This window comes from Brevibacillus sp. BC25, from assembly GCF_000282075.1.
Classification (GTDB): Bacteria; Bacillota; Bacilli; order Brevibacillales; family Brevibacillaceae; genus Brevibacillus.
Window position 1 is genome coordinate 1 of sequence record NZ_AKIX01000069.1, and the last position, 42016, is coordinate 42016.

Below are 42016 nucleotides of genomic sequence, written 5' to 3' on the forward strand. Positions count from 1 at the left end.
GGTCGAGGACTTATCCACACACTCTTAGCAATCATGCGTATTCAGTTTTGAAGGAACAAGACGAAAAGCTGTATTCCCGATTACTTGTAAAAAGTAATGGAGAATGCAGCTTTTTTTGTGTAATAGGTGTAACCGTGCATTTGTTCTGCACGGTTTTTTTGTTTTCTTTTTTTGTCCCGCTATTCTCCCCTACGCTAGAAACAATGGAGAGGAGGGAGAGAATGTCTATACATCCGCTACGATTATTGGCTATATTGCTTTTCGCTACATGTATAGGTGTAGCGACCTACATCATTTTGAAGCCGCATCAAGTGACCTATATACAATTGCGATCAACAGTGGAAAAAGAAAGTGGCCAATTACTTGAAGCGAGGGATATGGAGCCATTGACACTGAGACTGGGAGGGATCTTTCAACAACCCATTGCCCCCATTCCAGGCTTGATTCCATGGGAAGAAGGACAGGGCCTTGTCGGTTTAGCATTCACCCGTCAAGTGAAGGGAGGCCGACCATTATTGCAAAGTGATTTGGAACAAAAAAGCAAGGCGCAAGGCAGCGGAGGGATATCAGAAAAAATGACAGGTATGAGCATTCCCGTAGACAATGTAGCAGGAGTTTCACCACATGTATCAAGCGGAGAAAGTGTACACGTCTATGCTTCCTTTGAAGATGAGACAGGAGCACATTCTGGACTCCTATTGCAAAACATGCCGATCATTGGCGTTCAACGCGAAATGGAAGGTGATCATCCCAATTTGGTAGCTGTTACTCTCTCCCTGACACGTGATGAGGCTGTCTTGCTAACACACGCACTTCATTATGGAAAAATCAGATTGGGCTTGGCGGCAGTGAAGGATGGGGGAAATCCGGGAATAGGAGACGCAAAATTCGCTGCAGAGTTAATGAAGACGAAAACACGCTGGGGTATTCAAAAGGAGGAGCATGAGTGAAGAGGCGTTTGCTCATAGTAGATGATGATCGAGATTCAGTTCGCTTGTTAACGGCTCAACTTATAAATAGTAGATGGATAGAAGTGTGCGGGGAAGCAATCGGGGTGGAAGAGGCATGGGCAAAATTACAGGCAAACCAACCCCATTTGGTGTTGCTAGGTGGTATAAAGGGAACGGAAAGAGGGGTGTTGTGTCAGCAGTTTCGGCTAGCCTTTCCTCATCTTTCATTTATTGCTGCTTGCTCAAGCAATGAACTGGTGTGGGAACCGTTTTTCCGGAACTTAGGCTTATGGGTTATTGCCAAGCCCATTGAACCAGGGCAAATCGAAGCGTTGGCCATGATGATACAGCCTCCAGGCATGGTAGCAGAAGCTGCACCACAACAAAACCAGTATGTAGTCCAGGAACAATCAAAGGGTTATCCGAGCCAACCGCCTTCATTCTCCGAGCCGATCACAGATAGACTAGTTCCCGAAATGACTCGTCCCAAACAGCTTATTACTGTTTACGGCCCAAAGGGTGGCGTAGGAAAAACATTTATTTCTCGTGAGCTAGCGATTTTCTTTTCCATGCAAAAAAGCGAAGGTCTCCCATTGCGGGTAATCGCTGTAGACTTCAATCTTGATCTCGGTACATTTGCGACTACTTTGAATCTCCCTCGTACCCCTAATCTTTTTACGTGGGTAAAGGATCTTGATGCTCAGTTGCATTCGTTTATTCAGAGTCAAGGAAAAGACCCGTATTCCATTAGCAGTGAGGAATGGCAGGAATACGCACAAGCCTTGCCTTTATCTCCACAACAAATCGAGAAATATGTGGTTGCTCATCCTGATACGGGATTGCATGTACTTACCTCTCCCCGTGATATTCGGCAGAGCTTTGAAATCCGTGAATATCATTTATATCTGATTCTCGAAACGTTAAAACAAAGCAACTACGACGTTATTCTTATCGATACGGCTCCTGATACGACAGATGCAACGATTCAAGCTCTGTTTTTTGCAGAGCATGTCGTGATGGTGGGAAATCCGGTGGTAGACTCCATTGAAAATATTCAACGATTGCTGAAACTGTTGCGAGAAGCAGAGTACCCTGAAGAGCGCATTCAAATTTGCATGAATCGTTTGCAGCGGAAAGAAATGTTTACCTTAGATGAAATTCGTGCTTACTTTCAACTTCACCCTAGCAAAAAAATCTTCTCAATACCTGACGATGTGGAAGTAAAAAAATCGATTAACACCGGAACGCCAGTCATGCTCCAGACAGGGAGAATTCCGGCCAAGGAAGCCATTGAGACATTAGGAAAAGCACTGTTCCCCGTAGATGGGGAGCAAATGAAGGCTGCTGGAAAAGAGAAACAAAAAGAGAAAACATCTCTCTTTAAGTGGTTATGGGGATAAGGGAGGGTGTCATGTTCGATAAAAAACAGTTACTAGGTATTTCTAATCAGGTCCGCACAGCGCAAGAATTACGATCTGCGGGGAGGGGAATGACGGGAGTTCCTTCGACGCTTCACGAAAAAATGCAAGCCCCTGATCACGAGCGGCCGAATGAAAAATGGGTCGGGACAGATAGAGAAACATCGATACGTACCCAGATTGTCGAGAAATACGGAAAACGATTATGGGAGGAAAAGCAGTCCCCACTCTTTTTAGATGAGCTGACGGCAGACATTCGAATGCTGTTGGAGTCGCAAACCACCCTGGCATCCATACAAATGGAAGCAGAAGTAAAACGATTGCTGCATTCTTTGACCGGTTGGGGGCCATTAGATGCCTTATTAGAGGATAACGACATCACAGAGATTCTTTTTCACCGCTATAACTATCTCGTCATTGAAAGAAAAAGTACTGGTCGTCTTGAATCGCCGGACATTGCTGTTTTTCGCGATGAGGAGGAGCTGCTGCGCTTATTGGAACAAATTGCAGCGACAATGGGGCGTGAGTTTAATGAAACAAAAGCAGAGTTGCATACACAGCTTCCAGACGGTTCCCGGGTTGCTGCTACGCATCGCTCTATTTCTCCCGATGGTCATATGCTCACGATCAGAAAACACCGTGAGCTACTCAGCGAGTTCGACTACTTGCGGTATGGTTCCATTTGCGAGCCGATGCTTCTCTTTTTAAACAGAGCCGTCCGTTTATCTCGTGCGTCTGGCATTGTCAGTGGAGGAACAGGCTCAGGCAAGACACACATGCTTAATCTCATCTCTCAGTATGTTCCTGATCATTTAAGTATTATTACGATCGAGGACGTTTTGGAGATGAAGCTTCAGCATCCTTTTGTGCGCAGATTTTTAGCGAAACCTGCGAATTATGAGGGCAAGGGTGGGTTTTCGATCAAGGATTGTGTTCGTTTGTCCTTGAGAAAAAGGCCGGATGTCATTATGGTCGGTGAGACACGAGGTGGTGAAATCGTAGATATGCTTTGGGCGATGAATACGGATCACCCTGGTAGCTGGAGCACAGCGCATGCAAACTCACCGCGAGCTTTGGTCGATTCAACATTGCCCATTTTATTTGGAAAAGCAGATGAAGGGTATAGTGCTGAGGAGCGCAATTTAATGATCGGTTCAGCACTGGATCTGATTGTTCAAGTAAAACGTTTTGAAGAAGATGGCAGTCGCAAGGTGGTTGCGATAACGGAGGTAGTGGGGACGGGTCAATCGCATGAAGAATGGATAAAACGAGCTTGCAACATTAAACAGGTTCTCCCTGATCGGGTGTATTTGCAGGATATCTACGTGTACGAACCAACTGGGGTGGAGAATGGGAGAGTAAAGGGTCACTTCAAATGGACAGGCTATCGCCCAGAACGACTTATTAAACGATGGCTAGAGAAAGGGCTGTCGCGAGAGGAGATTGAGCAAGTCTTTTTCACCACTCCAATACCTCTATAGGAGGAGAAGGTATGGATATTAGCTTACCTGTTGCGGTAGGGATGGGGATGGCCATCCTGTTATTGGTCATGCCCAACAAATTTTATATGCGAGAACCGATGGGGAAGCACGAAATCGTAGAAGTGCTCCAACAGGAAAGAAAAACGATTTGGAAGCAGTTTGAGGAGAGGTTGGCGAAATCGCGCTCAGGGTGGGGGGTAAACCAGTATGTGACCCTCTCTTTTTTATTGGGGATCGCGTCCTTTGGTGTGAGTAGTCAGATCTTGCAGTCTTGGTGGATGGCATTGCCTGCTTTGCTGGCAGGGATTATGTTTACCGAACGGTTGGTGAGTGTATGGGGAGCTCGTCGAAAGGACGATTTCGAAGCAGGCAATGTAAAAGCGATTCGTCTGATGGCCAGTTCTTTACGCACTTCTCCATCGTATTTACATGCGTTTGAACAGGTAGCGGCAAGTCCGTTTTTATCAGAAATCGTATTAGAGGAATACAGGCGTATTGTAGAGCTATTGCGGGCACAAGTCCCGTTAGAGCACGTAATGAATCGATTCTTTGAACGTACAGGATCAGCAGATGTCAAATATTTAGCGACCATTGTCCACATTCAACGTGAGATGGGCGGAGACATGGCCAAAACGCTCGATTTGGCTGCCTCTTCGATATTGCGGCGCCGACAGTCGCTCCGTAGACAAAAAGCAGCTATGGCTCAGATCGTTGCACAAGTGAATTTACTAAGTGTCATGCCGTTTGTTTTTGTCATTGCTTTGTATGTGAACAATCCCAATCATTTCGATCCACTAACGGCCACAATGGGGGGACGGTTTCTGATTTTAGGAAGCTTGGCTTCTATTTTGGTTGGGGGAGAAGCAATTCGTTATGTTGCGCATAAAAGCATAAGCAGGGGAGCATAGGAGAGGGTTCAATGTTCGTTCTCGTTATAAGTATAGTGATGAGTTTTGCTATATTTCTGTACGGCTTGCCGTCTTGTGTGAGTAAGGGAGAACCATTCTCCACCACACTTTTGGGCAGGATTGATTCTGAGAAACAGGCAAAGCTTGAGCAATCGTTTCAACAAGGACGAAAAAGATGGACACTGATTCGAGGCTTGGAGAAAAACCAGATACTGCTACAGCATTTCTACAAATGGACGGGTGTCGATAAGAAAAAAATAGAGGAAACATTGGCGCGTCTGGGGATCGATATAAGTCTGACAGAGATTGTCTTGTTCCGGCTCATCAGTATGTGTTTCATTGCTTCATCTCTAGCTTCTTTGGCAATGAGCATGGTTAACGGTGAAAAAATCGGTACGTTGAATGGGTTTCCCTTAACGTTTAGCTTATTTTTGTACTTGTTGCCAAATATGCTGCTAGATTGGGCGGACAAGCGGGCAAAAGCTGAAATTCGTGAGCAGGTTCCTATTTTTTTCAGCATTGTGCAATCACTGGTGGAAGCAGGCATGCCATTGCAGCAGGCTGTTAAGCAGACAGCGAGACGATTTGATGCAAGACTTGGTAGAGAGCTTGCGAGCCTAGAAATGGGAGAAAAAAGGCATGGGAACTGGAGAAAGGCGCTTGAAGAGCTGGCTTTTCGGTGGGAGGTAGATTCGTTGACTACCATCGCGTTGGAGATGAACGAGGCGATGAAAAAAGGGGTTAGTATATCACAAATGTTGTCTGTGCAAGTAGAGGAGCAAGTGAGACAACAAGAAGACGAGGCTGCTACCCATATGAATCGGTTAAATATCAGGTTATTGCCTTTTATCATTTTATTAATGGGCCTACCGTTGTTGTTCTTGGTGATGGGTCCTGCATTCATCGGCATAGGAGAAAGCTTGTAGAAAAATAAGCGCGTGTAAATATTTTTGCGAGAGGCACTGTCTTTTGGCAGAGTGAAAATAGAACAAAAATCTCAATGAGGAGTGAATGGAATGGGAGCCCTCGCAAATTACGTCAAGCGTTTTTGGTATGAGGAGGACGGTGTTACGATCGTGGAAATGGTCATTATCATTGCCGTCATCTTGATTGTGCTTATTCCGACACTGACACAACTAGGCACTGCCGAAGACGAGAAGCTGAAGGAACTGCAAGAAAAAATAAGCAAATGACAAACGTAGTCTTGCTAGGCGTGTTAGGAATGGCAGCATGGATGGATTGGAGACAAAGAAAAATACCGAATACTCTTGTTTTCCCATCTATTGCTGTCGGCTTATGGTATCAGTGGGAAGGTGAATTATTAGCTGGAGCATTGTTAGGTATGACAGGAGCCTTTTTGTTGACAGTTGGTCCCGTAATCTTAAAAGGGATGGGGATGGGGGATCAAAAGTTGCTGATGGCTGTTGGTGCTTGGACGAGCTGGAGTGTGGTGTATTCTTTGTTTTTGCATTCCATCATTTTGTGCCTGATTGTTATGGTGTTCTATCCGCAAAATTGGGCTCGTTTACGCAACAATCTTCAAATCATGGCAGCCGGATGGTCGTCTCATCGACAAGTATGGCTTCCAGGCAGGGAAAGAACAGCCTTTTCATTCCCCTATGCGGTATATTTGCTGGGTGCTTTTGTGTTCCAATCCGTACAAGATGTCATCGGAGCAAGCGGATGATCACACGCATGGGACGAGTGATACGTACGAGGGTGAAAGATGAGCGAGGCAGCCAAATGATTGAGTTTATTTTGGTGTTTCCTTTAGTTTGGATCTTGATCGTATTCTCCTTTGACCAATTCAGCATGATGTACAACAAGCAAAAGGCATTGGCGGCTGCGTATGAGGCAGGAAGAATTGCTGCAGTGCAGCCCAATTTCGGTTTGGCCAAATTCCATTCGAAACAGCGAGGCACAGCGGAATTAGCACAAGGTATCGGAGTCCTTCACAAAGATGTGCAGTTGGAGCTTGATGGTAACGGCTGGAGAAAAGGCAGTCATGTAAAAGCAGAAGCAACAGTTTCATTTCGGCTTCTCGCTACGGGGGAATTATACGAGATAACCGAAAGCTATCACATGATGGTTGAAAATGCGGAGGAGAAGCAATGAATGATCTGTTGCACCATTTTTTGTTTCGAGTGAAGGAAGAGCGCGGGGCAACAATGATTACTGTGCTCTTCTTTCTCTTCTGCTTGGGCAGCCTGCTCTCTATCCTGTTATTTTTGGAGCAGACAGATTATCTAAAAATGAGGATGCAACATACAGCCGATCTGATTACCAAGGGAGCGCGTGCGGCTGGAAAATGGGAGTACGTGGATTCAAACGGTGATAAGCAAATCAGATTGTTTGCGACAACAGAAGAAGCTGAACGGCGTGATGCGGATATCATTCGCGGGGCACGTGAAGAAGCGGGGATTCTTTGGAGATTAAACAGGCCGAATCTGGAGGGGACAAGTGAAGAGGTCTCTATCATTCACCAAAAAGGTGAACGGCCTTATTTGTACTTGCAAGGAATCTATCATTTAGAAGTAAAGGTTGAAAAGAATATACCTGTATTTTGGGATGAGCTTTTTGTAAAAATGAACAGAGTCTCCCAGTCTGGAGTCTATGAATAAAGTCACAATCTTGAACAAAGGTACTGTTATTTTTGTCCTAATCCCGCATGGTAATTTAGTAGTATATTCCAGAAATGGGGATAGGAGTGAGATGACAGTGCCCTCAAAAATAGTCGATCGGTACAAACGAATTCTTAACGGAGAGCAAAAGCGTTTTTCCCCGTACGAGTTCGAAGAGGTGCAGTACCGTAAGCAAAAAGTCCAATTGGTTGTCAGATATGCGATTGAAAATGTAAAAAGATGGACGCCAGAGCAAGCTCGACGTGAATTGAGCTTGCAAGATGTAAAAGAATTGAAGCTGCATTTAGTAAGAGAATTTATTGAGCCGCCTATCGAGGCAAAGGCTGAGGATGTGTATTATTTCGTAGAATTTGCTTATCCGTATTTACCTCGGCTTTCAGAAGAGCAACGAGTGCTATGGGTTTACCAAGAAGTGCTTTCAGGAATAAGACGTCATTTTCCACCGGCTTATTTTCAGAGCATAAAGGGTGAGGAACGGGCAAAAATATGCGTCGACTATATGTGCAAGCATCTACTAAAGCTGGCAGATTTGCGTCAACTGCCAAGTATCTTCAGCAAAACAGAGAGAGCGTATACTCTCCTGAAAACATATAAACTAAAAATTCTCGTCGATACACTCTACTTTTCACCATTTGATATGGTCACTGAAATGTATCCCGAACTTAGTGATCCCTCTTATTGGGAAGAGTTATAAAAATATTTGCACAACCCTGCTGTCTTTTTTTACGGTAGAGATAGTTTCATAGGCTTATAAGCAGATGAAACGGCCGTACTCTACAGGTGAGAGAAGGAGGCGTTGCGTATGGCAACAGTAGAGGCTCACCAGAAATGCTCTGCATCCGTGGAGCAGCTTCTAGGGCGACAAGTACGCTACCAGAAGCACAAACCCGGCAGATATCTTTCAGTGGAAAGAGTTCCGCAGGGAGCGTTCCAGATCGAATCCGTACATCGATTTGGAGAAAGAGTAGTACTCAATGACGGACTGATTGTAATGGAGAATGCTCCAACCGTCATGGAGCGCGGGGGAAGGATCGCTCTTCTTTTCGCGACCGGAGAAGAACTTTACTTTGTAACGGAGTAGGTTCTCTTAATCGCCTTGCACGGGTGCGTGTGAGGCGATCCATAAAGCGAAATGCCTGGTTTATCAGGCTAAATAAGATTCAACGAGTCAAGAATGCTGTTGGAGAATATCTATCGCTCTATAAAAAGGAAAATGGGGGTATTTTGACGTGTTGGCAAAGAGTGCAATCGAATTAGTCAACCGCTGCTATGAGGAGACAAACAAGCTGACATTGTTGTCATTGGAAGAGTTTAAGGAATCCTTTATTGCTTTTGTTTTTGGAGATTACCAGGAAGAGTTTATGGTTCAGTATGATCTGGAAGAGTTTTATGAGCATCTGAATCAGCTTCAATTATCGAATTGCCGGAGAGATTTTGATCGAGCAGTTGAGGAATGGTACATCACAGAGTATGGAAGCGGGTATAAAGGCGTCAATTATCATGACATTTTGTTTACGCTAGTAAAGGAAGCAGTCGTTCAATACCAATCGCCAAATCGGATAGCACTCATCCGAGACGTAACCAAGCATCTAACTATGCCAAATGGATTCCTTGCCCGTTGGCAAAATGGGCAGATACGTGAGCGTCCCATCCCCACATATTTTAAATACTTGATGAAGCTCGGTGTACGTACACATGAAGATATTGAAACGTTGGTGGACATGTGGCTGGTAGAGTATCCAAACGCATTTAATAAAAAGCAGCAGGAGCTATTTGCTAATCCACCGAGAAGAGGAAGACCTAACAACGTCGAACTCGCTCTGTTAATCGAGCTAGCTATGAAAGTGAGACCAGAAATGACAGCTCAGGAACGGGAGCGATTGCGCAAAATATACTATTATCATCGCAAGTCCCTCACTGTTCGAGAGATGGTTGAGAAATTTGAGAAATACATTGCCAGTAAAAATAAATCAAATGATTCCCAGGTGGGATAATCATGTTTCACCAAATGAGCCGCTTTGTCTCCAGGTTCCGTGATTTGGAGCAGCAGGAGTTTTCACAGTCTATTGAGGAAGAGCGGCAATGGAGAGTGCTTAAAGAAAAGCTTGCTTCCCCACCAATAGTTGAGCAACAGGAGTCGTATCAGCGTAAATGTATAGCTGTTATGAGTTTGTACGCACAGGCTGGAGCTAGTTTTCTTGCAAGTAACCTAGCGTATGCATGGTCAGGAAAAGGCATTCCTGTCACCCTTTGCGAGTTACCAAAAGTGACTTCCTATTATTATTTTGCACTTGATTTTGAACGTAGAGTTCGACAACAAGTAAGAGATTCTCCTACACCATCGCTCCTCATGCAGAATAATCATCTTCGCATCCAGATAGAATCCCCAGCACAACTTCAGCACGAATCTTCTCAAACAGATACAGCCAATTGGTTACTACGGATTTGTAAGGATAGTCCCATTGTTGTCATTGATGTTTCTTCCTACTGGAATGATATCCACTCCAAACAAATTTTTGAGCATGCCGACGAAATATGGGTAGTATTTGATGCAGATTTGGCTAGACTTACCCGTTTGTTCCTGGTAGATCCAGCCCCTGCTTGGTGGAAGACAGAAAGAAGAAAAATAAAAATGATAGCAAACAAGTGGAATAGCCAATTGTCTCGAACAAGCATCATGAAAAAAGTAGAAGGAACGCTCTCCCTATGGGATCAGCAGCCTGGAGCTACACAGGTAACTGACATGATTCCGTTGATGGATGGAGAGAAAACAGCAATGGCCAGCGCCAAAGCCAATCTACTATTGGAGCTTTTCCCGGAGGAAGAAATTGAGTTTCAGTCATTGATTTATGCTTATAAAGGAAGGATGTTATGAAGAAGCAAACATTGCTTGTCATTTGCTTAATTTCGTTTCTGCTAGCAGGGTCGTCCTTTTATGCGGCGACTCAATATATTGATGCGATGGCTGCAGAAAAGCTTTTTGCTCCAGTTGTAAAGGTAGCTGCAGGGAAAGAAATATCAGCCTTCGAGCCGATTACACAAGATGATGTGATACTTGTACAGGAAGAAGTGGATGAAATTCTTCCAGGTTCAGCGCGTGATTTGGATACCGTTTTGGGGAAAAGGAGCACGCAGACTATATACGAAGGCGAGCAATTATTAGTGGAAAAGCTGACAGATTCGCAGCTTTTACCGGAAAAAGGGGAGGCGCGCTACGAGTTCCCCCTACTATCCATTCATCCTTTAACGGAATTACGCAAGGGTGATCATGTGAAAATTTGGGTCAAATACAAGAATCTCTCGGAGCTGCAAGACTATCCTGCACCACTGCATTTTCGAAAAACCAATGATACGGCAGATTTGTTATTTGAAAGTCAGCTTGCAAGCGTGAGGGACAGTAATGGTATTGAAATCTATACATTAAAGCCGAGCTTGTTGCCATCTCCTGATCAGATGGATTCCATCTTTCATGGATCACGAGAAAAGCCGTTGCAGAATGGCGAAAAACGATATCGTGACTACCGGGTCCAGCCAACAGCACTACCTGCTTTTATCGGCTTTAATTTGACAGACGAGGAGTATGTGATAGTAAGCGAGGCAATGTCATATGGGATGCTTCAGGTAGGTCATATCATGGGTTCAAAGGAGCAAGCGTCATGAAAATTTTGGTTTGTTATCCGATGAAGTCACTCGCCAAGACGTATATGCCTGTTTACAGTGATGTGCTGGTAGCTGAGTCGGCGGAGGAATTTTCACGGCTTGTGCAGCTTTATATGCCAGAAGCTACCGTGATCTTTTCCGAAATGTTCAACTCTCCCGTTTGGGAATGGCTTCCGGCCCTGAAAGCACAACTCCCACCAAACTCACCGTTAATTATTGTTCCTCTCTATCGGGATGAGAAGATGATTGAGAAGGTAGCGGAGGAGTCCGGGCTAGAGCATGTATACCTGTTATCGGCCCATTTATCACAAGAAGAAATACGCCATCAAATCAGTCTGATTCTAGGCTTCGTGCAAGAGTGTGCAGATATCGGATCGTCAAAAGAAAAAGGGCTCGTTTACGCTTTATTGAGCTACGGAGCTTCTGGCATTACTACCTTTTGTATTAATTATCCCGTCATCCTAGCGAGACAGCATCCTGAAAAGCGCATTGTCGTACTTGATATGAATGACGCCAAGCCGGATCTAACACGTTTCTTCAAGCTCCAACAACATCAATTATCTTTATTTCGTCCTGACTTTATCGATATACAAACAACTGCCAAGCGTAACTGGAGCAATGTCTGCAAACAGAGCGAGCACTTGCCAAATTTGTATTACGCACATGCTGCTAGCAAATGGAAAAGCTCAGAATTAAGCAATCTAATTCGTGTGTTTCGCATGCAATTTGACTATGTATACGTCGATTGGGGTTACTGCTTTCCTGAGTCTGAGACTCTACAGCGGTTGCTTCATACCGTTGACCGCAATCTTTTGTTCGTGAGAGCTGATCCCTTTAGTATCGATAGTGCCAGAGAGTGGTTGCACAACTGGAGAGAAAGAGGAGTGAAATGCGAGGTTCTGCTCAGTCATTTAGATCCTGGGCAACCCTTTCGAATCGGGGAAGATGTTTCAGTCTACGGTGTAGTACCACGCATTTCGGAGAGCAGGCTCAATCAATCTCATCAGAGCTGCAGTGTATTAATAGAAGAGTTTTTCGCTCCCAAATCGTACATCAGCAGTTTGAAGGAAATTGCTAAGGCACAATATATGGATAAAAGTGCGGTGATTTGCTGATGAGAGGGATAGAACGAGAACAACCAGTTGGATCCGACATCCAAACCATCGAGGATATTAAACAAGCAGCGAGAGATTATTTAAATCATTTTGGCAAAACTCGCGAAGAGAAGTTAGAGATGCAACGAATTCTCGCTTTGGCAGAACAGGGAGATCGTGATAGTCACAACCATATTATTCTTCGCTTACAGCATTATTTTGAGGAAGTCCTCCAACGACCAGTAACCGAACAAATTTTGCCGCATGTCAATGGTTACGAAGGTCTCACCTTTTCTACATACGGGTGGGGCATACTCGATGCCGTCCTCCATTTATCTCCGTGGGTAGAGGAAGTGCGAATTTCTGCAAACCGCAACATTGCCTACTTGGAGCAAGGGGTCAAAAAATTTCTCTCTTACAAACCAAGCTGGAAAGAGGTTGAAACCCTTCAACAAAAGTTGACCAATACAGCGGGTCTATCTTTTAACGAGAAAAAACCTAGATTGAGCGGATACTTACATTCACTAAAAGCGAGACTGACTATGTTCACTTTCCCTTATTCCAGAGTACCGACCATTCTGGTTAGACGATTTACAACGCCTACTTTTTCACTCGACCAACTTCGTACACAGCAACAGCCAGCTTTCGACGAAAGAATTCAATGGCTAATGGAACAGCAAGTGTACGGACGCAGCAATGTACTGGTTATTGGACCGATGGCTGCAGGGAAAACAACGCTGATGATGTGTATGATGAAGCTGAAGGACCCTCGGACAGAATATATCACAATCTTTGAAAGTGAACACGAGATGCGATTTGGTGATATTTGGCGAGGTGAAGTGATTGAACTCCAAAACGTGGAGGAAATCGGCATTGAATTAGGGCATTGCTTCAAAGACATGTACCGATCAACCGCAAATACAATTTTGATTGGAGAAATTCGCGAGCCGATAGAAGCGTACCATTTTATAAATGCCGGAATCAGAGGGACGGACGCAACAATCGGAGCGATGCACGAACGATTTGCTCATAGAGCGTTACATGACTTGACCGATCTTGTGTATCAATACGGAGGGCGGAGTGTCGAGCTGACCCAGGAGCGGATTAGCAGAGCAGTCAATTTTGTCAATTCGCTTACATACCGCAACAGTGGTCACCGTTTTATTGATGCCATTCATACAACGGAGTGGAATTCATCTTTTAACCGAGTCGAATCTATTCCCCTCGTAGGCCGCAACATGCAGACGGGAGCTTATGAATGGACGGGAAATCAACTGAGCCCACATTTAGTTGAATACATGTGTTACGTCGGCAAAGCAGACATTGAAGTATTGAAAGAGCTACGTCTTACCGATGTAGGCAGGCAGCTATGATTTACACATTTCTTTTCCCGGTGTTTCTATGTCTCTTCTCTGGCTTTCTGTTTCTCGGCTTACACCTGTATAAGGGATGGAGAAGTCCACGCGTGTTCTTCCCGCGCACAGTTGAGGTATGGAGAGAGAAATTTTTAAGGCATTCTACCCGGCGCATGATGTATGAACGCTTTGAGCGTTGGTGTCAAATCGTGGGAGGTACAGCAGAAGGGTACTTAATACTATCCATGATTGGCGGGATAGCGGGATTCATCTCAGGTATTTTGCTAGGAAATATGATTGTATCTTTGTCGCTTTTTCTCTTATTCCTCTTGCTGCCAACACTGATTCTATACGCACGCTATACCGTCCAAATGAATAAAAAAATCAGCTCATTCTGTCGTTTCGTAGAATTGTTTGCCCGTTATTATAACAGTCGCAAAAACATCGTCCTTACCTTTCGCGAAATGATAGAGGAATGCCCGAAAGAGTTATTGCCTGACCTCCTTCTGCTGAACAATAGCCTTTCGGATGGGGGAAACTCGGTTGCGGCAGTAGAACAATTTGCGCAAAGACTGGACCATCCGTGGGCTTTTGATTTTGCAACGTATATTTCCAGCGGTTTGGAAGGAGAAACAGAAGATATTCAATCACCTCTAAATCGGTTAACGAATGAGATGTTTGTACAACAAGATGAAAAGCATGAGCGTGATAGTGAAATATACTCCATTTGGATCAGCCTGCTTATCGTTATAGCGATTTGTATATGTTTGATCCCCTACAATCAAGGGTTGCTTCAAGACTCCTATCGTCTCTATTTCTACACGCCAGACGGACAAGCCATATTAGCGATTGCGACGACTGTGTGGACCTTTTCGATCCTGTTGGCGTTTATTTGGGGAAGGAGATATCGCTAATGCCAATACTAATAATGTATACCTACCTTGGATTAGGCGCTCTATTTGTTTTTAGTGCAACGTTTATGATCGGGAAGTATTTGTTTCACAAGCAAAAGCCGAAGCTGTTTGTTTCCGGGGTGTGGTGGGGAAAGTGGGAGCAGGTACTCAAGCCTGACGAAGACGACAAATGGGAACAGTTACTATCACGAGCAGGAAGGCCTTTTGGATGGGGAAAACCGGAGTGGGTGTTTCTGCAATTGTTGACTGGAAGTGCCGTTTGCATCCTGATTCTTATGTGGGTCGTCTTAAGCCGAATGGAATCATTTCCACTTTTGTCGATGTGCCTGGCATCTGCCGGGAGTTACATGCTTCCGTACATGGGCTTGAAGATGTGGGCAAATCACAGGGAAGATATGCTGAGCACAGATATCGCCAGATTTATCAATCGCTATGTGACCCTTCTAGAAAATCAGGTGCCCATTTACAATGCCATGGTCAAGGCAGCAAGACCTACTAGAAAGCTAAAAGAGTATATCCCTACTTTATCTGATTGGAACAGAGACCCAAATGAGGCACTTGAGAGCTTTAAACGCAAAATTGGCGTCGACGACGGAATTATCCTCGTATCGAGCATGCGTACAATTGAGACGCTGAGCGAAGGACAAGTAAGTGCAACTATGCAACGAATGGAGTGGGCTGTCGACCACCGAAGAATGTTCCGTCATCGAAAAAAGATAAAATCTTTGGGGATTGGCTACACAGTGATTGTCTACCCGGCATTTTACATGGGGTTATTGGTAGCTATGTTTCCTTGGTATAAGCTGCTTACAGAAATTCTGGATAAATATTTGACCTGAGGAGGAGCAACTCATGACCAAGCTATTATCTATCATCATGTGCATCGTTTTCTCTTTAGGAATAATCGTTTCTAGTTTGTCCGAAATAAACACATCGGTAGTGAGAGAGGACGGCCTGAGAGATCGAGCAGTTGGGTGGATCGATAAAGCCATACCTTAAATCACGTATGAGAAAAGGGGAAATTCGAGATGTCGAAAATGTTTTTTATATTTTTAGCATGCGTCATGGTGTTAGGGATCGGTGTCAGCAGCTATGGCAATGAGTTAAGCCCTGCCGCAAACGATTCGGCCGAGAGCATTAACCAATCCATCACATCGCTGAACTACGATACCCGAAATGAAAACATTAACTTCAGGATGCAAAACGGCACATCCTATACGTCGTCAAACTGATGCTGCACATCCACGTTCTTCTCATCATTTCGATTATGGTAGGGAGCTTGTGCGCGGTGCTTTGGAATCTCCAGCCAGAGGAGCAGCTTAAACAGACACAACAGGAAAGGGTGTATCGAGCAGCGACTATCATCTTCCATTAAAGAGGAGCTGGCGTTTCTAAAACGATGGTAAAAGCAAAAGTCTTTCTTATTTGTTTACTGGTCCTTCTATTGATTACTTCTGCATTGGGAGCTTACCACTTGTACGCAATGGAAAGGGCGATTGCCCGTGGAATCTATGCTGACTTATTGGATGATATGCAGGACATCGGGTATTTGGAGCCTACGTTAGCAGATTACTATCTCCTTAAAATGAAAGAACTAGGTTGGGAAGTGACAGGGGATGCGTTTGCTGGGAGCTGGCCTCGAACCGAGAGCGAGCGAGCTCGCAAAGAGCGGCAGGAGGCGATTACCTTGTCGGTTGCCATCCAGCCTTCAAAAGTGACCCAATGGCTGCACAAATTTGTGGAGGGGGATACATCCTTTTCCTTTACGGGAAGCCGGCCGTCCGAATACTTTGATCCAGGGTGGTAGTGCATGAATAAAATGATTAGCATTTTGGCTGTAATGGCTATTGTTTTGCCTTTGACAGTAGGTTTGCTTCTAACCGGTCCGCAAAATCTCCTTTCGGCATGCACGCAGTTTTTCGGTGATTTGCTCGCTGAAGTAACGCGTTTTGGTACAGGCTAATGGGTCAATTAATCGCTGTGATTCTGAACATTATGGTTATGCTACTCGTTCCATTAGGACTTTTACAGGTACATACGGTTGTTCAGGCCAGAAACGAATTATTGGAAGTGAGCGCGGCCGCTACAAAATACGTCAGCAACCATGGTGGAACGAGTGAAGCCAACTTACAAAAAGAGGTTCGGGCATTGATCGCTCGGGAGCTGAGAGAGAAAAAGTTCTCCATTCCAGATCAAGACCTGTCTGTCAGTGTCACTCTCACTCGTTCACTTGATCCCGTTCTGTGGAGCCACGAAGATGAGTTTGTTGTGGAGCTGGCAATTCCATACCCCCGCTTTACCTCATGGATTCCAATGCCAGCTGATTCCTTGCAAGTCCAAAGAATAGGCACAGTTAATATCATGGACTACGATCTGTAAAAGCTCCCGTTAGGAGGCTATCGTTACGGGTATAAACATCTTATCCATTTCTACGATGCTGTTCTTTTTGCTGGTAGGTATGTTTATTGTAGATGCAGACATCGCCATGCAGAAAAAAACAGAAGTGAAGATACTCTTGGAGTTGTCTAATCATCACGCCACCTTTGCTGTTGATCCTGTATTGAAAACAGAGGGTGTGATTGATCTGCTAGAAGACGAGGCTCTTGAACGTTTTGATGACAGAATGTACGAAAATGGTGGATACCGTCGTGAGCAAGCCATGTTCGTCCCTCAAGAAGACAGTGTGACCACTGATCCCATACCTTTCTCGCGCTATTATGTGGATTTCCGTTCGTGGCGTAATGACCTCCAATTACGCTTACAGTACAATGGGAAAACACTCGTGCAAGAGCGGGCAACGAAAGGGCCAGCTCGTCCGGGAGGTGGCATGCTGAAGATTACCGTCGTAACTGAGCGTGGGGAGGAACTACAGCTAGCACCGAAAACAATGGTCGGTCCATCCCATGTCGTAGTGGCCTACATCGACGAGCGACCGTTTCTACCGATGCTGCCGTCACATTCGTTTCCAGTCGTATCTGTAGAAGAACTGAAAGATTAGTCAGACTTATTTACAAATTGCAAATTCTTCTGGTACTATGTAGGAAAGTGCTTACCCAGCTTGCGATTGTGAGGAAGTCGCTCTCCGAACATCCCGTTTGCCGGTCCGTTAAGCATAGTAAAAGTGGGGTTATTGATTTGTTTGATAAAGATACCATTTATATCGTAGGCGATGCACAGTCCTCTTCGAATAATCCGATTACACAGCAGTTCAGTGCTTTTTTTATCGGATTGGTTGTCGATACTTCCAACGACAAGATCGTAGATGCGGCCTGTTCCTCCACGGTCCAACTGACGTCTGACTTTGCTCGGTCGATCTTTATTGGTCATTCAATTATGGCGTCGGAGGAAATTGGCGAAGAGATTCGCTTTCGGTATTTTGGATCTTCCCAAAAAACATTGATCGCAGCGTTCAAGGACGCGCAAAAGAAGTACAAACAAGCAGTTTCCACGAGAAATAAAGCCACAGTCACCAAATGAATACACCCGCTGCTTTATTTATTCGTATGCACGGCATACACGTAAGTAAAACCCAGCAAATGCCATGATCGCGTGCATTTGCTGGGTTTTTTGCTTATTTACGAGAGTTCCGTCCCTGCCACCAACATGGTTTTACGGATTTTTGATGAAAAGGAGGAGAGTCCTTGCTATCTTTTGTCTTCCGCAGATTTATCTCCATGATCGTGACTTTATGGCTCATCATTACCCTCACCTTTTTCCTGATGCATGCCGTTCCAGGATCTCCTTTTGAAAAAGAAGGAAAGGCATTAAACGAAGCGGTTGCTGCCAACCTCAATGCCTACTACAACCTGGATAAGCCACTACTCGTCCAATACGGACTGTACTTGCAAAAGCTGGTGCAGTTTGATCTTGGGCCATCGATTGCCAACAGCTCGGATACGGTCAACAAAATGATCGCCCGTGGATTCCCCGTTTCTTTTCAACTCGGTCTGATTTCTGTCGTTTTTGCGATTATCACTGGTATCGCGCTTGGTGTGATCGCCGCGTTACGACATAACCGTCTCATTGATTACCTTGCCATGATTATTGCTGTTATCGGGATATCTGTTCCCAGCTTTGTTGTCGCTTCCTTATTAATCAAATATTTGGCGGTCGAGTGGAAGCTGTTGCCGACTGCAACGTGGGGGTCTTGGCAGCATGTGATTATGCCAGCGCTTGCATTGGCGTTTGGTCCGATTGCGATTATCGCTCGTTTGACTCGTACCAACATGCTGGAAGTGTTGACCCAGGAATACATTGAAACCGCTCGCGCAAAAGGGCTGTCTCCGGCGACGATCGTGTTGAAGCACGCACTGCGTAATGCGATTTTGCCTGTCGTCACGCTTTTAGGCGCACTGATTGCCAACGTTTTAACGGGCAGCTTTGTGATCGAAAAAATATTTGCGATTCCTGGGATGGGGAAATACTTCGTCGCTGGCATTAATAACCGTGACTATTCCGTCATTATGGGAACGACAGTCTTCTATAGCGCACTTTTGATTTTCCTGATGTTTGTCGTCGATGTACTGTACGGCATCATTGATCCACGAATTAAGCTGCATCGAAAGGAGAGCGAAGGATGATCGTTTCTGATGATTTATTTATCCCCATGCGAAAAGACAACCTCAATGCGGAAGCGATTGTGCGACCTCAACTGACGTTTTGGCAAGAAGCTTGGCTTCGCCTCCGAGGAAACAAGCTGGCCCTGATGGGGTTGGTGGTTATTATCTTGCTCGGGGTTATGGCTACGATTGGACCGATGATCTCTGGTCATGAATACGCCAAACAGTCGATTATTATGAAAAACAAACCGCCATCGGAAGCGAACTGGTTTGGTACTGATGATTTTGGTCGCGATGTGTTCACGCGTGTTTGGTATGGTGCGCGCATTTCCCTTTTTGTCGGTTTGACGGCAGCACTCATCGATTTTTTCATTGGTGTCTTGTATGGAGGAATTGCCGGATATTTGGGCGGGCGAATCGATAATATCATGATGCGCTTCGTAGACATTTTGTACGGACTTCCTTATTTGTTGGTTGTGATTTTGCTGATGGTCGTCATGGGACCCGGACTTTTAACCATTATTATTGCGTTAAGTGCGACTGGTTGGATCGGGATGGCCCGGACTGTGCGCGGTCAGGTCCTGCAAATGAAAAACTCGGAGTACGTACTGGCAGCAAAAACAATGGGGGCAAAGCCTTTCTACATCATTCGCAAGCACCTGCTGCCCAACACAATTGGCATCATCATTGTCTATGTCACGTTATCTGTTCCATCTGCGATTTTTGCAGAGGCATTTCTGAGCTTCCTCGGTCTCGGTATTCAGGCGCCAATGGCTAGCTGGGGAGTGATGGCTAACGATGGACTCCCAACCATTTTGTCTGGTCATTGGTGGCGGCTCTTTTTCCCTGCTTTCCTCATCTCGCTGACGATGCTTGCGTTCAACGTGCTCGGTGATGGCTTGCGCGATGCGTTCGATCCGAAGTCAAGGAGGTAGGCAACATGGATAAAACGGAAAAGCTGCTGGAAGTCAGTGGGCTTCGGGTCACATTCAAGACGCATGGCGGTGAAGTGAACGCTGTTCGGGACGTGAACTTTACCTTGAACAAAGGGGAGACACTGGCGATTGTTGGTGAATCCGGATGCGGGAAGAGCGTGACTGCAAGGAGCATCATGCGTCTGATCCCGGAGCATATCGGAAAAATCGCGGGTGGAAGCATTCATTTTAAAGGGCAGGACCTGGCAAAGCTGCCAGAAAAGAAAATGCGCGAGCTGCGTGGGAAAGAAATCTCCATGATCTTTCAAGATGCGATGACGTCGCTCAACCCGACAATTACGATTGGTGAGCAGATTATGGAAGGAATCGTTCGCCATCAAAAGGTTGCCAAAAGCGAAGCCAAGCGGCAAGCGATTGAAATTCTCACTTTGGTCGGGATCGCCAATCCAGAGAGTCGTCTCAAGCAGTACCTCCATCAGTTCAGTGGCGGGATGCGCCAACGGATCATGATTGCGATTGCGCTTGTCTGTAAGCCATCCATTTTGATTGCGGATGAGCCAACGACAGCATTGGATGTGACGATTCAGGCGCAAATCATCGAGCTGTTCAAAAGCATTCAACAAAAGACGGGAGTCTCAATCATTATTATCACGCATGATTTGGGAGTTGTCGCCAAGATTGCGGATCGAGTCAACGTCATGTATGCCGGAAAGGTGGTAGAGTCCGGACCTGTTCGCGACATTTTTTACAATCCGCAGCATCCGTACACCAAAGGCTTGCTGGCGTCGATGCCACGTTTGGATGCGGATCGCTCTATTCCGCTCAGCCCCATACCTGGAACACCCCCGGATTTGTTCAGCCCGCCAATTGGCTGTGCATTCGCTGCGCGCTGTGACTACGCGTTGGAAGTATGTCGGAATTACCAGCCTGCGGAGACCCATGTCCATAGCAAACACGCTGTTTCCTGTTGGTTGCAGGACCCGCGGGCGAAGAAGTTGCTGGCGTCGATGCAGCCGCCAACAGGGACCTGATTCTTGGCTGTCGAGGGCAGTGGTCAAGCCCGGCTTCATTCGTGTAAAAGAGGGTGTCGTCTGACGGCGCTATCCTTTTACGTCATACAAAAACAAAAAATAAGGGGGAAGAAACAGTGAAAAAACTATCAACATTGTTGCTGACGGCTACACTGGGTGTGTCCATGCTCATGGCTGGATGTACATCGGGACAACCAGCTGCACCGAGTGAGCCTGCACCAGGCAACACGGCTCAGCCAAATGCTCCGACGCCGGGCGATCAAGCGGCAAAACTCCTGTTGCTGAATAATATCAAGGAACCGACGTCATTGGACCCACCGATTGGCTTCGATGAGCCGTCTTATAACATTTTGAACAACTTGATGGAAGGCTTGACTCGCCTGGACGAAAATCAAAAGCCTCAACCAGCGGCCGCCTCCGAATGGAAAGTCTCCGTGGATGGAAAAACCTACACCTTTACCCTGCGTGACAACAAATGGTCCAATGGTGAACCGGTAAAGGCTCAGGACTTCGAATTCGCGTGGAAACGCATGCTTGACCCTGCACTGGCATCTCCGGCAGCATCCCTCGCGTACATTATTGAGGGAGCGGAGGCATATAACAGCGGTAAAGGACCGGCGGATGGCGTAAAAGTAAAAGCGGTGGACGACAAGACACTAGAGGTCGTTCTCGCTCAACCAGCTTCCTGGACGCTTCTGTTGGCATCCAACCCAGCTTTCTTCCCTGTACACAAAGCAACTGTAGAAAAAGATCCGAAATGGGCGGCAGAAGCAGCAAGCTTTGTTGGAAACGGACCATTCAAGCTGACAGAGTGGGCACATGACAGTGAACTGAAAATAATGAAGAGCGATACGTACTGGGACGCGGCTAATGTAACCCTGCCTGGTGCCGTTTGGAAAATGATTGATGACGAGAATACCGAGTATCAAATGTTTACGAACGAAGAGCTGCACAGAACGACAACTGTTCCTGCAGACATGGCAGACCAATTGTTCAAAGACGGCAAAGTATTCGTGCGTGATGGAGCAGGTACAGAGTTCTATCGTTTCAACGTAACGAAGGAGCCATTTGATAACGCCAATATTCGTAAAGCCTTTAGCTTGGCGATTGACCGTCAAACGCTGGTCGACCTGGTGCTGATGCGTCAACAAAAACCGGGAACAGGCTTCGTGTCTTTTGGTTTGCCTGATGCCAACGGTGAAGGACAATTCCGTGAAGTAGGCGGAGAATTGGTGAACTTCAACCCAGATGAAGCGAAGAAGCTCCTGGAACAAGGAATGAAAGAAAAAGGCTACACAAAGCTGCCAGAGGTTACACTCACGTACCGCAGCGGAACGGCTAACGAAAAAACGGCACAAGCCGCGCAAGAAATGTGGAAGCAGACGCTGGGCGTAGATGTGAAGCTGCAAAAAGTAGAAGGAAAAGTTTTGACGGATATGCAAAAGCAATTACAGTATCAAATTGCTCGTTCTTCCTGGTTGCCTGACTTCGGTGATGCGATCAACTTCCTCGACATTTTCCAATCGAAGGCAGCAAGCAATCGTACCGGCTGGAGCAATGCGCAATTCGACAAGCTGATCCAAGACGCATACAAGGAGCCAGACGATGCAAAACGTCTGAAACTGCTACATGACGCAGAAAAACTTTTGTTGGATGAAGCGCCAATCGCACCGCTTTATTTCTACAACACTTCCTTGCTCTCAAGCGACAAGGTGAGTGGTATTCAAAGTTCTTCACTGAGCTATACAGATCTGAGAAAAGCTGTCGTGAAGTAAGAAAGAGTGAGTTGGGAGAAGTCATTTCAGGCGGATGGAATGACTCTCCCCCCTTTTTTGCTAGAATTTTTAATAGTGCTATAATTTAGTATGTCTATTAGAAAAAACACAGCTAAAGAAAGCACGAGTACTGGAGAAGATGGAGGAAAACATGATTATTCAAGCCATCGAAGTAAAACGAATATCTGTTCCATTGAAAAAGCCTTTTAAAACCGCTTTGCGTACGGTGCACAGTCTGGAGTCCATTTTAGTGAAAATCACCTGCGACAACGGTATGGTCGGGTGGGGCGAAGCTTCGGCTACTGTCGTCATTACTGGCGACAGCATCGAGAGCATCGAGTCGGCAATTATGAATACGACGAGACCTCAGCTCATCGGCTTGAATTTGCTTGCCTATGAACGAGTTTTCCAAACCTTGCATCAATCCATGGTAGGAAATACGAGTGCGAAGGCAGCGGTTGACATTGCGTTGTACGACCTCATTTCTCAGCGCGCAGGAATGCCGCTGTATCAATTCCTGGGTGGTTACCGTGATCAATTGGAAACGGACTATACCGTCAGCGTGAACTCCCCGAAAGAAATGGGTGAGGATGCGGCTGCCTATCTCAAGCAAGGCTTTAATGTACTGAAAATCAAGGTCGGCAAGGACAATATCGAGGATGACATTTTGCGCATCCAGGAAATTCGCAAATCCGTGGGCAATCAGGTGAAGATTCGTCTTGATGCCAACCAGGGATGGAATGTAAAAGAAGCGGTGCAATCCATTCGCAAAATGGAGGACATGGGTCTTGGCATCGAACTCATTGAGCAGCCTGTAAAAGCGCATGATCTGGAAGGTTTGAAGCGGGTAACAGATTCGGTCGATACGCCAATCATGGCTGACGAGAGTGTGTTTTCACCAGCACAGGCCCTACAGGTTTTGCAAAACCGTGCGGCTGACATGATTAATATCAAGCTGATGAAGGCTGGCGGCATTTACAAAGCACAATTGATCAACCAATTGGCTGAAGAGTACGGTATTCCATGTATGGTTGGCAGCATGATCGAATCGCGTCTGGCTGTATCAGCGGCAGCTCATTTTGCAGCTAGTAAGAAGAACATCACCCGCTTTGATTTCGATGCTCCGTTGATGCTTTTGCACGATGGCATAGAAGGTGGCGTAACGTACGAGGGACGCTTGATGCGCATGCCAGAAGAGTCTGGGCTCGGTATTCGTTCCGTCAGCCTGTGGGAGGGGGAGAACTAAGATGAAAACTGCCATTGTTTCTGTTTCTATCGCCACTGTGTGGACCAAGCCGGAGTCGCCGCGTGATATTGACCAAGTGGCACTCCAATCGCCGGTAGATGCACGAAGCTGGCTCGCTTCCCTTACTGTTGAGGAGAAGCTTGGTTTTTACGACAATAACGCGATTCAAACACAAGCGCTGTACGGTACGCGCGTAGAGGTAGTCGAGGAGCAAGGGGAATGGTCACAAATTCTGATTCCTGATCAGACTACGAACAAGAACGCAACAGGGTATCCGGGCTGGGTTCCGTCTCGTCAGCTAGCACCGTGGTCAGATGCCTTTGAGGTACAGCAAGGCGAAAAGCTGGCGATGGTCACGGCGGCGTTTACCCGTCTACATACACCTGACCAAAAACCAGACATGGAGCTTGCGTTTTTGACCAAACTGCCGCTGATCGAGGAAACCGCGGACTGGGTAACGGTAGCGACACCGAACGGCACAGGACTTTTGCCAAAAGCAGACGTCCAAATCGTAAAAGCAAACGAGCACATCGAGCTTTCCGATAATCGCGGAGAGGCAATCGTAGAAGCAGGTAAGCGATTCCTCAACCTGCATTATTTATGGGGCGGCATGTCCTCTTACGGGTATGACTGCTCGGGATTTGCGTACAACATGCACCGATCCGTGGGTCTCCAGATTCCGCGTGATGCATCTGATCAGGCAAAAGCCGGACAACTCGTGGAAAAAGAAGCTTTGCTTCCGGGCGATCTGCTGTTTTTTGCCCATGAAGAGGGGAAAGGCAGAGTCCATCACGTGGGCATTTACATGGGGAATGGCGAAATGATTCATTCTCCGGATTCACGAAGCGTCATCGAGATCGTCAAGCTGGATGGCTACAAGCTCGAAAAGGAACATTGCGTCTCCAGACGATACTGGTAAACGGATAACGGGGAGGAGTGGCCAGATGCAACGAAAGAAGCTGGTCCAGGTAAAGAACCTGACAAAAACCTTTACGTTGGGTAAAGGGCTCTCACTTACGGCAGCGGACAATGTTTCCTTTGATATATACGAGGGGGAAACGTTTGGACTGGTAGGGGAATCTGGCTGCGGCAAATCGACCACAGGCCGCACAATCATCGGATTGTATCAACCGACGACAGGTGAGGTTATTTTTGATGGGCAAAACGTCCATCAGGCATCATCTGCTGAGCGGAGTAAGCTGACACGCCATATGCAAATGATTTTTCAGGACCCATATGCTTCTCTGAATCCCCGAATGAACATTGCGGAAATCATTTCGGAGGGCCTGCATCTTAATGGGCTATATAAAGGGAAGGAACGAATGAAGCGTGTGATTGAGCTGTTAGAGATGGTTGGTTTGCAAAAAGAGCATGCCAACCGTTTCCCGCACGAGTTCAGCGGTGGTCAGCGACAACGGATAGGGATTGCTCGGGCGCTTGCCGTCAATCCTACCTTCATCATTGCCGATGAGCCGATTTCCGCACTCGATGTTTCGGTTCAGGCACAGGTCGTTAATTTAATGAAGAAATTGCAGCAGGAACAAAAGCTGACGTATTTGTTTATCGCGCATGATTTGGCGATGGTCAAGCACATCAGTGACCGTATTGGCGTCATGTATTTGGGCAATATGGTCGAGATGACTGCCAGTGAAATTCTTTACGAATCACCGAAGCATCCTTACACGCAGGCGTTGTTATCGGCCATTCCTGTCCCCGACCCCGATTTGGAGAAAAGCCGTGAGCGCACCATTATCGAAGGTGACGTTCCCAGCCCGATTAATCCACCTAGCGGCTGTGTATTCCGTACACGCTGTCCGGTAGCCAAAGCCGTATGCGCCGAAAAGAAGCCTATTTGGCAGGAAGTAGACACCAACCACTTCGTCGCCTGTCACTTGTATCAGTAGCCTTCTGTTTTATCAGAAGATTCGACATTGTCTTTTTGCCATCCTTCGTTAATGGGATGGCTTTTTCTTCATAAACTTTTAACTCTAACCTATGAAAGGGCTTTCATCAACTATTCGGAGAGGAGAACTGTTAATATTCTGTTAACTGGCAGGAATCAAACAGGTTTTGTCGAAATACGGATACAGTAAAACATTCCGTGACTCACCTACTTCATCGTGAACTTCCATTCCAGAGAAGTGAGGGTTGCATATGACTCTGAGTACCTCCTCGTTCCATTCAACTCCCCGTCGCTGGCGGGAAGTGGAGACACAGTTGGGAATTGTTGTCCCTAGATCACTTCGATCGGACACATCTGCTCTACTGTTTTTGGAAAGCGTCGCTGCAACACCCATGTTGGACAAAGAAGAAGAGCTTGCTTGCCTGATTCGCTATCAAAGGGATGACGATCTTGAAGCACGTGAAACGATAGTGCGCGCCTATTTACGATACGTAGTTAGTACCGCTTTGCGCCATTTGAAAAGAGGGATGCCATTCCTGGATTTGATTCAGGAGGGCACGATAGGTTTGTTTACCGCGATTGACAAATTTGATGTGGGACGTGGCGTGCGTCTCTATCATTACTCACACTGGTGGATCTCTCAAGCGATCACCCGTGCCATCAACGACAAAGCAACTTTGATTCGCATTCCTGTCCACATGCATGAGCAGATTCGCCAGTATCAGAAGCAAGTACTACATCTCGTCCACGCTTTGAACCGTACGCCTGATCGGCAGGAGATTGCCGTACTCTTGGATATTCCACTAGAAAAGGTGGAAGCCATCGAACTGGCTTTAATGATGAAGATGGAGTCCATCGACGCTGAGCTGGATAGTGAGAAATGGCAGGCTTGGCATGAAGACGAGAGCTTGAGCTACGCAGAAATCATGGATGATGGGTTGTCCTCTCTGGATGACTGGATTGAAAAGGTAGATCTTCGCTCGCAAATGCGCGCAGCGTTGGAGCGGCTTAGTCCCCGCGCCCAAGAAATTATCTCCATGCGTTATGGTCTCTATGATGATCAAGTGTATACGCTGGAGGAAGTGGGGAAAATGTTCGGTCTTACCCGCGAGCGTATTCGCCAAATTGAAGCGACGACGATTGACCGATTGCGTACGCAAAAAGCTTCACACGTATTAAAAGATTATTTAACCTAACATAGGATTTAGTTAATTCGGCCCCTCTTCTTACAGAGGGGTCTTTTCTGTCAGAAATGGTCGAATTCACAAAGTGTCAGACTCACAGTGGGAGAAGCGTAGTCTTTTTCTCCTTGTGGTAAACTGGTAAGATAGCTTCATGTTTTTTTCACTATGTAAAGAGGTAGTTTGAAAAGGAGGATCGCTACATGGGCGATTATATGATAAGAGCAACTGGTTTTAATGGGCATGTTCGTGCATTTGCCGCACGCACGACAGAATCTGTCGAAGAAATGCGTCGTCGTCACGACATGTGGAATACAGCGACAGCAGCAGCGGGACGTACGCTGACTATTACCTTGATGATGGGGACTATGTTAAAAGGAAACGAGAGCCTCCATGTCAAAGTAAAAGGAGGCGGACCAATCGGGCAGATCATGGCGGAAGCAAACGCACATGGTGAAGGAATCGCTTATGTATCCAACCCGCATGTCCACTTTGAGCTAAACGATAAAGGTAAGCTCGATGTAGCGCGTGCAGTGGGAACAGACGGGTTTGTGTACGTAACGAAAGATCTCGGTCTCAAGGAGCCGTATCAAGGCAGCTCGCCGATCGTCTCTGGTGAGATTGGGGAAGACTTCACTTATTATTTTGTGATGTCCGAGCAAACGCCTTCAGCAGTAGGTGTGGGTGTACTGGTTAACCCTGAGGACCGTTCTGTTTTAGCTGCGGGTGGATTTATTCTTCAGCTGTTGCCGAATACGCCAGAAGAGGTTGTAGCAGCAATTGAAGAACGCCTAGGACAACTTCCACAGGTTTCGCGCATGATTGGCGAAGGCTTGACTCCTGAAGAGATTTTGGCCCGCGTATTGGATGAGCCAAAAATCCTGAGCCGCACGGAGATTCAATTTAGCTGCAAATGTACAGCGGATAAGGTTGTTCAGGCACTGATCAGCATGGGACGCGAAGAAATGAAAGGTATGATTGAGGAACAGGGCGAAGCTGAAGTACACTGTCATTTCTGTAATGAACGTTACCATTATGACAGATCCGCGTTGGAAGACATCCTGAAAGACATGTAAGCGCGGCGTCAAGTAGGGGAGTGTTGGCATGACCAACGTAAAAGGGTTGTGGGCATTCATTGGCGCGCTCGTATTGTTGCTGCTTGCCGTTACCTGGGCATGGTACCAGGCATCAGGCAAGCTGCAGCCTGCCGCCATCGTAGGGGATAAGACGATTAGCAACGATGAGTATGTAACGGCGCTGAAACAAAAGTTCGGTAAGCAAGTGCTAAACGACATGATTAATCGGGAAGTCGTTTTTCAAGAGGCGAAGCGTTCCGGCATCACGGTTGATCCGAAGCAGCTGGACCAAGAGCTTTCCCAGATTCGCGACAGTTACGGCAGTCGGACAGACAGCGAGTTTGAAGCTGCGCTGTTAAAACAAGCGGGGACGACCGTGGAAGCCCTGAAGCAGGAGATTTCTTACCAAATCCTGCTGCAAACCCTGGCAACGAAGGACATGACCATCAAGGATGAAGAAGTACTAAACGTCTACAATAGCCGATCTGACCGTTATACCCGACCGATGCAGATGCGTTTAGGGCAGATCGTCGTGGCTTCCCAAAAAGAAGCAGAACAAGTTTTGGCTGATTTAAAAAACGGGGCAGACTTTCAGACGATTGCCAAAGAACGCTCGATTGATGCGGATACTGCGGTGAACGGCGGCGATGTAGGCTGGGTTTCCATCAAGGATAATCGATTGCCTGACGAAGCGAAGCCCATCGTAGAAAAGCTGGAGAAAGATAAATATAGCGAAGCGATCAAAATAGAAGATCATTACGTCATTTATCAACTGACAGAGCGCAGGGAAGCCAGTCAACGGACGTTTGAAGAGGTAAAAGATGAGTTGCGCCGAGAAATCGCATTTGCTCAGGTCGAGTCGCTGGATGTCGTGCTGGAGCGATTGCGAAAATCGGTAGGGGTCCAGATTTCTGGGCAAATGCCTCATTGACCAAATAGGCTACCGTTGATATAATTATGTCAATAAATCCTAGCGTTTTACTCGGTTATTAAAAATAGGAGGGGCAGAACATATGCGCGTGGCTAATTCCATTACCGATTTGATTGGATTTACTCCGCTTGTAAAGCTGAATCGTATTGTCACCGAAGATATTGCAGACATTTACTTGAAGCTGGAGTTCTTCAACCCGGGCAGCAGTGTAAAAGACCGAATTGCGTTGTCGATGATTGAGGCAGCAGAGGCAGATGGAAGTCTGAAACCGGGTGATACCATCATTGAACCTACGAGCGGAAATACCGGTATTGGACTCGCGATGGTTGCTGCTGCAAAAGGATATCGTGCTATTCTGGTCATGCCAGAGACGATGAGTATTGAGCGACGCAACCTGTTGCGTGCGTATGGTGCGGAGCTGGTTCTCACACCAGGTAGCGAAGGGATGGGCGGAGCGATTCGCAAAGCGGAAGAGCTGGCGAAAGAAGATAGCTCGTATTTCATTCCGCAACAATTTAAAAACCTGGCAAACCCGGCCGTTCACCGTGAGACAACTGCTCGTGAGCTGCTGGACCAAGCGAAGGAAATCGGCGGCGTAGATGCGTTTATTTCCGGTATTGGTACAGGCGGAACGATTACGGGTGTAGGGCAGGTTCTTCGTGAACACTATCCGAATGTACAAATCGTGGCTGTTGAGCCTGCGGCTTCGCCAGTTTTGTCCGGCGGCAAACCAGGTCCACATAAGATCCAAGGTATCGGGGCTGGCTTTGTTCCAGATATTCTCGATACACAAATTTACGACGAAATCATTAAAGTAGAAAACGAGGACGCTTTTGAAACCGCGCGTCGTGTTGCTCGTCAGGAAGGTATTCTCGGCGGGATTTCGTCTGGAGCAGCGATTCATGCGGCTCTGCAAGTAGCAGCGAAGCTCGGAAAAGGCAAAAAAGTGATCGTTGTCATTCCTTCGAATGGGGAGCGTTATTTGTCCACGCCTCTGTATCAGTTCGAAGATTAATTGTAAAAAAATACCGCAAGACCACGGAGCGCTACGTTGGCGACGTGGTCTTTTCTTTTTGTGTCAGGCAACTATATAATGAACGGATAAATAGTGAAAACCGGAGCGTGAAGAGGAAGAATGTTCCCTACCTTTGCTGATTGCCAGACGTATGCCTTATCTTATCCGTTGGTCCCCCTTGCCCTGCGTAAACCGTGGTCTTCGACGATTGATCCGTGGCAGGTGCTCACAAAACTACAGCCTTCTCTGCAACATGCTGTCCTGTTGGAAAGTGGACGAGCTGGGCGGTATACCTTTTTGGCATATGAGCCTATCGCTACGCTGCGCAGTCAGCGAGGAGAAACCATTGTTTCGTACCCAGAAGGAAAAATCGAGAGCATAGAGACTCACAACCCATTGAATGCTTTACGAGAGCTGCTCTCTCGTTACCGTACGCCTGCGCTTCCAAGTATGCCAGATTTTGCTGGGGGCGCTGTAGGCTATATCAGCTATGAGATGAACCGCTTTTTTGAGCCGAGCTTGCCACAGATAGCGACTGACGACTTACAGTTGCCAGACCTGTATGTTATGATAATGCAAGACCTTCTTGTCTTTGATCATGAGACCCGAGAGATCATTTGCCTGACGCATTTGAGCGCGGACAATTTGACCGAAGAGAGCTATCGACAAGCAGCATTCCACCTGGAAAAACGCATGGACTCGATTGCTTCATTGGCAATGGATCGCGATGAGACAGATTGGGAAGCTTTGCGTAAAAAACCGCTTGCCAAGCTAGTGCCAGCGTCAGTATCCTTTGCCAAAGACCAATTCGAGGATGCCGTTCGTCGGGTGCAGGAGTACATCGCCCAAGGGGATGTTTTTCAGGTCAATCTGTCGGTACGGCAAAGTAAGCCGGTACAGGTGACTGCCCCAGAAGTGTACGATGTGCTTCGCAAGCTGAATCCGTCTCCTTATATGGGCTATCTGAGCTTCCCTGAATTTCAATTAGTTAGTGCTTCGCCAGAGCTACTTGTAAAGGTAAAAGGCAAGGAATTGCATACGCGTCCGATCGCCGGTACACGTCCACGTGGATTAACGGATGAGCAAGACGATGCGTTGGCACGTGAGCTAATTGATAATGAAAAGGAACGCGCAGAGCATGTCATGCTGGTTGATTTGGAGCGCAATGACATGGGCCGTGTCTGTCGCTTTGGCAGTGTGGAGGTCAGCGAATTCATGGTCGTGGAGAAATATTCCCACGTCATGCATATCGTCTCTCACGTCAAAGGAGAGCTGGCAGCAGGCAAGGATGCGCTTGATGTGATCGAAGCGACTTTTCCGGGAGGGACGATTACCGGAGCGCCAAAAGTTCGCACGATGGAAATCATCGAAGAGCTGGAGCCAGTCAAGCGAGGCGTCTATACGGGATCAATCGGCTGGTTTGGCTTCAATGGTGATATCGAGGTCAACATTGCCATCCGCACTATGGTGATCAAGGATGGCGTAGCTCATGTCCAGGCTGGAGCGGGTATCGTGATTGACTCGGTTCCAGAGGCCGAGTATGCCGAGTCATTGAAAAAGGCAGAAGCGTTGTGGAAAGCGCTTGAGTTGAGCGAGCAGAGAACGATGAGTTGAGAGGAGATGAGTGTACGATGATTTTGATGATTGATAACTACGATTCCTTTACCTACAATTTGGTGCAGTATGTGGGAGAGCTTGGGGAAGAGCTACAAGTGTATCGCAATGACAAAATTACACTGGAAGAAATCGAACGATTGGCACCTGATTATTTGATGGTGTCTCCAGGACCGTGCACGCCAAATGAAGCGGGGATCAGCATGGATGTTATCCGCCATTTTGCCGGAAAAATTCCGATTTTAGGTGTTTGTTTGGGCCATCAGTCCATTGGGCAAGTGTTTGGCGGAAAAGTCATTCGGGCCGAGCGCTTGATGCACGGAAAAACGTCGGAAGTTTTCCATGATGGCAAAACTATCTTTCAGGACATTCCTTCTCCCTTTACGGCGGCACGCTACCATTCCTTGATTATTGAGGAAGCGTCCATTCCGAGTGAGCTGGAAGTAACCGCCCGGACAGCCGAAGGTGAAATTATGGCTGTGCGCCATCGGGAGTACCCAATCGAAGGCGTCCAGTTCCACCCTGAATCGATTATTACCGAGCACGGCAAACAATTGCTGAAGAACTTCCTTACTGCATACGCGCGCCATACGACAGGTTAACACATAGATACGACAGGAAAACCGCCTTTTTACGAGGGCGGTTTTTTATTTACATACTCTTTATATAACATTCATGGTTCCTCGATATACGGCTTGTACAATGAAAACGAAGAAGGCAAAAAAGGAGAGATAGTAAATGGATGTAAATCGTCGACAGTTTTTGACTTATCTTGGAGTAGGGACAGCGGCGTTGGCTTCGGTGGCAACGGGAATTCCTGCCCTGGCAGCTGGCGGTAACCTATCAGGAAAAACGGCCGATCATCTGTTTGGTCTCGATACAAAGAAGCATAACTTCAATCCGAAATTCAAAGAAATTCATCCGACTACAAAAGACGATGTTGTACTGCCGGACGGTTTTAAATACGATGTAGTGGCTTCTTATGGCGATAAAATCAATGCAGCAGGAGATACCTTCGGGTTCAACAACGACTTCACCTGTTTCCTGCCAATCGAAGGCAAGTCCGATCATGGCCTCTTGTGGGTAAATCACGAATATTTAGGTGAGTTGGAATATTACGTAAACGGTTATGACTATCTGAATGCTGATTCTGAGGACAACAAACGTACCCCTGCACAAATCGAAAAATACTTGTATGCACTGGGCGGTTCCATTATTGAAATCAAAAAAGAAAATGGCACATGGAAGCTTGTTTCCGATTCCAAATATGGTCGTCGGGTAAGCGGGCTGACCAAGCATGTGCTGACGGGTCCAGCAGCTTCCATTGCTAAAGAAGTAACCGGAACATTTGCGAACTGCTCCGGCGGCGTGACGATGTGGAATACAATTCTTTCCTGCGAGGAAAACTACATGGACGTCGTCGGCGATTGCAAGCTGCCTGAAGCCGAGCATTATGGCTGGGTTGTTGAGGTAGATCCATTTGATCCAAAATCGACTCCGAAAAAGCATACAGCGCTGGGCAGATTCTCCCACGAAAACACGGCAATGGTTCTAGCTCCGACTGGACAACTGGTCGTTTACATGGGGGATGATGCGAAAGACCAATACGTGTACAAGTATGTTTCCAAAGGCAAGTACGATCCGAAGGCAGGGAAAAACAATTCCAAGCTGCTGGAAGAGGGTACACTGTACGTTGCCAACTTCGGTAAGGGCAAGTGGATTGCGTTGGATTTCGCAACAAACGAAGCACTAAAAAAAGCAGTCAATGCAGATGGCAAACCGATGTTCGCTTCTCAGGCTGACGTGCTTCTCAACTGCCGAGATGCATCCAAAGCAGTAGGGGCTACCCCGATGGATCGCCCAGAAGACCTGGAAGTACATCCGATTGATGGCTCCGTCTTCATTGCCCTGACCAACAACGACAAGCATGGCAACTTCTATGGACAAATCGTTCGTCTGTTCGAGAATGACAACAACCATGCAGGCTTGGAGTTTACGTTTGAGATTTTTGCAGCAGGCGGACCACAAAGCGGTTTTGCGGCACCAGACAACATGGCTTTCGACAGCGCGGGTAACCTGTGGATCGTGACAGATATCTCGTCCTCGTCGATGAACAGCGGCATTTATAAATCCTTTGGAAACAATGGTGTGTTTTTCATTCCAACAACGGGTAACAACAAGGGTGAAGCCGCACAATTCGCGTCTGCACCAGTAGGCGCTGAAATGACAGGTCCTTGGTTCACCCCTGATGAAAAAACACTGTTCCTGGCCGTACAGCATCCAGGTGAAAACCTGAAGTCGTATGACAAGCCAACCAGCCACTGGCCTAAAGGCGGAAATGCAGTAGCCATGCCGAGCGTGATTGCTATTACAGGTTTCTAGGACAAGGAGTGTAACAGATTATGCTGTCGAGCATCGGTATTCCTGGATTAATTCTGATCCTGATCATTGCTTTGGTGATTTTCGGGCCGAGTAAACTGCCAGAAATCGGTCGTGCTTTTGGACGAACCTTGACCGAATTTAAAACCGCAGCAAAAGATTTGACCAAAGACGATGATGAAAAAGAAAAAGAGAAGGCTCCAGAAGAAGCGTTGAAACGAATCAACTAATCCAGCCTGAGTGAAGGCGGTGCGTACATGAGACGCACTGCCTTTTTCCGCGCATGAGGAGGAGTTCGAGTGAGCAAAGAGATGCCTATACTTGAGCATGTTACAGACTTGCGCCGCAGAATTCTGATTGTGTTGTCCGTTCTTGTTGTCAGTATGGTTATCTGCTTTTTGTTTGTGGATCATATTTATTTGGCATTAGCGAATCATTCAGGGGAAAAGCTGGCGATTCTTGGGCCGGGAGATATCCTGTCGATCTATGTGAAGCTGGCCGCAGTCGGTGCACTTGCGATCACAATTCCGGTTGCCGCTTATCAAGTTTGGCGCTTTGTGGTGCCCGCATTGGAAGAAAGAGAGCGAAAAGTGGCGCTCATGTATATCCCGGCTCTATTCCTGCTATTTATTTTCGGGCTTTCCTTCGCCTACTTTGTGCTCTTTCCGATGATGTACAAATTTGTGTTGGGGCTATCTAACGGGAATTTTGAGCTGGTCATTACAGCGAATGATTACTTCACCTTTATGCTCAATCTGTGCCTGCCGTTTGGGTTGCTTTTCGAACTACCGGTGATTGTTTTGTTTTTGAGCCATTTAGGGATTCTCAACCCGCATCGTTTGGCAAAAATGCGGAAGCCGGCCTACCTGGTGCTCGCAATCATCTCGATTACGATTACGCCGCCTGATTTCCTTTCCGATATTATGGTAATTGTGCCACTCATCGTTTTATATGAAATCTCTATTACTATCTCGCGTTTCGTACACGGCAAACGCTCGGGGGAAACGGGACTTTCTTCGGAAATGTGATATGATGCTCTCGACTATATTATCGGGAGAGAGCGCAGATGCACGTTTATGTTAACGGGACGATTTGTCCGGCTCACGAGGCTACAGTATCGGTATTGGACCACGGGTTTTTGTACGGTATTGGTTTGTTTGAAACGTTACGTGTATACGACCGCAAGCTATTTTTATGGGATGCTCATTACGCCCGGCTTTGTTCCGGGCTTTTTGCGTTGCAGATTCAACCTGCTTGGACAAAGGAAGAGCTCGCTTGCGCCATCTTGATGACCATAGATGCCAACGAGTTGCGTGATGCTTACGTCCGCTTGAGTATTACGGCTGGCGCAGAAGGAGTGGGCTTGGTAGCAGGGGGGTACGAGAGTCCGTCCTTATTCGTATTTGCCAAACCTGTAGCACCTCTGGTAGTACCTCCTCCGCCTAAGCGATTGCAGACATTGGCGTTGGCTAGACAGACAGCGGAAGGCCAGCAGCGCTTTAAATCGCACAATTTCTTAAACAATGCTCTTGCTCGACAAGAACTCGGTGCCCGTCCCGATGTGGAAGGTCTGTTTTTGACGCATGATGGCTTCGTGGCGGAAGGAATTGTGAGCAATGTGTTCTGGGTCAAGAACGGCAAGTTGTTTACCCCTTCTATTGATACGGGCATTCTTGATGGGGTAACGCGGCGACATGTTTTGACTTTGGCACAGCAATTATCGATGCCTGCCGAAGAAGGTCGATATCGCTTAGAAGATCTGCTCAACGCCGATGAAGTCTTTACGACAAATTCCGTGCAAGAGATCGTTCCGATTACCGAAATTGACGGGCATTGCGTCCCTTCGACATATGGTACACATTCGTGCGAACTGCACCGCGCCTACCGTCAGTCTGTAGCGGCTAGCGAGTAAATTATGGTATGCTACTATTCAATGTGCGAAGACGGATAAAGGGAGTTTGATCATGAAATACAATTCATTTCGAATCCATGCTGCGACCTTCGCTGAGATGGTATCGGAGCTTGTCAAAAGGGGTGTTCCTGTTGTGGAAGCCGAACGTATGGCGGAAGCGGGGACGAGCCTGAAGATTCACACGGAAAACATGAGTGTGGCAACAGCACAGAGTGTGAGAGAGATTATGCACTCTTTCGATGCGGAAGCCATTCTTTCAGACCAACCGGGTACTGTCGACAAAAAATACGTGCTGCTGTTGGCTTCACACACGAAGATGGATTTGGCGTTGGATCATATGAAAACCCAAACAGAAGAACTACGAGCGTTGGCGGCAGAGGTACGGGAAGTTTTAGCTATGCCTGCCAAGCTTCGTGCGCGGCGTGAGCTGAATTGTGGTAAGTATGTCCTGCCACTGGGGGAGCGCACGCTAGTCATGGGCATTTTGAATGTGACACCTGATTCATTCTCAGATGGCGGTCGCTATGTCGATGTGGAGGCAGCACTGGCACAAGCGCGTGCGATGGTTGAGGCCGGAGCTGACCTGATTGATATCGGGGGAGAATCGACACGTCCGGGGTCGGAAGCAGTCGATGAGGCGACGGAGCTGGACAGAGTGCTACCAGTCATTCGGATACTTTCGCAGGAATTGTCTGTTCCGCTGTCCATTGACACATACAAAGCGGCGGTTGCAGAACGGGCTGTTTTAGAAGGGGCACATATCATTAATGATGTATGGGGAGCGAAGCGTGACCCGCGGATGGCAGAGGTAGCTGCTCGTCTCGATGTGCCCATTATCCTGATGCACAATCGCGAAGACACGGACTATCACGACTTTTTCCCAAACTATATTAAAGACTTGCGTGAGTCAGTACAGATCGCCTTGCAGGCAGGGGTAAAACAGGAGCGTATCATTCTCGATCCGGGGATCGGGTTTGTAAGGAGTGTCGAGCAAAATCTCGAAACGATGCGCAGGCTGGATGATCTGGTAGGGCTGGGCTATCCCGTTCTGCTTGCCACTTCACGCAAGCGGATGATCGGTCATGTTCTCGACGTGCCTGTAGATGAACGAGTCGAAGGTACCGCAGCGACAGTTGCCCTCGGGGCGGTAAAAGGCTGCCATATGGTACGGGTGCATGATGTCAAAGAAATGAAGCGCGTGACGAAGATGATGGATGCGATGCTAAAAGGGGGCATTTAACCTTGGATAAAATCTACTTCAATGGCATGTCTTTTTACGGATACCACGGTGTGTTTGGAGCAGAGGCTGAACTGGGCCAACGGTTCTATGTCGATCTGGAGCTATCGCTCGATTTATCTAAGGCCGGAGCAAGTGACGATCTTCACGATACAGTCAATTACGCCGATATCTTTACTTGTGTGCAAAAAATTGTCGAGGGTGAACGATTTCATCTGATAGAAAAACTGACTGCTGTGATAGCAGAACGTCTATTGGAGCAATTCCCTTTGCATGAAGTTAAAGCAAAAGTGACCAAGCCGAATCCGCCGATCAATGGGCATTATGAGTCGGTTGCGATTGAGATGATCCGTAGAAGAGAGGATTTTGCTTCATGACAGTTTGTGCGTATTTGGCGTTAGGCTCCAATCTTGGGGATCGGGCACAGAACTTGCGCCGGGCGATACAGAGATTGAACGAGCAACCTGGAATTCGCGTGCTTCGTGTCTCCTCTGTTTATGAGACTGATCCATTTGGTAACGTCGAACAAGACGCATTTCTGAATATGGCGATCGCTGTGGAAACAGAACAGAGCCCGGATCAGCTGCTAGAGACGGCTTTGTCAGTAGAGCGAGAGCTGGGTCGTGTACGAACGGTTCGGTGGGGACCGCGCACGATTGATATTGACTTACTGTTGTACGGGACATCTCGTGTTTCGCAAGACAATCTCATGATTCCTCATCCCGGGCTGAGCGAGCGTGCTTTTGTACTCGTGCCGCTCCGAGACGTTTGGGAAGGCGGCGTTTTACCAGAGCATAACCAGACCATTGATCATTATCTTTCCTTATTGGTAGAAGATCACAAGGGGGTACGTGAGTGGGGATCAATCAACTGGGAAATCGAATCCGGTCCTTCCGAAAGCTAAAAGGGTATACGCAACAGTCCCTTTCGGACAAGATGGGAGTGTCACTGTCTTTTGTTGGATCACTAGAGAGAGGAACTCGTACGCCAACAGAGCCTGTATTACGGAAGATCGCCAGCACTTTACAGGTAGACTACGATGAATTATGTGCTATAAATAAGTGATGTAATGAAGTTTGGATAGGATTGTCCTCTCCAAGACCCCGACTAAGCGGGAATAAGGAGGCGAAAATAGATGAAAATCGGCAATATCGAATTAAAAAACAACGTAGTTCTCGCTCCAATGGCAGGTGTCTGTAATCCTGCTTTTCGTCTGATTGCCAAGGAGTTCGGTACTGGATTGGTTTGCGCCGAGATGGTAAGCGACAAGGGCATCGTGCACGGAAACAAAAAAACGATGGATATGCTGTTTGTCGACGAGCGCGAAAAACCACTAAGTTTGCAGATTTTTGGTGGAGACAAGGAAACCTTGGTGAGTGCGGCGAAATATGTAGACCAGCATACGAATGCGGATATCATTGATATCAACATGGGCTGTCCTGTGCCGAAAATTACGAGCTGTGATGCAGGTGCGCGTCTGTTGCTCGATCCAGATAAAATCTACGAAGTGGTATCTGCTGTGGTCGACGCGGTCGACAAACCAGTTACCGTGAAGATGAGATTGGGTTGGGACGAAGATCATCTGTACGTACTGGATAACGCCAAGGCAGTAGAACGTGCAGGCGGCAAAGCGATTGCTGTTCATGGACGCACCCGCGTACAAATGTACAAAGGGAAAGCTGATTGGGACTGGATCCGTCAGGTGAAGGAAACCGTTTCGATTCCGGTGATTGGTAACGGGGATGTCGCTACCCCTGAGGATGCGAGACGCATGCTGGATACAACGGGTTGCGATGGTGTCATGATTGGACGCGCTGCGCTCGGAAATCCATGGATGCTGTATCGCACCATTCAATACCTGACGACGGGAGAGCTCGGACCGGAGCCATCCGCACGTGAAAAGATGAATATTTGTTTATTGCACGCAGAGCGTTTAATCGCGCTGAAGGGTCCGCGAGTGGGCGTCCTTGAAATGCGTAAGCACGCGGCGTATTACTTGAAAGGCTTGAAGGGCTCGACGCACACGAAAAATCTCGTGAATGCGGTTGAGACAGAAGAGGAGCTTCGCAGCGTCCTCATGAACTTTGTCGACTGGATCGAAAACTACGCAGATGACAGTGAAGAACCGCTGGAAACAGCAGGTGATGAGGCTGTCAGCTACTAAAATTGGCGGTTCATTCCAGACATTGACAAGGGTTCCTTCATATCCTATAATACTCCGTAATATTAGGAGCCGAGCTGCCAGTCCACACTGGCAGCTTTACCTATGAACCTCACAGACGATTGCATTCTGCTGTATATTGTATGGAACATCTACATATAATCCTTTGTACTTTACCCAGTATAAATGGAATCATTTTTTAAAACGGGGGAATTGAACCATGTCTGAAAAAGAAGTCATCCTTACACCAGAAGGTTTAACGAAGCTGGAACAAGAGCTTGAAGATTTGAAAACGGTTAAACGCAAGGAAGTAGCTGCTCGTATTAAAGAAGCGATTAGCTTTGGAGATATCAGTGAGAACTCTGAATACGAAGAAGCAAAGAATGAGCAAGCGTTCATTGAAGGTCGCATTCTGACCCTGGAAAAAATGCTGCGCAATGCCCGCATCATCACAAATGAAGATGTAGATACAGGTGTTGTAAGTGTTGGTTCCCGCGTGAAGCTGAAAGATCTTGAGTTCGGTGATGTTATGGATTACACGATTGTAGGTTCTGCTGAATCCGATCCGATGAACAACAAGATTTCCAACGAGTCCCCGGTAGGGCAAGCGCTCCTCGGCAAAGCAAAAGGCGCGATTGTTGATGTAAACGTACCGGCAGGAGTCATTCAGTACGAGATTCTTGATATTAACCTGTAAGCAGTCGATCTATGGCGTACCTTTTGCGAGGTACGCCGTATCGCTATTATAAAAGTCTGTACAAAATTGTTAATGCAGGCATTTTTTAGAGGAGTGAGTGAAATGGCAAACGAGCAAGACCTCCAGCAAGAGGACCTTCAACAAGAAGAACAGCAACAGGAAGGGCTCCACGAGCTTCTTCAAGTGCGTCACGACAAAATGAATCAATTGCGTGAGTGGGGCTTTGATCCGTTCGGTAAAAAATTCGAGCAAACGCATCACGCTGCAGATATAACAAAAGCTTTTAGCGAAAAGAGCAAGGAAGAGCTGGAAGCGGAAGAGAACGTGGTTACGATTGCAGGCCGCTTGATGGCGAAACGTGGAATGGGTAAGGCGAGCTTTGCTCAACTGCTGGATCGTTCCGGTCAGATTCAAATCTACGTCCGTCAGGATACCGTTGGCGAAGAGCTGAGCAAAGTATTTGATTTGGCTGATATCGGTGACATGATCGGTGTAACTGGTGTTATTTTCAAAACAAAAACCGGCGAGCTCAGTGTAAAAGCAAAGGAACTATCCTACCTGACCAAATCACTGCGTCCACTGCCTGAGAAATACCATGGTCTCAAAGATATCGAGACTCGCTACCGTAAGCGTTACGTGGATTTAATTGTGAATCCAGAAGTTCGTGATACGTTCATTACTCGTAGCCGCATTCTGACTTCAATGCGTCGTTATTTGGACAACCTCGGCTATCTGGAAGTAGAAACACCTACACTCCATGCGATTGCTGGTGGTGCATCTGCTCGTCCATTTATCACGCACCACAATGCATTGGATATGCAGTTGTATATGCGTATTGCAATTGAGTTGCACTTGAAACGCCTGATTGTTGGTGGCCTGGAAAAGGTGTATGAGATCGGTCGTGTATACCGCAACGAAGGGATCTCTACTCGCCACAACCCTGAGTTCACGATGATTGAGCTGTACGAAGCATATGCCGACTATCAGGATATCATGAGCCTGACTGAAGAAATGGTTGCTCATATCGCACAGGAAGTATTGGGCACTATGAAAATTCAGTACCAAGGCAACGAGATTGACCTGACACCAAAATGGCGTCGTGTACACATGGTAGATTTGATTAAGGAAAATCTCGGCGTCGATTTCTGGAAGGAAATGAGCGACGATGAAGCACGTGCTTTGGCAAAAGAGCATGGCGTATCTGTTGAGCCTCACCATACGTTCGGACATGTAGTAAATGAATTCTTTGAGCAAAAGCTGGAGCATACGTTGATTCAGCCAACCTTTGTTTACGGTCATCCTGTGGCGATTTCGCCATTGGCGAAGAAAAATGATCAGGATCCGCGATTCACGGATCGTTTTGAGTTGTTTATCGTAGCTCGTGAGCATGCTAATGCATTTACAGAGCTCAATGATCCAATTGACCAGCGTGAACGTTTTGAAGCACAGCTATTGGAAAAAGAAGCTGGTAACGACGAAGCGCATGATATGGACGACGATTTCATTGAAGCGCTTGAGTATGGTATGCCGCCAACTGGAGGATTAGGAATCGGAATTGACCGTCTGGTAATGCTGTTGACCAACTCTCCTTCTATTCGCGACGTACTGCTGTTCCCTCATATGCGTAACCGCGATTAGTCTTGCAGAATAGAACCATCTGAGAAAACCTCAGGTGGTTTTTATTTTTTTACTTGCACTTAAAAAGGTTAAGTGTTATATTAATACCTGTTCTTCTTTTTTACTTAATCGATCACGAAAAATGATGTGAAATTAGTTCTTGCTTTTCCTTCGGAGTTTGTGGTAGATTAATGAGGTCGCTGAAAAACACGTTAAAAAAACTTGTTGACACGGCCTGGACAACCTGATAAGATGAAGTGGTTGTTGTGAAAAATGCTCTTTGAAAACTGAACAGCGAAAGCGTTAATGAGTCTATCATTAAATG

General features: G+C 46.9%; 49 protein-coding genes. All 49 read left to right on the plus strand.

Annotated elements, in window-relative coordinates:
* The first annotated feature begins 221 nt into the window (after nt 1-221).
* The 49 genes from PMI05_RS18900 (at nt 222) to lysS (ending at nt 41712) form a co-directional block, all read left to right on the plus strand.
* Complete coding sequence (locus tag PMI05_RS18900) at nt 222-950, plus strand: Flp pilus assembly protein CpaB (protein WP_007725132.1); 729 nt, start codon at nt 222-224, stop codon at nt 948-950.
* Nucleotides 947-2350 carry an AAA family ATPase gene (locus PMI05_RS18905; protein ID WP_007725135.1) on the plus strand — a complete coding sequence of 468 codons (1404 nt, stop codon included), beginning with the start codon at nt 947-949 and terminating at the stop codon, nt 2348-2350. The genes PMI05_RS18900 and PMI05_RS18905 overlap by 4 nt, the downstream gene beginning before the upstream one ends.
* A gap of 11 nt (nt 2351-2361) precedes the next feature.
* Nucleotides 2362-3849: a CpaF family protein gene (locus PMI05_RS18910; protein WP_007725138.1), complete on the plus strand. Its 1488-nt coding sequence runs from the start codon at nt 2362-2364 to the stop codon at nt 3847-3849.
* An 11-nt stretch (nt 3850-3860) separates the two neighbouring features.
* A complete protein-coding gene (locus PMI05_RS18915; protein ID WP_007725139.1) occupies nt 3861-4757 on the plus strand; it encodes a type II secretion system F family protein in 897 nt (298 codons plus the stop codon).
* Nucleotides 4758-4768: 11 nt separating this feature from the next.
* Nucleotides 4769-5683, plus strand: coding sequence for a type II secretion system F family protein (locus PMI05_RS18920; protein WP_007725142.1), 915 nt, complete (start codon nt 4769-4771; stop codon nt 5681-5683).
* A 90-nt stretch (nt 5684-5773) separates the two neighbouring features.
* A complete protein-coding gene (locus tag PMI05_RS18925) occupies nt 5774-5950 on the plus strand; it encodes a hypothetical protein (protein WP_007725144.1) in 177 nt (58 codons plus the stop codon).
* On the plus strand, nt 5947-6444 hold the full coding sequence (locus PMI05_RS18930; protein WP_007725147.1) for a prepilin peptidase: 498 nt from the start codon (nt 5947-5949) through the stop codon (nt 6442-6444). Before PMI05_RS18925 ends, PMI05_RS18930 begins: the two co-directional genes overlap by 4 nt.
* Nucleotides 6441-6872 (plus strand): TadE/TadG family type IV pilus assembly protein, encoded by a 432-nt coding sequence (locus PMI05_RS18935; RefSeq protein ID WP_007725150.1) that lies wholly within the window; start codon nt 6441-6443, stop codon nt 6870-6872. The genes PMI05_RS18930 and PMI05_RS18935 overlap by 4 nt, the downstream gene beginning before the upstream one ends.
* Nucleotides 6869-7378, plus strand: a complete 510-nt coding sequence (locus PMI05_RS18940) for a hypothetical protein (RefSeq protein ID WP_007725153.1) — start codon at nt 6869-6871, stop codon at nt 7376-7378. Before PMI05_RS18935 ends, PMI05_RS18940 begins: the two co-directional genes overlap by 4 nt.
* A gap of 97 nt (nt 7379-7475) precedes the next feature.
* Nucleotides 7476-8093 (plus strand): hypothetical protein, encoded by a 618-nt coding sequence (locus PMI05_RS18945; protein WP_007725155.1) that lies wholly within the window; start codon nt 7476-7478, stop codon nt 8091-8093.
* Nucleotides 8094-8201: 108 nt separating this feature from the next.
* A complete protein-coding gene (locus PMI05_RS18950; RefSeq protein ID WP_007725157.1) occupies nt 8202-8480 on the plus strand; it encodes a hypothetical protein in 279 nt (92 codons plus the stop codon).
* 148 nt (nt 8481-8628) lie between these two features.
* On the plus strand, nt 8629-9393 hold the full coding sequence (locus PMI05_RS18955) for a hypothetical protein (protein WP_007725159.1): 765 nt from the start codon (nt 8629-8631) through the stop codon (nt 9391-9393).
* Between the two features lie 44 nt (nt 9394-9437).
* Nucleotides 9438-10274 (plus strand): hypothetical protein, encoded by an 837-nt coding sequence (locus tag PMI05_RS18960; protein WP_238543329.1) that lies wholly within the window; start codon nt 9438-9440, stop codon nt 10272-10274.
* The gene (locus tag PMI05_RS18965; protein WP_007725165.1) at nt 10271-11059 is read left to right on the plus strand and encodes an SAF domain-containing protein; all 789 of its coding nucleotides are present in this window, start codon (nt 10271-10273) and stop codon (nt 11057-11059) included. The genes PMI05_RS18960 and PMI05_RS18965 overlap by 4 nt, the downstream gene beginning before the upstream one ends.
* Nucleotides 11056-12174 carry a hypothetical protein gene (locus PMI05_RS18970; RefSeq protein WP_007725168.1) on the plus strand — a complete coding sequence of 373 codons (1119 nt, stop codon included), beginning with the start codon at nt 11056-11058 and terminating at the stop codon, nt 12172-12174. The genes PMI05_RS18965 and PMI05_RS18970 overlap by 4 nt, the downstream gene beginning before the upstream one ends.
* Nucleotides 12174-13526, plus strand: a complete 1353-nt coding sequence (locus PMI05_RS18975) for an ATPase, T2SS/T4P/T4SS family (protein ID WP_007725172.1) — start codon at nt 12174-12176, stop codon at nt 13524-13526. The genes PMI05_RS18970 and PMI05_RS18975 overlap by 1 nt, the downstream gene beginning before the upstream one ends.
* A gap of 191 nt (nt 13527-13717) precedes the next feature.
* Nucleotides 13718-14422, plus strand: coding sequence for a hypothetical protein (locus tag PMI05_RS18980; protein WP_238543330.1), 705 nt, complete (start codon nt 13718-13720; stop codon nt 14420-14422).
* Nucleotides 14422-15261 carry a hypothetical protein gene (locus tag PMI05_RS18985; RefSeq protein ID WP_007725179.1) on the plus strand — a complete coding sequence of 280 codons (840 nt, stop codon included), beginning with the start codon at nt 14422-14424 and terminating at the stop codon, nt 15259-15261. Before PMI05_RS18980 ends, PMI05_RS18985 begins: the two co-directional genes overlap by 1 nt.
* Before the next feature lie 13 nt (nt 15262-15274).
* A complete protein-coding gene (locus PMI05_RS31140) occupies nt 15275-15421 on the plus strand; it encodes a hypothetical protein (RefSeq protein WP_007725181.1) in 147 nt (48 codons plus the stop codon).
* A gap of 29 nt (nt 15422-15450) precedes the next feature.
* Complete coding sequence (locus PMI05_RS18990) at nt 15451-15654, plus strand: hypothetical protein (RefSeq protein WP_007725184.1); 204 nt, start codon at nt 15451-15453, stop codon at nt 15652-15654.
* Nucleotides 15655-15821: 167 nt separating this feature from the next.
* Nucleotides 15822-16229 (plus strand): hypothetical protein, encoded by a 408-nt coding sequence (locus tag PMI05_RS18995; RefSeq protein ID WP_007725189.1) that lies wholly within the window; start codon nt 15822-15824, stop codon nt 16227-16229.
* Nucleotides 16230-16232: 3 nt separating this feature from the next.
* The gene (locus PMI05_RS31145) at nt 16233-16385 is read left to right on the plus strand and encodes a hypothetical protein (protein WP_007725191.1); all 153 of its coding nucleotides are present in this window, start codon (nt 16233-16235) and stop codon (nt 16383-16385) included.
* On the plus strand, nt 16385-16801 hold the full coding sequence (locus PMI05_RS19000) for a hypothetical protein (protein WP_007725194.1): 417 nt from the start codon (nt 16385-16387) through the stop codon (nt 16799-16801). The genes PMI05_RS31145 and PMI05_RS19000 overlap by 1 nt, the downstream gene beginning before the upstream one ends.
* Before the next feature lie 55 nt (nt 16802-16856).
* Nucleotides 16857-17420, plus strand: a complete 564-nt coding sequence (locus tag PMI05_RS19005; RefSeq protein ID WP_007725199.1) for a hypothetical protein — start codon at nt 16857-16859, stop codon at nt 17418-17420.
* Between the two features lie 137 nt (nt 17421-17557).
* Nucleotides 17558-17899 carry a DUF3870 domain-containing protein gene (locus PMI05_RS19010; protein WP_012683929.1) on the plus strand — a complete coding sequence of 114 codons (342 nt, stop codon included), beginning with the start codon at nt 17558-17560 and terminating at the stop codon, nt 17897-17899.
* A 164-nt stretch (nt 17900-18063) separates the two neighbouring features.
* Nucleotides 18064-19002 (plus strand): ABC transporter permease, encoded by a 939-nt coding sequence (locus tag PMI05_RS19015; protein WP_007725204.1) that lies wholly within the window; start codon nt 18064-18066, stop codon nt 19000-19002.
* A 26-nt stretch (nt 19003-19028) separates the two neighbouring features.
* A complete protein-coding gene (locus tag PMI05_RS19020) occupies nt 19029-19916 on the plus strand; it encodes an ABC transporter permease (protein ID WP_369751232.1) in 888 nt (295 codons plus the stop codon).
* Between the two features lie 5 nt (nt 19917-19921).
* The gene (locus PMI05_RS19025; RefSeq protein ID WP_007725211.1) at nt 19922-20947 is read left to right on the plus strand and encodes an ABC transporter ATP-binding protein; all 1026 of its coding nucleotides are present in this window, start codon (nt 19922-19924) and stop codon (nt 20945-20947) included.
* 116 nt (nt 20948-21063) lie between these two features.
* A complete protein-coding gene (locus PMI05_RS19030) occupies nt 21064-22722 on the plus strand; it encodes a peptide ABC transporter substrate-binding protein (protein ID WP_007725214.1) in 1659 nt (552 codons plus the stop codon).
* 151 nt (nt 22723-22873) lie between these two features.
* Nucleotides 22874-23968 (plus strand): dipeptide epimerase, encoded by a 1095-nt coding sequence (locus tag PMI05_RS19035; protein WP_007725218.1) that lies wholly within the window; start codon nt 22874-22876, stop codon nt 23966-23968.
* A 1-nt stretch (nt 23969) separates the two neighbouring features.
* Complete coding sequence (locus PMI05_RS19040; RefSeq protein WP_007725221.1) at nt 23970-24887, plus strand: NlpC/P60 family protein; 918 nt, start codon at nt 23970-23972, stop codon at nt 24885-24887.
* Nucleotides 24888-24912: 25 nt separating this feature from the next.
* A complete protein-coding gene (locus tag PMI05_RS19045) occupies nt 24913-25872 on the plus strand; it encodes an ABC transporter ATP-binding protein (protein WP_007725224.1) in 960 nt (319 codons plus the stop codon).
* Nucleotides 25873-26122: 250 nt separating this feature from the next.
* A complete protein-coding gene (locus PMI05_RS19050) occupies nt 26123-27067 on the plus strand; it encodes an RNA polymerase sigma factor RpoD/SigA (protein WP_007725227.1) in 945 nt (314 codons plus the stop codon).
* Between the two features lie 188 nt (nt 27068-27255).
* Nucleotides 27256-28128, plus strand: coding sequence for an Hsp33 family molecular chaperone HslO (gene hslO / locus PMI05_RS19055; RefSeq protein WP_007725230.1), 873 nt, complete (start codon nt 27256-27258; stop codon nt 28126-28128).
* 28 nt (nt 28129-28156) lie between these two features.
* A complete protein-coding gene (locus PMI05_RS19060) occupies nt 28157-29059 on the plus strand; it encodes a peptidyl-prolyl cis-trans isomerase (RefSeq protein WP_007725234.1) in 903 nt (300 codons plus the stop codon).
* Nucleotides 29060-29141: 82 nt separating this feature from the next.
* Nucleotides 29142-30074 carry a cysteine synthase A gene (gene cysK / locus PMI05_RS19065; protein WP_007725236.1) on the plus strand — a complete coding sequence of 311 codons (933 nt, stop codon included), beginning with the start codon at nt 29142-29144 and terminating at the stop codon, nt 30072-30074.
* Between the two features lie 120 nt (nt 30075-30194).
* A complete protein-coding gene (locus PMI05_RS19070; protein WP_007725238.1) occupies nt 30195-31688 on the plus strand; it encodes an anthranilate synthase component I family protein in 1494 nt (497 codons plus the stop codon).
* Nucleotides 31689-31705: 17 nt separating this feature from the next.
* On the plus strand, nt 31706-32290 hold the full coding sequence (gene pabA / locus PMI05_RS19075) for an aminodeoxychorismate/anthranilate synthase component II (protein ID WP_007725240.1): 585 nt from the start codon (nt 31706-31708) through the stop codon (nt 32288-32290).
* 136 nt (nt 32291-32426) lie between these two features.
* Complete coding sequence (locus PMI05_RS19080) at nt 32427-34070, plus strand: PhoX family phosphatase (RefSeq protein WP_007725242.1); 1644 nt, start codon at nt 32427-32429, stop codon at nt 34068-34070.
* 20 nt (nt 34071-34090) lie between these two features.
* Nucleotides 34091-34297, plus strand: a complete 207-nt coding sequence (gene tatA, locus PMI05_RS19085) for a twin-arginine translocase TatA/TatE family subunit (protein ID WP_007725243.1) — start codon at nt 34091-34093, stop codon at nt 34295-34297.
* Between the two features lie 69 nt (nt 34298-34366).
* Entirely contained in the window at nt 34367-35095 is a 729-nt protein-coding gene (gene tatC, locus PMI05_RS19090; RefSeq protein WP_007725246.1) for a twin-arginine translocase subunit TatC, read from the plus strand.
* A gap of 38 nt (nt 35096-35133) precedes the next feature.
* Nucleotides 35134-35979: an aminodeoxychorismate lyase gene (gene pabC, locus PMI05_RS19095; protein ID WP_007725248.1), complete on the plus strand. Its 846-nt coding sequence runs from the start codon at nt 35134-35136 to the stop codon at nt 35977-35979.
* Nucleotides 35980-36031: 52 nt separating this feature from the next.
* Nucleotides 36032-37219 carry a dihydropteroate synthase gene (gene folP / locus PMI05_RS19100; RefSeq protein WP_007725251.1) on the plus strand — a complete coding sequence of 396 codons (1188 nt, stop codon included), beginning with the start codon at nt 36032-36034 and terminating at the stop codon, nt 37217-37219.
* 2 nt (nt 37220-37221) lie between these two features.
* Nucleotides 37222-37593, plus strand: coding sequence for a dihydroneopterin aldolase (gene folB / locus PMI05_RS19105; protein ID WP_007725254.1), 372 nt, complete (start codon nt 37222-37224; stop codon nt 37591-37593).
* Entirely contained in the window at nt 37590-38120 is a 531-nt protein-coding gene (folK, locus tag PMI05_RS19110; RefSeq protein WP_007725257.1) for a 2-amino-4-hydroxy-6-hydroxymethyldihydropteridine diphosphokinase, read from the plus strand. Before folB ends, folK begins: the two co-directional genes overlap by 4 nt.
* The gene (locus PMI05_RS30135) at nt 38072-38281 is read left to right on the plus strand and encodes a helix-turn-helix domain-containing protein (protein ID WP_007725259.1); all 210 of its coding nucleotides are present in this window, start codon (nt 38072-38074) and stop codon (nt 38279-38281) included. Before folK ends, PMI05_RS30135 begins: the two co-directional genes overlap by 49 nt.
* A 70-nt stretch (nt 38282-38351) precedes the next feature.
* Nucleotides 38352-39380, plus strand: coding sequence for a tRNA dihydrouridine synthase DusB (dusB, locus tag PMI05_RS19120; RefSeq protein WP_007725261.1), 1029 nt, complete (start codon nt 38352-38354; stop codon nt 39378-39380).
* 217 nt (nt 39381-39597) lie between these two features.
* Complete coding sequence (greA, locus tag PMI05_RS19125; RefSeq protein WP_007725265.1) at nt 39598-40074, plus strand: transcription elongation factor GreA; 477 nt, start codon at nt 39598-39600, stop codon at nt 40072-40074.
* 102 nt (nt 40075-40176) lie between these two features.
* Nucleotides 40177-41712 carry a lysine--tRNA ligase gene (lysS, locus tag PMI05_RS19130; RefSeq protein WP_007725267.1) on the plus strand — a complete coding sequence of 512 codons (1536 nt, stop codon included), beginning with the start codon at nt 40177-40179 and terminating at the stop codon, nt 41710-41712.
* Nucleotides 41713-42016 lie beyond the last annotated feature (304 nt).

Bases quoted from the DNA above. Each gene is read 5' to 3' on its own strand.
- PMI05_RS18900 (WP_007725132.1), top strand. From the start codon at position 222: ATGTCTATACATCCGCTACGATTATTGGCTATATTGCTTTTCGCTACA.
- PMI05_RS18910 (WP_007725138.1), top strand. From the start codon at position 2,362: ATGTTCGATAAAAAACAGTTACTAGGTATTTCTAATCAGGTCCGCACA.
- PMI05_RS18915 (WP_007725139.1), top strand. From the start codon at position 3,861: ATGGATATTAGCTTACCTGTTGCGGTAGGGATGGGGATGGCCATCCTG.
- PMI05_RS18920 (WP_007725142.1), top strand. From the start codon at position 4,769: ATGTTCGTTCTCGTTATAAGTATAGTGATGAGTTTTGCTATATTTCTG.
- PMI05_RS18925 (WP_007725144.1), top strand. From the start codon at position 5,774: ATGGGAGCCCTCGCAAATTACGTCAAGCGTTTTTGGTATGAGGAGGAC.
- PMI05_RS18930 (WP_007725147.1), top strand. From the start codon at position 5,947: ATGACAAACGTAGTCTTGCTAGGCGTGTTAGGAATGGCAGCATGGATG.
- PMI05_RS18935 (WP_007725150.1), top strand. From the start codon at position 6,441: ATGATCACACGCATGGGACGAGTGATACGTACGAGGGTGAAAGATGAG.
- PMI05_RS18940 (WP_007725153.1), top strand. From the start codon at position 6,869: ATGAATGATCTGTTGCACCATTTTTTGTTTCGAGTGAAGGAAGAGCGC.
- PMI05_RS18950 (WP_007725157.1), top strand. From the start codon at position 8,202: ATGGCAACAGTAGAGGCTCACCAGAAATGCTCTGCATCCGTGGAGCAG.
- PMI05_RS18965 (WP_007725165.1), top strand. From the start codon at position 10,271: ATGAAGAAGCAAACATTGCTTGTCATTTGCTTAATTTCGTTTCTGCTA.
- PMI05_RS18970 (WP_007725168.1), top strand. From the start codon at position 11,056: ATGAAAATTTTGGTTTGTTATCCGATGAAGTCACTCGCCAAGACGTAT.
- PMI05_RS18975 (WP_007725172.1), top strand. From the start codon at position 12,174: ATGAGAGGGATAGAACGAGAACAACCAGTTGGATCCGACATCCAAACC.
- PMI05_RS18985 (WP_007725179.1), top strand. From the start codon at position 14,422: ATGCCAATACTAATAATGTATACCTACCTTGGATTAGGCGCTCTATTT.
- PMI05_RS31140 (WP_007725181.1), top strand. From the start codon at position 15,275: ATGACCAAGCTATTATCTATCATCATGTGCATCGTTTTCTCTTTAGGA.
- PMI05_RS18990 (WP_007725184.1), top strand. From the start codon at position 15,451: ATGTCGAAAATGTTTTTTATATTTTTAGCATGCGTCATGGTGTTAGGG.
- PMI05_RS18995 (WP_007725189.1), top strand. From the start codon at position 15,822: ATGGTAAAAGCAAAAGTCTTTCTTATTTGTTTACTGGTCCTTCTATTG.
- PMI05_RS31145 (WP_007725191.1), top strand. From the start codon at position 16,233: ATGAATAAAATGATTAGCATTTTGGCTGTAATGGCTATTGTTTTGCCT.
- PMI05_RS19000 (WP_007725194.1), top strand. From the start codon at position 16,385: ATGGGTCAATTAATCGCTGTGATTCTGAACATTATGGTTATGCTACTC.
- PMI05_RS19005 (WP_007725199.1), top strand. From the start codon at position 16,857: ATGCTGTTCTTTTTGCTGGTAGGTATGTTTATTGTAGATGCAGACATC.
- PMI05_RS19020 (WP_369751232.1), top strand. From the start codon at position 19,029: ATGCGAAAAGACAACCTCAATGCGGAAGCGATTGTGCGACCTCAACTG.
- PMI05_RS19025 (WP_007725211.1), top strand. From the start codon at position 19,922: ATGGATAAAACGGAAAAGCTGCTGGAAGTCAGTGGGCTTCGGGTCACA.
- PMI05_RS19035 (WP_007725218.1), top strand. From the start codon at position 22,874: ATGATTATTCAAGCCATCGAAGTAAAACGAATATCTGTTCCATTGAAA.
- PMI05_RS19040 (WP_007725221.1), top strand. From the start codon at position 23,970: ATGAAAACTGCCATTGTTTCTGTTTCTATCGCCACTGTGTGGACCAAG.
- PMI05_RS19045 (WP_007725224.1), top strand. From the start codon at position 24,913: ATGCAACGAAAGAAGCTGGTCCAGGTAAAGAACCTGACAAAAACCTTT.
- PMI05_RS19050 (WP_007725227.1), top strand. From the start codon at position 26,123: ATGACTCTGAGTACCTCCTCGTTCCATTCAACTCCCCGTCGCTGGCGG.
- hslO (WP_007725230.1), top strand. From the start codon at position 27,256: ATGGGCGATTATATGATAAGAGCAACTGGTTTTAATGGGCATGTTCGT.
- PMI05_RS19060 (WP_007725234.1), top strand. From the start codon at position 28,157: ATGACCAACGTAAAAGGGTTGTGGGCATTCATTGGCGCGCTCGTATTG.
- cysK (WP_007725236.1), top strand. From the start codon at position 29,142: ATGCGCGTGGCTAATTCCATTACCGATTTGATTGGATTTACTCCGCTT.
- PMI05_RS19070 (WP_007725238.1), top strand. From the start codon at position 30,195: ATGTTCCCTACCTTTGCTGATTGCCAGACGTATGCCTTATCTTATCCG.
- pabA (WP_007725240.1), top strand. From the start codon at position 31,706: ATGATTTTGATGATTGATAACTACGATTCCTTTACCTACAATTTGGTG.
- PMI05_RS19080 (WP_007725242.1), top strand. From the start codon at position 32,427: ATGGATGTAAATCGTCGACAGTTTTTGACTTATCTTGGAGTAGGGACA.
- tatA (WP_007725243.1), top strand. From the start codon at position 34,091: ATGCTGTCGAGCATCGGTATTCCTGGATTAATTCTGATCCTGATCATT.
- pabC (WP_007725248.1), top strand. From the start codon at position 35,134: ATGCACGTTTATGTTAACGGGACGATTTGTCCGGCTCACGAGGCTACA.
- folP (WP_007725251.1), top strand. From the start codon at position 36,032: ATGAAATACAATTCATTTCGAATCCATGCTGCGACCTTCGCTGAGATG.
- folK (WP_007725257.1), top strand. From the start codon at position 37,590: ATGACAGTTTGTGCGTATTTGGCGTTAGGCTCCAATCTTGGGGATCGG.
- dusB (WP_007725261.1), top strand. From the start codon at position 38,352: ATGAAAATCGGCAATATCGAATTAAAAAACAACGTAGTTCTCGCTCCA.
- greA (WP_007725265.1), top strand. From the start codon at position 39,598: ATGTCTGAAAAAGAAGTCATCCTTACACCAGAAGGTTTAACGAAGCTG.
- lysS (WP_007725267.1), top strand. From the start codon at position 40,177: ATGGCAAACGAGCAAGACCTCCAGCAAGAGGACCTTCAACAAGAAGAA.